Below are 57,671 nucleotides of genomic sequence, written 5' to 3'. Positions count from 1 at the left end.
GTTGGAAGCATCAATTTTAGCAAAACTAGTATCTACTGTGCCTTTAGTGTAAACCTTTTTAGTATCATCAGTACCAACTGTTGCAAGAGCAGGAACTAGAATATCCACAACAGCTTGTTCTGCAACTTTTGTTTTAAGCTCTGTAGCTTTAACGAATGTAGTATCAGCAGCTGTTTTGGTGTAAACTTCATCAGCTGGAGCAGCTTTAATGTATACCTTGTCATTGAATCCTTTTAATTTTATTAGGGCTTTTATAAAACCATCATCGTCTGCTGCATCTTTTATTGTAGTAGTCATACCACCCTCTGTTAATTATAAAAACCACAACTTGCATGAAAATAATATAAATTCCGTAAATACTAGATTTCGCCTAAAATTCCCTTTAGGCTTTTCGCTTCAGAATTCTTCTCTTGTGATCTAAGTCTGTAGCAGACGATGTCATCCTAGTAGCCCCTTTGGTGTCATTACAGTGCGTGACACTGGAATCCATTTTTCCATCATAAGAAACGTTGATTACTTTTATGCTTACAAATTTAACTGGATCCCATTGTCTGAGCACCGGTATGACACCATCATAAGGTGAACCAGTGTTAGCTACTTGAATGACAAGAAGAAGGCAGGTCCCTCCTTGTATATTAGATATAGTTTGAGTTATGATCGTGATAAACGTGATCGCTTGCGCAGTCGAACATTTTCACAAAACCATTCTCTAGATAGAGATTATATTCATGATGTTGATCTAATAACTCAAAGTCATCTTGTGTTTCTAAGCCGAAGTGACTTGAATCTGATAGCAATTCGTAATTTGGATTATCTATTTTACTAATGCTGCTTATTACTTTGCCATTACCATTTGATATAGCCAAACTATAGCTATCACCATCTTTCATTATTTTGATGGATACCTTATCTTCAGGTAACACTATAAGCTTTTTCGTATCACTATCGTGAATTAGAAATTTGCCATCTTTAAAGTAATACTTGTCTTCCGGCAAAGCGCCAACCTTATAATCTGATGTGTGCAGTTTGTTCCAAAAATCCAACACAGATTGCTTATCTGCTCCCTCTGCTCTATTATACAAGGCCTTCACATCATTATAATCTATGATTACATTTGCCTTATGCTTTCCTTCTACATCTCTATCGTAGCTCTTTTCTATTTTCAAGATTGTGTCTTTCAACACTACCTGCTCTTCCTCCTCCACTGAAGATGACCTTTTTGCCCTTGTTGGAATTTGTGGTTGATCAGACTGTATTCCACTATTGTCGTTTGATACAGTTCTCTCTTCAGCAACAACATTAGTAGTACTATAGCTCATGTTAACCTCTGTCTCAGTTTCACTTATTTGCCCTTTTGGACTTTCGGTTTGTTTCTCTTTTGTGAATATTCTCTGATAGTCCGTGTAGCCTCTGTTAGTATCGCCGATATCGCCACTGCCTTTATCGAAAGTTATTTTTTTGCTTCCATTTCCCATATTCTCAATTTCAACTTGAGGAGAAACAGATGCGAGGAAATCGTTATAACTGTAGTTATAATCAGCAGAAAAGAATATTTTTCCTTTGAAGTTATGGAAATTATTAGATAACATTCCGATTTCTTCATCAGTATCACCATCAAATAGTTTTACTTTAGTGAAATATCTTTGATTGTTGATTCTCACTATTTCACCACTTGAGTTTCTTTGTATCTGATAATCATTTGGATCATGTTTAATGGTAAAAAGTTTACCAGCGGCATATTTTTCTAAGTTTATAAGGCCCACATTTATATGTTTATGAGAATAATCTCTCTTTTCATATTCATGTGCAAATACTGGGTCAATATATTTGTATTCGTCTGGTATGCTACTGTATTCTCTTCCTTCAGAATCAGATGGTGCTAATTTATATTGTCCATCTTTTTCCACCAATTTTAGGTGAGTAACATTGCCTGGTAATTGAAACCTTACGTTTTTTCCATGATCATGAATGAACAAGTTACTTTCATTTATAACTTCACCTCTTTCATTTTTTATCTCTTCAGTGATATAGAAGCCCATATTTTTGAATGCATGTAGATTTTCGCCTCCTTGCTTTACAACCGCTTCGTATATATCGTCGTCTGTTCTATCAGTCCCTTTATCATCCAATAATGTTCCTTTTTCTACGATTACGCCGCTTTCTCTTTGCTCATCAGAATATTGAGCATGCTTTGAATCTTGATGATTTAGAATTTTTGTCTCTCTAAGAAGCAGAGAATCTAAATCTTTTTGAATGTGTTCAGTGCTAGGGTGCAACAATTCATTTTCATGTAAATGTGCTTCATCAAAGTATTCATCACGTTCAACTGTTCTGCCATCTATCAGAGAAGCTTTATAATGACTGTTTTCTTTTGTAATTGCCATATAAGCACCTCCATCATATTGAATATTCAAGTTATGCAATATATCCTCAAAAACAAAAGTTTCTTTAGTTTGACCTTCAACTTGCTTAAAAAAGCCCGATTCGCTCGACAACTCTCCAAGCTTTGTATTCCCATCATATATAGATAGTGCACCCATATCTCCGTGACCAAGAGCTTGCATAGAAAAAATCTTGCCTTCTTGTAGATCAATATGATTTGTATCTCTTATCAAGTTTGGATCGATATTGACCAGCTCTCCTAATATTTTTGCCGCCTGAGGATTATTTTCAATCTCATCAACTGTTTTGTTTTTTAGTTGATCAAACTTTAAGAATGCTGGCCTGTATTTTGTATTTTCCTCATTACGTAACTCTTCAAGAGTAATCTCTCTTTTATGATATTTTTGATACATTTCACCACGTTCTTTATTCAAATTATCGAATTTATCTGCCTCACTCTTAATTTTTGTATCATATTTTGATAATATTCTAAAAGCCTGATTTTTATACTCTTGACTGTTTTTATATTCATTACCTTGTTGGTCAGAGTAAGTTAGTTTATCCTGTCCATCAGCAGTTTTTACTACCTTTAGAAAATGATATTCCTTTGATATATCGAGGTTATCATTTGTTGCCCTATTAATAGCACGAGCAACATCATAAAATGCAATATGTTCTACAGGAGAAAAACTTCCAACGTTTTCTCCATCTATTTTTTCTATATTTGCTTTATAATACGATACATCTTTAATTTCTCCACCCAATATTTCTTGACCAGTTGCTATAAAATCTCCTTTTGTAACTTGCAAAGCGTTGAGATGTTTCATTGCAGTTTCTGTATCATTCTCAGCAAGCCAACTTTTGAAGTCAGCATCATGTCCTTTTATGTCTTTCAAGAAACTTTTTGATTCATCTGAGTTACCTTGACGTAAAGCATCTAGGTAGTCTCTTAATAAACTAGGATCTTTTTCCTGTAAGTACATTATCAACGCATGACCAGTTTTATACACTAAACTGTTTTCTTCACCATTGGCTGAGTATTGTAAATTTAAAATTTCACCTAGATCCAAATTTGCGGCTTCAGTTTTATCAATGCTTGACCCTTGAGCATTGAACTTGTGATCTGAATGATGTTCAAAGTAATCTGCAATTCCCTCCATTAATAATGGAGGTAGAGATTTTCCTCCTGTAGCCAAGTAAGTTAAACCATGCGCAAACTCATGCTGAAGGTTATGAACGCGACCTTGCTGATAGACATACATCTCAGCAAAAATATCATCTTCTCCTTTGTAGTAACATTTACCACCTTCATCTCCAAGGTAAGAACCAAAACGTTCGCTTCCACCAAGGTGAGTGTAATCAGTCTTATCATCAAACACATAAATTTTGAACGTTTGTTCTGAGCTACCAGGCTCCAGCTTAAATGCATCTTTAAAATTAGTAGCTGTTTCTCTTATCTCACTTTCAATGTGAGCAACTTTACTTTCTCTTAAATTATGAGAATAAACTTCTACTTTAATATTTAAATCTTTAACTTCTATGATACGCTTATTGTTAAAGTATTCTTCTTTAGTTATATTTGTATTTATTCGTTGATTGATTTTCATAATTCTGACCTATGATTTATTAGCCTTTACAATATCAAGCATAAAGTGACTCATCTAAAAAAAACGTAAATTCTCATATTGATATAATTTATATCTTAATAAAAAAGTATAGATAGTTAACTTAATATGTAACATTTAGAATGTGGCTAAAATTCTATAACTAACCTTAGGTGGCTGCTAACAAGTAACGGAATTATAAACATTAAGAAATTTATCAATTTTAAAAAAGGCAAAAAAACCTATGTAGCGAGTTTTGACCCTATAACAATGTAAATTGGCGTTGTAATAATGTGCTAACGCTTATTTCAAGGGCGATTTGGCTGAATGTAGAAAAAATAAAAAAGACATGCAGCCGCTGTAATTTTCATGTAATTTGCCAATAAATATCTTAGTTTTTTACTGAATTTTTGTTGTTAAAACTGTGCGGATCAAAAAGAAGGATAAATAATCTTACCGGCATCATAAGGAAAGTGGGAAGGTTTGTCAAGGAGTTTCATTCAGCAAGAAGTCTAAAAGCAAATTGACTTCCATTCCACTGAAGCACTATACTGAAGCTACGATGGGTAATTAGCTCAGTTGGTAGAGCACTTGCTTGACGTGCAAGGGGTCGCTGGTTCGAGCCCGGTGTTACCCATGTTTTTTTTTGCTCATAAAAAGATTATATATGATAGTAGTGCACAATGGCAAATACTCAATAGCAGAGTCCAAGCGCTTAATTTATTCCATAATAATAATTGCAATAACAATGCTTATGGAGATAGTAGGTGGAGTAATTTCACACTCGCTTGCTCTGTTATCAGATGCAGGGCATATGCTCACTGATCTTTTTGCATTGATTTTAAGCTGGGTAGCGCACAAATTTTCAGCTAAGAAATCTGATTTACAGAGGTCATATGGGTATCACAGATTGCAGATAATTGCAGCATTTGTTAATGGTTTAACTCTATTTTTTATTGCAGGTTTCATTATAATTGAATCAATAAAGAGATTCATTTATCCGGTCAATGTTGAATGGAAAGTAATGCTAATAATTGCCACACTTGGCCTGATCTCTAACATTATAGTCTTTTTTATGTTACATAGTAAATGTGAAAGTAATATAAACATAAAAAGTGCTGTATTGCATGTTATCGGAGATATTTTAGGTTCTGTAGCTGCTATACTTGCATCCATAATTATCATGTTTACCGGATGGCAAATAGTGGACCCTATTTTGTCAGTATTTGTCAGTGTAATAATCTTAAACAGTGGCTATAAAATTCTCAAGAATTCTTGCCATATACTCCTTGAAGGTACACCTGATAGTGTATCTGCTGAGGAGATAAAAAGTGAGATTGTATCTAAGGTACCTGAAGTGATAGATGTGCATCATATACATGCATGGTCACTATCTGATAATTATTTTATACTTACTATGCATGCCAAGATAAAGCAAAATGGACAACACACTAATATTTTGTATGAGATAAAAAAAATACTATTAAATAGGTTCGAAATTGCGCACTCTACAGTTGAAATTGAATACAATGAGTGCGTAGACAGTAAAATACTTAAGCATTGATATCTATAGGCTATTTGTTATTATTACAATATCATAATGCTATAGAGAGTAGACTATGATAGGTACTTCCCAAATACAATTTCCTGCAAAGGATTCTTCCAAATCAAGGAAATCAAGTTACTTCGCATCTTTTGTTTCTTTAAGCATTTTAGCTAATCCTGCCAATATCCTTTTATTTTGTACCACACTTGTTTTTAGATCTGAAATAAAAACTTTTTACATTTATAAAGACATAAAAGCTGCAAAGCGGGAAAAATAAGTAAAAAGGAATATTGGGAAATATTTTTTGAGAAAAATAAAATTAAGATAGCGTCTTTCCTTTTATTTTCTACTTTTTTAACATATGTAACTTTTACAATTACTTTTCTACTTGTTTCATTATCTGCAACAATACCACTTACAATGGTTTTAATTCTATTACAAAGTGAATTAAGGCCAAAGGATCTTAGTCCATTTACGTTACTCAAAGCTGCTATGCGTTTCTTTTTAGAAGGCGTGAAAGAAAATACTCGCGGTATGATAAATCAGTTTGATGTTACTCATGAGCATTTACTGCCCCATACAATTGATGGATATGCTATTAATAATATTGGTAAGTTAGTACACAAATATGATCCAGTACCAAAAGACGCTGTTAATAATGAGAGATTTAAAGAATTTATTGAATATATAAATCACTTACATACGCTTGATGGCCAACCATTTGGTAATGAGAATAAGGGAAAATTAGTAATGTTTTTGCAAGAGTTTTGCGAACGTGATGAGAAACATGGCTCTGGCTTAACTGGTGGACAAATTCTTCTGTTAGTTCTTAGAGCCTGCAATGATGGAGATGGAGAAGCTGTAAAAAATAAAAAAGAAGCGTTGATTGCAAATTTACTAGATAGCCAAACTTTCTCTAGAAAAGAACTAATTCCTAACACATGTTCTACTGGTATTATCTGCAGAATGTTAAGTGCATTAGAGGGTATTCATTCCGATCCAGAGATTAAGTTTACATCACCTAAATACATGCTCCTTACGGAAGCAAGAAATCAAGCACGTGAGTTTATGTTAGACAGGCTAAAAAATAAGAAAAACAGTAAAGAAATTCTTAGTGCTTGGCATGACACCCAAAATAATTATGAAGATGATAAAAGTCAAAAAGTAGTTGATGATTTTATTGCAGAAGTAAGTATTCCCTTAATGAGAAATTTACTGAGTTCTACTTCTCAATATGGTGAACAACTTGTAGTGGTGTTAATGAGAAATATTAACTCTGTAGAGTTAAATAAGTTAGAGCATTCTAAATTGAATCAATACATAAGTAATAAATTACAAGATCATAATTTAGATAATCAAATTGAAAATATCAAAGAAAAAGTCTTCTTGAAGACTTTAAAGTGTGATTTACTTAAAACAGATTTTTCTCTCCAGGATTCATCTTTGGATGAAGCTAAGAGGATAGCTGATAGGGTAATAGAGGAAGAAATTAAGGAATTTAGGCTAAAAGCTGAGAAGACGGTCAAAGGTCAAGTGCACAGAATATTAGATGTTTTCAGAATGTTACCACTAGAGAAAAGGTGTTATAGGGTATGCACAGAACTGAGTCAAAATAGCAGAGACGATAAAGAAGAAATAAAGAAAATTCTACAAGAAAAGCTAGCAATAACAGAAGCAGTGATGAATGACATGTTAAAAAAAGAAGTTTCACGCAGGCTAGAGATAGAGATTGGAGATATTTATAATAAAAATAAGGGCGATGTAACCACACTTTGTAAACAAATACAAGAAGTGAAGCAAAGATTCATTGAAGATAGATTTTTAATACCTAGAGAATTAGAGAGTATAATAAGAGAAAAAATTATAATCTTAAGTGAAGAAGGTAAAATAATACCATCAGGCACTTTATCTCGATCTCGTATTAAGTGTCAGTGATTTAACATCTCATCGCTTATAAAAACTTATGCTCTCTGCCTTGCAGAAGATTTGCAATATTTTTGTAATGCTTCAAGAAAATTAATATCCCTACAGTGAGTAGTATAGGGAATAACTCCTTTTGAAAAAAGAGAGGTGCTATAACAGCTGCTGCAGTAGCAGCCAAGGAAGCAAGAGAGGAGTACCGAAAGACAAAAAATACTATTATCCATACAAGTACAAATGCTAATGCTATAGAAATGTTAAGTGCTATCAAAGCTCCCAAAGTTGTTGCAACCCCTTTTCCTCCATTGAAACTTAGCCAAATAGGAAACATATGCCCTAGAACTGCTAAAATTGCAGATAAATATATATAAAAATCGTTATTATCACAAAATTGTTGTGCCGTATAAACTGCAACAAATCCTTTTAAAGAGTCTAAAAACAATGCGAGGACAGCAAGTCTCTTATTCCCTGTTCTTGCAACATTTGTAGCACCAATATTTCCTGAACCTACTTCTCTTAAATTTATACCATTTATTTTTGCAATAATTAAGGTAAACGTTATTGAACCTAGTATGTAGGATAATATAAGTACTATATACTTCTCCATTATTCTAGCATCCTCTCTCTTGTCATCCCAGTGCGTGACACTGGGATCCAGCGAACTTTATTCACAAACGAATCTAGTAGATAAATATAAAATTTTACATTAAAATATAACACTAGGGTGGAACTATATGCAAAATAGTTCCCATCGTCACGCACTGGGATAACAAAAGGGAATTTTGCTATGAAAAGAAAGTGACACTGGAATAACATCTGTTGTTGTGCCTTCATATGCCAGAACTTAACTAATTTTATTATTCCTTAGCCTTTTTAGATAACATTGGACTTCATTGTTAATCTGATTGCTAAATAGTATAAGTGTTGTCATATTGATGAGTGCTAAACAAGAGAATAAAGCCCCACCAATATTAGCAATAGCAATTATATCTTTAGACAAACCTGACAAAAATGCTACTACCACCACCGCTATACGATACATCACTACACTTTTTATACCAAACAAATACAGCCATCCCATTTCACAACAATATACAAATGAAATTACTGAGGAAAACGCAAACAAAGGCGAAGCGATGGTTAAAAGTATAGGAAACCAAGAAGAAACCGTTTCAAATGCTTTTTGGGTGATCAATATTCCCTCGCCAATGCTGGTCTGATATGCACCTGTTATTACTATTGTTATTCCTGTCAAACAACAAATTAACATTGTATCAAAGCATGGTTCTATCATCGCAACCAGCCCAGCTCTAACTGGCTCCTCATCTTTAGCTACCGCGTGAGTGATTGCAGCAGAACCAACACCCGCTTCACTGGCAAAAATTGCTCTTTGAATTCCAGCAACAAATGCTCCTACCACTCCTCCACCAACAGCATTGAAGTCTATCATACTTGAAAACAACATTTTTAATGTATTGCTAAAATTGTGAATATTGAATGCAATAATCGTGAAACAACTCAAAATATATATGAATGACATAATAGGCACCAGCGCAGAAGAAACTCTAGCTATTCTCTCGATTCCACCGATAATCACTAGAGCAAGTAATGCAGAAATTATGGAAGAGAGAAACCAAGGATGACCATCTATCCAATTTGAATAGCCAGACAATATTGAAACCATTTGGTTAGTCTGAAATGCCACACTTCCACCAAGACCTGATAATACAAAAAACACTGCATATATTGCAGCTAGGACAATACCAAGTTTCTTAAATCCAAATTCCTCTAGTCCATTTCTTATATATTGAAAGGGACCACTAAATAACTGCTCCTGGCTCTCTGTTCTGTGTCTGAATGCTAAAGTTACTTCAGCAAACTTTGCAGACATACCAAAAAAACCTGTAATCATCATCCAAGGTACCGCTCCTGGACCTCCCACTGAAATTGCGATTGCAACACCAGCAACAGTTCCAAGACCTACTGTACTTGACAGCGCGGTTACAAATGCCTGAAAATGCGTAATGTGACCATCATGATGATCTGTGTCATATTTTCCACATAAAATAGCGAACGCGTGCTTAAACATTCTTATGTTGAGAAATCTAAAACGTAGTGTTAGAAATATATAACCAAAGGCCAATAAAAGAATTATAAATGGTACGTGAAAGATCTTGAAAAACAACACTTCATTCATGAAGTTGCTTACTCCATTTAATGCAGTGTCATAACTTTTATGAAAAACTGAAGTAGCGTATACATCATTAAATGGTAGACAAAATAACACTATATAAATCATTCTATAAATCATGTTTAATACCTTTTGTAATAAGAATCTATTGTATGTAAGATCTCCTTTCTCAGTAGGTATATCGCAACAGCATTTGGAATCATAAGGCACATAAACAGGCTATCACCTAAATAAGATATATATTCTATATTTTTTGATATACAGCTGATATACACTGAACCCACTATAAAAAACTGAAACAATATCAGTACTTTTTTGTTACCAAACAAGTACACTAGGGTAACTTGACAGTAGTAATAGTAAGCTATTATTGTGGAAAATGCAAAGGAAAACATTATCAGCGGAAGAGCTAGCTTGCTAAATAAAGGTAAGGCTGTTGAAAATGCTGAGCTAACTAACGTAATATCACCTACGGTATTAGTGATATGCATATCGGTAATAATTATCACAATACCAGTCAAAAATGAGACTAATATTGTGTCTACAAATGGTGCAAGCATTGCAACACTTCCAACTTTAACTGGGTCTTTCTCTTTTACAATCGAATGTGCTATAGCTGCTGTTCCAGTACCTGCTTCATTAGCAAACACTGACCTTCTTACCCCTGCTATTAATCCACTCAATACTCCACCTTCTATAGCTGATTTGTTAAAGATATCTTGAAATATTATAGATAGAGCATTCAGTAGATTATTTCCGTTTATACAGATTAAATATATACACATGCCTATATATAACATTATCATGATCGGCCCTAAACCTGTTGCAACTAAAGCAATTCGCTTTATTCCTCCCAGTGTTACAATTAATACAAATAGCGAGATAATAACAGATGTGTTGTATTCAAATAAGTTACTTGACAACGCTGTAATTTGATTTGCCTGAAATGGTATGCCGCCTAGAATCATTGCAACAAGCAGCATAACTGCGTAGATAAATGCAAGGAATTTGCCAGTCTTCATAAATCCAATCTTTGCAAGTCCATGTTCCATATAATAAAAAGCCCCACCAGTTGTGTTTTCAGAGCGATGAGTAAATGCAAGCACTACTTCAGCAAATTTTATTGACATGCCAAGTACCCCGGTAATTATCATCCAAAAAACTGCACTTGGCCCCCCTATTACAATTGCTATTGCAACTCCTGATATTGTTCCAAGACCAACTGTTCCTGAAATTACCGTTGCAAATGCCTGAATGTGGGTGATTATGCCGTTATTATTATGGTTCTCTAGATTAAACAGTGTTTGTATCCCATATTTGAACAACCTAAAGTTAATGAATTTGAATCGAATCGTACAAAAAACCCCAGTTGCAATTACCCAAATAATTATAAATGGTATGTTGAATATCCTTGTATATAAAAAAGAGTTTAATAGATCAGTTACTTTTATAATCATACTGCTCACTATTTTTATATAGTTGGCTAGTTTTATATGCGTAATGTATATAAAGTCCGGTACTTATTGGAATAGTCAAGATATAAACTGCACCTAAAATTGGTAATGTTATCCAGGGCTTACTTATAAAAAATATGATCAATATTCCAAAAAATGACACAAATATATAGGATAAACTTTTAGGGACATAAATGTATTTTGCAGAGAAAGTTGGAATATGACTTATCGAAAAAAATGATATGGTCAAAAAGTAACAAGCTGTATTCTTTACGTTAAAAAATTGTTCTATAAGAAGTAGATATTCACTTTCATGAGATTGAAAGGTAATAATTATTGGTAACAGAGCGAGTAAAGCACATACAGGAGCTGGAACACCAGAAAAGAAAATTTTTTTCCAGTATAATTGCTCTGAGTGTAGCGAAACATTGAATCTTGCAAGTCTTATTGATATGCAGATTACATATATCATTACTAAGATCCATCCTACAACTTTAATTTCATTTAACTTCCAAAAATATAAAAGAAAAGCAGGTGCTGAACCAAAATTTAGAAAATCTGCAAAAGAATCGAGTTGTGCTCCAAAATCGCTAGTTGATTTTAAAATTCTGGCTATCCTTCCGTCCATTCCATCTATTATTGCTGCAATGATAATAAAAACTGCTGAAAGTTCCCACTGTTCATTAAATGTGAATTTAAGTGAAGTAAGGCCAGCACACAAACCTAATAAAGTTATAAAATTTGGGAACAACTTGGTAATAGGTAAAAATTTACTGTTACTTTCATCATTATTCATATGACATCAAAAGTAAGCTTTTCTTGTTTATTAAAATCTGCTATAACCGTTTCACCGCCAATAACGGTTTGCCCTTCTGAAACTCTTACTTCTATACCAATGGGAATATAAATATTTACTCTGCTACCAAATCTTATAATTCCAAATCTTTCACCTGCTTTTACACTTTGAGATGTCCTCAAATTACAAACAATACGGCGTGCAATAAATCCAGCTATTTGCTCTACAATGATTTCTTTTCCCTTCTCATGTTCAATTGCGATAACCTGCTTTTCATTCTCATTACTAGACCTATTGCTTATTGCGGAAACAAACTTGCCTTTTTTATAACTCATTTCCTTTATTGTACCAGATATTGGTATACGATTCACATGAACATTCAAAACACTTAGAAATATGCTGACGAGTGTAAACCTCTTCTCTTCTTCATTTTCTGCCGACAAAGGGTAACTAACTTCTTCAATCTTTGAAATCACACCATCAGCGGGGCTTAATATAAAATCCTTATTGCTTGGTACAGCTCTCGCTGGATCACGAAAAAAATAGGTACATAACAACGTTGGAAATAAGCAAGCAATTCCAGCTCCCCAAGATATAGAGTATGCTATACATGTTACGATAAAGGAAACAACTATAAATAAATAACCTTCTCTGTTTATGTTAGGTAAACCAAAGCACATAATTTATTCTCGATAGTTCATTATTAATAATCTATCATTTATAATTTCTCATGAAAAGCTTTTTTTTTAACTTCTTCACTTTTGGAATGCTTATATAAGCATTGATGGATATTAAATCTTTAATAAAAATTAAAGATTTTTAGCTGTTGTTAATATTATTTTAATAAAAAATTAACAATTATTCTTAATAATATATGAATTATTATGTTCGTAATTTCGTATGACCGGGGAAATAGAAAAAGATGAATCTCCTTCCTTATGCTCTGCAATTCGGATGGGTGATATTGAAGCTACAGAGCTGATAAAGTTTGGTGAAATGTCAATGATAATTATGAACGTAATCGTACACCACTACATATTGCTATCGGGTATAAGCAGTTTGAAATAGCGAAATTTCTGATAAATAACGGAGCAAATGTTAACGCAAAAACTGGAATCGTGGCAAAGTTGACTTAACATCAATGCACCTTGCAATTTTTGCAAACACGCCATAGTTTATAGAATTGCTAGCTAGCAATGGTACGTCAATTGATAAAAGAGAAAGCACTGAAGGACATACACCTTTTCACCTTGCTACTTTATATGGAAATAAAAATGCAATACAAGCTTTAGTTGACAAGGGATAGAATTATTGAAGATATTGATGATAGTGGGCGTACAGCTTTATTTTAGCTATTAGGCAATGCACTGAAGTAAATGCTGATAGCAGAGTAGAAGTTATCGAGTATTTGATAAATAAACTCAAAGCAGACGTAACGAAAAAAGATAATAATAACAACACAATACTTTTTCCTACTGCTAATAATTTTCCTGGAAAAGTAGTGGAACTCATCATTAAACAATATATAGAAAGCTTTGGTAGAGATCGGTTGAAGAATTTTATCAACCACAAAAATAAAGATGAAATGGATGCCTTGGATGTTGCACTCAATAGTGGAAATGAAAAGGCCATCGAAGTGCTTAGCTCATATGGAGCAGATATCGAGAATAAAGTAACTCCTAATATTACTGTGGAAAAACCAAATAGCACCTTAGATGGAGCGGAAAGTATAGAAGTGGTATCCCCAATCAAAAAAAATAAAAGTATCTCTAAGTTCCTTGACTTTATTTAAATTCTTTCTATAACATCATACATCAATATCACAATAAGGTGCGTTTATGTTTGCAGGTCAAAATAATAATCAAGAGCTGAATAATGGAAGAGTAATGGCTTCAGTGGAAAGAATAATAAATGTTTACAACAACACTGGTAAGATTAAAAATATTATTAATATAGCTTTATTAGTAAGTATGATACCTTCATGTATTCTTCTTTCATTGCCCTTTTCCTTGTTACCATTATTAAGTCATTTGTTCGGACCAAGGGGAAATGAAAAACAATTACCAGCGTGGAAAAGAAATATTATTGGAATAATATTAAGCATTTTTTTCGTTGTACCCGTTATTTGTTCCTTTTTGCTTGGGGTACTGCCTGCAGTGTGCTTATGGTTGCTAAACAGATCACTCTTTGATGCAATATGCCAGCTTGGATATTTAATACAACAAGCTCCAGAGGAAGAAAGGCCTGTTTTACTTCAAGGTTTAATGGAATATCGTTTTGTGGCACAGACTACTCATGACCCAAGTGCAGTTGCTAGTATAAACTTGAGTGTTGATAGACTCATAGAAAAGTATAAAGCGAATTTAAGCAAAGGTGAATTCTATGTACATCTAAATAGAGGCAACACAACCGACGTTGAAGAGTACATCAAACAGTCAAATGAATTTACAGAAGGAGATAAATCTCATGCACTGGAATGCTTAAGATTTATCAATAGAACAGGAGATAACTTTAAAGACAATCATAGTAAGTTAACACTAAAGCAAGCAGCTATTTTATGTTGGAAAGCCTGCAATGATAGAAATACAGTAGCAGAGAATCAAAGAACTCCTTTGAATAATGAATACATAAAAAACAGAAAAGATATGTTTTTAAAAGGTCTTGTAGACGCTGCAACAACTTATGGTGAGAAAGGTCAAAGTTGTGCAGGTGGAACATACAATAAACTATTTGAGTCTTTATCTGGTTTACATCCATTAGTGGTTATTACTCTCGATGCAGAAGAGTCTAGAACAATGATAAAACAAACGATCATACAAGAATTCCCTAAAATTGCCAGAGCGAATCTCACCAATTTCCCTGGAGAAGAACAAGAAAGGATCATTAGCGAGTTATCAGAGTTGTCATCTAAAACAGTAAGGTATATTATGACTACGAGTTCAGTTCTTGAGAAACGTTGTCAAGAGTTCAGCAGCAGATTGAACAATAATAAAAAGAATGAAATATTAGAAGAGTGTATGAGTAACTTATCCTTTGTTAATTTAGAAAGTCCAATTGAAATAAAGAAGGAAAATTGTGTTTGATTGTAGTCATTTATCTTGAAATATGAGGCAGAGTTTTGTATGATTACTTGAATTTCAGTTTATGTATTGAAATGACATGTAAAACCACTTCGTGTAGGTGATATGTTATATTTTATCTATATGTCAAGGATCCTTCTCTCAACTTAAAGATAATGTAGTATTAATTAATATTTATAGATAAAGCAATTCCATGGAAAGTAACTACAATGCTGACGCAATAAAAATCCTAAGAGGTCTTGATGCTGTGAGAAAGCGTCCTGGTATGTATATTGGTGACACTGATGATGGATCAGGCTTGCACCATATGGTGTATGAGGTTATTGACAATGCGATAGATGAGTCTTTGGCTGGGTATTGTAGTAAGATTGAAGTTAGCATAAATGAAGATGGTTCGGTTTCTGTAACCGATAACGGTCGTGGCATTCCAACAGACATTCACCCAGAGGAAGGGATATCAGCAGCAGAAGTGATAATGACCCAATTACATGCAGGAGGTAAATTTGACAGCAATACCTATAAGGTTTCTGGAGGATTACATGGTGTCGGAGTTTCAGTTGTTAATGCTTTATCTAGTTGGCTCGAATTAACCATATGGCGCAGTAAAAAAGAACATTTTGTGCGCTTTGAAGATGGTGAGTCTGTTGAATCTTTAAAGATAATTAATGAAAACACAAATAAAAGAGGAACTAGAGTAACGTTTATGCCATCAACGGGGACTTTTAGTAGTATTGATTTTAGTTACTCCACTCTTGAGAGTCGCATCAGAGAATTGGCATTTTTAAACTCAAATATTGAGATCATTTTGTGTGATCTCCGTAATAAACCACATGTAAAGTCTCATTTTAACAATAGTAAAGAGTCTGAGGATAATTTTGGTACAGCTAATTTTGTACGGTACTTAGATAAGAATAAGACACATGTTACTAAAATTGCAAGCATTAGAGATAATGTAAAAGATCTAGGTACCAGTGTAGAAATATCAATGGAGTGGAATGATTCCTACTATGAGAATATGCTATGCTTCACAAATAATATAAGACAACGGGATGGTGGTACGCATTTGGCGGGGTTTAGATCTGCACTGACCAGATGTATCAATAATTATGCAAACAATGAAGGTTTTTTGAAGAAGGCAAAAGTGAATTTGACTGGAGAAGATGTTAGAGAAGGCTTAACTTGTGTTTTATCTCTCAAGATGCCTGATCCTAAATTTTCTTCACAGACAAAAGATAAATTGGTCAGTTCTGAAGCGCGGGCAGTTGTAGAGAGCGTAGTTTTTGACAAATTGAGTACAATACTTGAAACTGACCCCAAGTTAGCAGCAAGTATAGTAGAAAGAGCGATTAGGTCAGCAAAAGGAAGAGAAGCCGCAAGAAAAGCACGAGAGTTAGTTAAAAATAAAAACAATATTAATATTGCAACTCTACCTGGAAAGCTTGCTGATTGTCAGGAAAAAGTTCCTGAGTTATCGGAATTGTTTATAGTAGAGGGTAATTCCGCAGGTGGTACTGCAAAGCAGGGGCGTAATCGTAAAACACAGGCGGTACTTGCTTTAAGAGGGAAAATTCTAAACGTAGAACGTGCAGGGCTGGATCGTATTTTTTCATCTGCAGAAATTGGCTCTCTGATCACGGCAATTGGGGCTGGGATAGGGAGTGAGCACTTCGATATTGAAAAAACTAGGTATCATAAAATTATCATTATGACAGACGCAGATGTTGATGGCTCGCATATAAGAACTTTGATTCTAACTTTCTTTTTTAGACATATGCGTGAAGTAATTGAAAAAGGATATTTATACATAGCGCAGCCACCTCTCTATAAAGTTACAAAAAATGCTAAAGATACTTATATCAAAGATGATGAAACTTTTGAAGATTATATAGTAAATTCAGCGATTAAAAGATTAACATTAAATGGTGTAGGCAAAGATTTGCGTTTCGTTTTGAATAAGTGTCTCAGTATTTCAAACATTAGCAAAATTTATGATAGGGAAATACCAAAAGATCTCTTAGAATCATTGCTAATTTTAAGCAAAAAGAATGCTCTATTCTCTGCTGATGAGATATTAAAATATTTAAAATTGATGTATAGTGAATATACTTGGGAAGTAGAAGTGAAAGATGAGGAAATTCACATTGCTAAATTGTTTCAAGGGTTAGCAGACAAATATGTATTCTCGCTTAGTATGCTTGAAAGCAAAGAAATACGGAATATATTGAGTTCTCTTGAGAACATAATTGACTTATTTAATGGTGATTCATTTTTACAGTTGCAAGAAACTGAAATAAAAATAAAGTCTCCAAGTGCACTCGCAAGAATAGTGATGGATTATGGTAAAAAAGGTTTAACTCTGCAGAGATTTAAAGGCCTTGGTGAAATGAATGCTGATCAGCTTTGGGAAACTACACTCAATCCAGAAACTAGAACTCTGTTAAAAGTTGAAATAAAAGATTGTGAGGAAGCAGATAGCATATTCTCGGTGCTAATGGGTGATATAGTTGAACCACGTCGTGACTTTATAAATAACAATGCACTTAACGTGCATGATATTGATATTTGATTTTAGAAATTTAGATATGAAGGCCCTTAGGGCTTGTGATTCCAGCATTGTGTGCCGATATAACATTTAAAACGTACTACTAATCGGTCTATTTCATAAATATGAATTGATCTTGATTGTGTTCCTATTTTCGATCATAAATATATAGATTTCTGCCCTACTGTTGTTATAATTAATACCTCGCTAAAATTGAATATTAATGAATGAATTGAGAAGGCTCACTATTACAGAGATGCATGATGGACTAAGGCGGGGGGATTTTTCTGCTATTGAGCTTGTGGAGACGCATGTTAATGCGGTCGAAAATGAGCAACTGAATGCATTTGTAACAAAAACCCCAGAAATCGCGATAAAAGCTGCTAAAATAGCAGGTGAATACTTTTTAAAACAAAAAGATAATATTTCATCACTTATGGGCATACCAGTTGGTATTAAAGATTTATTCTGTACACAAGGAATAAAAACAACAGCATGCTCAAAAATGCTGGAAAATTTCATCCCGACTTATGAATCTACGGTATCTAATGCGCTTTTAAAAAGTGGAGCAGCCATGCTTGGTAAACTTAACATGGATGAATTTGCTATGGGCTCTGCGAACACAAATAGCTATTTTGGTCCTGTTAAAAATGTATGGATTAGAAAAAGTGACGGAGAAAAAGTTGTTCCTGGTGGATCATCTGGTGGATCTGCAGCATCAGTTGCTGGGTTTTTATGCGCTGGAGCATTAGGAAGCGATACTGGTGGGTCTGTACGTCAACCAGCAGCTTATTGCGGAGTAGTGGGAATAAAGCCAACTTATGGAAGGTGTTCGCGTTTTGGTATGATTGCATTTGCGAGCTCTCTTGATCAAGCAGGAGTAATTACCCGTTCCGTTGCTGATTCAGCGTTAATGCTGGAAACAATTTGTGGCTATGATGAAAAAGATTCAACATCGAGCGAAAGACCAGTGCCTAAATTCTCTAATCTTATAAATGGTGATATCAAGGGTAAGCGCATTGGTATACCAAAAGAATATAGAATGGATGGAATTTCAGAAGAAATCGTTCATCATTGGGAAAAAGTTTCTTTCAATTTAAAAGAAAATGGTGCTGAAGTTGTTGACATTACTCTACCTCATACTAAATATGCAATACCGGTTTACTATCTAATTTGTTCTGCTGAAACTTCATCCAACCTTGCTCGCTATGATGGTGTACGTTACGGATTCAGGGTTGATGCTGATACCCTTGAAGAAATGTATTCGCTAACAAGAGCAGAAGGTTTTGGTAAAGAAGTGAAAAGGAGAATTTTAATTGGTGCTTATACACTTTCTTCAGGTCATTACAATGAGTATTATGAAAAAGCACAGTGCATTAGGGCATTAATTAGAAATGATTTTATAAAAGCGTTTGAAAAAATAGATTACATACTTGTGCCATCTGCTCCAACAGAAGCTTTTGGCTTAAATGAAAAGCCAGACCCGCTAATTATGTGCATCAATGATGTGTTTACCGTGCCGGCAAGCTTGGCAGGTTTACCTGCTATTTCTGTCCCTGTTGGGCTCTCAAATGAAGGCTTACCACTTGCTTTGCAAGTAATTGGAAATTATTACGATGAGGCTGGAATACTAAATATGGCAAGTGTGATAGAGCAAAATTGTGGTAGAATAGTTAATTCCCTTACGTAATATGTTTTCTTATAGTAACTATAGTGTTATGATTATTTTGGCATAGGAAACAAGAGCTTGATTTTTATAGCTAAATAACAGACCATCAAAGGCGCACATAAATATCTACAATGAAAGAAAAAACTTTCACAATCATTGATGGTTATGGTTTTCTTTTCAGGGCTTACTATGTCTTACATCATTTAACTACCACAGCTGGTATTCCAGTAGGTGCTGTGTACGGTTTTCTTAATATGGTTCTGAAGTATATTTCCCATTCGGACTACTTAACTATAGCACTTGATTCTGGCAAAAAAAATTTCAGGCACAGTTTATATTCTGAGTACAAAGCAAACAGAGTAATACCTCCTGAGGATCTAATTCCACAATTTACAATACTGAGAGAAGCGGTAGAAGCTTTTAACTTTAGCTATGAAGAGATTGAAGGCTATGAAGCAGATGACATAATTGCAACACTAGCTGCAAAATATGCCAACCACGAAGACTTTAAAGTAGTAGTAGTCTCATCAGATAAAGACTTATTTCAACTTTTGAATTACAACATTCTAATATTTGATCCTATCAAAAATATATACGTAGATGAAAAACAAGTGATAGAAAAATTTGGTGTAAATTCAAATAAGCTTCTTGATTTATTTTCTCTAACTGGAGATGCATCTGATAACATTCCAGGTGTTCCAGGAATAGGGCCAAAGACTGCAGCTAAATTACTAGATGAATTTGATTCATTGGATAACACTATAGAAAACATCAATAACATTGAGCAAACAAGAGTTCGTAATATTCTTACTGAGCATAAGGAAAAAGCACTAATTTCAAGAGAACTTTTGTCACTATGCAAAAAAGTAGATCTTCAACATGATATTGTAAAATATGAAGTCCATCCTCCAAATATGGAAAAATTGTTATCCTTTTTGAAGAAATATGAATTTAATTCATTGATAGGAAAAGTAGAAAAGCTCTTTTCTTATAGTGGATCTAACACAAAAGAGAAAACAGAATATAGTAGTGAAGAATTAGAAAAATTTTTGGAGCATTGCAGATATGAAGGTAAAATTGCAATTCATTGCCACTTTGAAAACAATAGATTGAACAAAATTTCCTTGTCTTATAGTGAGGATAATATTTTCTACATAGATCAAAGCTGCCTACAAGATGCACTTACTATAATAAATTCAACTTTATTTTCAAATGGGGTGCTTAAAATAGTACATGATATTAGAAAGATCAGAGAAATATTTCCTACAATAGAGAGAGTGCTAGACTCAATTGATGACCTGATGATCATGTCATACAGCCTTGACACAGGTAAGCATGATCATAGCATTCCAAACATAATTGCACACAATTTAAGTAAAAATGTAGAAACTTTCTCGGCAAAAATTTTAATAGCGATCCATGAGAAACTGACACAAAGATTATTTCAGGAAAAACTTTTTACGATTTACGAACGCTTTGATAGACCTCTCATGAAAGTAATATTTGATATGGAGCAAAATGGAATACTGCTAAATATTGAAAAACTACAGGAATTGTCTGATAAGTTTGAGAAGCTAATTGCTGTACTTGAAAACGATATACATAATTTAGCAGGAGAAAAATTCAACATTGCATCGCCAAAACAATTAAGTGATGTTTTGTTTAATAAAATGGAGCTAAGAAAAAAGAAAAAGTCAAAATCTGGGTCTTATAGCACAAACTCTGAAGTTCTAGAGGCTCTTGAAGAGGAGGGTACAGAAATCGCAGGTAAAATTTTAAGTTGGCGACATTTAAGTAAATTAAAGGGTACCTATACTGACGCGTTAATAAAACAGGTTGATCCTCTTGATGGTAGGATACATACAAGCTTTTCAATTACTGTGACTGCAACTGGAAGGCTTAGCTCTAGCAATCCTAATTTACAAAATATTCCTATCAGAAGCGAAGAAGGTAGTCTTATCAGGCAAGCGTTTATTGTGCCAAAAGGGTGCAAGATAATTTCTGCCGACTATTCGCAAATAGAATTAAGACTTCTGGCACATGTGGCAGATGTTGCGGCATTTAAAGAAGCTTTTGCAAATAGGGAAGATATTCATGATATTACCGCAAGACAAGTTTTTGGAGTGCAAGAAATAGATGAGCAATTAAGACGCAAAGCAAAAACCATTAATTTTGGTATTATATATGGCATTAGTCCATTTGGCCTTGCAAAGCGACTTGGCATTACCTTTCAAGAGGCTGCTGAATACATTAATTACTATTTTTCTTGTTACCCAGAAATAAAGGTCTATATGGAAAAAGTAGTATCTATCGCGAGAAATCATGGTTATATAGAGACTTTGTTTGGTAGAAGATGTTTTGTAAGAGACATAAATAATAAAATTCCTTATCTAAGACAATTTGCAGAAAGGGCAGCAATCAATGCACCGCTGCAAGGAACCGCCGCTGATATAATAAGACGTGCAATGATTCAGCTTTTTGATCAATTGAAAATAGGTAAAATAATCCTCCAAGTCCACGATGAGCTACTAGTTGAAGTAGAGGACGACAAGGTACAAGAAACAGCAAAACTTATGAAAGATATAATGGAAAATGCGATAGAAATCTCTATACCACTTGAAGTAGAAATAAAAATTAGCGACAACTGGGGCTTTTCTTAATTATACCGTAGATCCTAAGAACCTGTCTTGAAAGTACTTAAGTGGTTAAGCATATATTAAATACTTCTTGAAGTAAGGAGAGTACACTCAGACGTCAAGCAAACAACATTTACCTAAAATCTGTGACATTAGCAGCTTTCTTGGCAATCATATCCCGTTTTCAGTAAACAGTGATTTTTCTATATATTACTGATCTAGAAAATTTTTTATTTTAATTATTGTTAAACAATAGGCGCATATTGGTTTTTAGCTAAAGTAAAGGTCAAATATCTCGAATTCTGGACATAAAATCCCCCTGTGTAAAAAAAAGATTAGAAAAAAAAGTGCAGCGCACATACAACAGAGATTAGGCATATTTATGTGCACTAAAGAAGATACGCTACGCTTTTTGATTAAAGTTTGGCTGAAAAGTCTGCAGATAAAGATAGATTTTGAGCTCTTAAAATATATCTAACCGTAGTTATAATCAGATTTAAAATATATGGAAGCAATTTTTACATTCCCTTATCACTTATATCATTTGTTACTCTTCTATTTTTTGCTTTATTCTTTTCTTTTTCCCTTTCAAGATAGGTTCTAAGAAATTTGAACTAATGTGAAAATATGCTATAATCAGAACATAGGTTAGTACAAGTAGGTCATTATGGAGGTTCCAAAAGCAAAAAATAATCCTTTAGAGTCATCTACTCGGGTGACCGAGCAAAATGAGATACTCTTCAAGAAGGAACATAAGGAAATTTACGATTACTTTGCAAAAGTATTAGAAGTTAAAGCTAAATTAAAGAAGGACAAAGGCATAACTGATGATTTTATATCAGTTTATAAGGACATACTACTTAATAATGTCAATCCAAAAGATATAGAATTACTCGGTGAGGAGAATTTTTGTCAGTTTTTACTTTCTGTATTTAAAGAAGTTAGAGAGAAAAAATTAGCGAACAAAGAGAATGTCAAGAATGTTGAAATAAAGAAATTAGTAGCTGATTGTGTAGCTGATATACGCGATATAGAAGCTAAGGATTCACTAATAAAACTTGTTGGGTTCCCATTGGGAATAAGAATAGAACCGAAAAATATTTTGGGCTCCTTTATGGATGGAGTGAAAGAAAAAATACCATTTTTAGGTGGAGATAAAAAAGAAGAGGATGAACCACTACTTAATGACCAAGAGATGGTAACAAAGTGCTTACGTAAGGTTTTTCTGCCTATTATTTTTTCTATTGCTTCAATATTAATTTTTGGTACTACTACACCTGCGATAGTTGCTGCTGTTATTGGTACAATATTTGCTGTAAAGGGAGGAGTTGAGGTTCTTTTTTCAAATAACAAAAAAGGTACTTTATATGATCCTAGTTCACAAGATAAAGATGATACAGAAAAGAGAGCAAAATTGAATAAAAAAATTGACAAGGGTATTGATGATATTTTAAAAACCCCAATTGAAAGCTCTCTTGAAACAATTGCTGACGGGAGTAAAAAACAACCTACTACGGAACAAGCTCCTCAGGTAGGAAATAAAGGGGGTGAGCAGCTTACTATGCTTAATGGAAAAATTACTATAGATCAGCCAGCCAAAAGCACAGAAAGTACAGCGGTCAAGTAAGACCTATTTTCCAAAGGTAAATTGTGTAATAGGTCTTTTATTGTTTTATAACACATACAACGGGAGTATGATCAGATGGGTTTTCTAGTTTACGCAACCTATCATCTATGTAACATATTTCCAATTTGTCTGCAGCTTGTGGCGATAATAGCATATAATCTATTCGCATTCCTTGATTGTTTCTGAGTGAACTGCCTTGATAATTCCACCAAGTGAATTGTTGCAAATTTGGGTGAGATATTCTAAACGCGTCTTTAAACCGAAGATTCAAGATTGTTCTTAACTTCTCACGCTCTTTTATATGAAAGCATACTTGGCCATTTAATAAATTTGAATCAAAAACATCAACTTCATCCAGTGCAACATTATAATCGCCAGCTATGATGGTTAACTCTTCATTCTTCAACAAAGTGCCCATCCTTTCATATAGGTTATCAAAAAACTTGAGTTTATACTCAAACGTATGAGAGTCTGGGCTTTGACCGTTTGGAACGTATACACTTCCTACCCTTACCTTATTATTGCTGTGTTTTATCACACACTCTATATAACGAGCTTCTTGATGACTTTCCACAATATCAATTTTAAATTTCTCCAGTATTGGATATTTAGATAAAACACAAACGCCATTTCTTGCAACCTGTCCATAGATAGCATATTCATATTCTAATTTTTCTATTTCTGCATAAGGAAATTGCTCTTCCGTACATTTTATCTCTTGCAGCAAAACTATATCTATCTGACTATCAACTATAAAACTACAAAGTTGGTTAATTCTTTTACGTATGGAGTTTACATTCCAAGTTGCAATCTTTAGCATCAATAATCCTTATTAATTATATCAATTAAACTCTCACCTGTAGGCAACCTCGATGTTATAACTTTTTTCCACTTGATTAACTTTAAACTATCAGCAATGTTTTTACTCATGGTATATGCAACTGTATTATTCATCAAAGGAGATAGCCCGCTTTTTAGAACTAATGAACAAAACACCCTTGCAGTTTGTGAGGAAAAAAAAGCAACGCTATCGATTTTAGCGTCCAATAGTAAATTTTTACACCTATTAGTTAGACTCCTTTTAGTAATTGTTTTATAGAGTACAACTTCTCTTACGTTAAAACCTTCTTCAGATAATCTCTTTTTTAGGTCACATGATACTTCTTGTCCTCTTATATATAAGAACTTTATTGCATTTGAATAATGAGATTTTATGAATGATATCAGACCATCAACGTTGCTGTCTGCTGAGATTATATCGTAAAATCCCAAAATTTTTGCAGCCTGCATGGTTGAATTACCAACCGTAATAATTGGAAAGCCATCTTCTTTGCATATTTGACTGAAAGCCTTTACACTGTTTTTACTTGTAGATATCACAACGTCAAATTCATACGTAGATATATCGGGATTTAAGTACTTTATTGTGAATACTGGTTCTATAAAAACTTTGTATCCATATTTTTTTAGCGTGCTTCTTGTGCTCAACGAATCTAATAAAGGCCTTGTCAATAAAATAGACTTCATTCTGGTTTATTTCACTAGCAGTAAAATAATATCCGTTATACACAAATTATTGAATAAAAACTTTTATTTTTTAAGTTTCTTGCGTAACCTATGAAAAAGGCAAGAGAAACTCAATAGTTGGCCTAGTAATGAAAAATTGATCATAAATAAGCTAATGCTTTTGACCAAATGAAAAAAAAAGATGTTACTCAGTGAGTAACATCTTTTTTAAGAAGATAGATAGTTTTATTTGCTCTCTATATCTTCATTTTTGGAGCTCGATACTCTACATCAACTTCATCGGTTACTATTGAAGAAGGTCCCACCAATCTTTCCAAAGAATCTGTCTTTCTTAAGTCAGCTTGGACTTTTAACTTGCCATTTTTCCCAGTAAATATAACATGTTGCGGAGAAGAACTTGGTGAATTGAACCCACTATCAGGATCACGATGGTAACTGTCAAAGCTAGAAGTTTTAGCAGTACTGTTAGTGCTTAAAGAACCCATTGAATTGCCTCTTGACAGTTCCAGCGTATCAACATAAGAACGGCTCTTTCCTATCTCCAAAGAACCCATTGAATTGCTTCTTGATAGTTCCAGCGTATCAGCAGAAAAACTGCTCTTTCCTATATCAGGATCACGATGGTAAATGTCAGAGCTAGAAGTTGTAGCAGTACCGTAAGTGCCTAAAGAATCCATTGAATTGCTTCTTGACAGTTTCAGCGGATCAACAGAAAAACGGCTCTTTTCTATCTCCACAGATTGTATCTGATCCGACTCAGAATCTAGATATCTTACATAAGCATCTTCCTCTGGCTTTTTGCCACCTTTTAGTGATGATAACAACTTGCTCCAAACTGAAGTAGGTGCTTTTACTTCCTTATGCTCATTAGGATTTAATAATTCTGCTTTGCTGCTAATAGTACTTATATAACTCATTGAACTACTATCTGATAAGCTATTTTCCAGTGAATTCATAGGACTTGCTTTATGCCTTTTTGCTGACTTATTAAGTCTTTCTAAAGTATTAAAACGAGTATGCTCTTCCTTGCATTCTTTAACAACTTTCTTAATCTCATCATGATGTTCAAAGAAAATACTGTCTCTAAAGTATTTATCTTTATCTGATAATCTTTTTGTAACTAAGTTACGCAAACCATCTGCGTCCAAGTTATCAATAAATTTTTTCTGCTCTATCCATTTATCCACTAGCTGGTCTGGCAAATGATCTCTCTGATCAAGATATGTTTCTTTTTTTCCTCCTATTTTTTCTGATATTCCAGAAAGTATGCTCTCTATTAACGTGGAACTATTTTTTCCATCAGTACAAATTGCTCTAAGATCTTCTTTCACTTCTTGAATTCTCTTCTTTTGTGGTGAATCAGGAATAAGCTCATTATCTATTTTATCTGAATAATTCTCATTACCAGCTGCACGATATAATCTATTCGCTGTTGCAGTGAGCGCATTACTTGTCTTTTCCTTTGTTTTTTCACTTACAAAACCAGCACCTCTCTTCAGTGAATCTGCTGAATGCTCGTAACCACCCTTAATTTTTCTGCCAATATGCTTCGCTCCTTCAACTGTTTTTTCTGCTGAATATTTGAGCCCTTTATATCCAGATTGAACTGCTTTTACAGCAACTTTCACAGCGTAAAATAGAGTAAGACCAACTATAGCACTTGGTATAGCAAGTGTTGCACCAGCTGCCAAAAGTGGTAGCATTGCTGCAAATAATCCACTTGCTGCACCTACTACAAGGACCTGATCTCTTTGCTTCATTTTGGAGAATTCTTTATCTCCTTTTAACAAGTCAGTAATTCTTTCCTTTAGTTTTTTAGAATCATGAACAATATCTTCACTTAATGAATCTTGCATCATTGTACTAACACTCAAATTGTCTTGTTGAGCTTCAACAGGACGTGAGTTAGATCTTATTTCACTAGGTGACATTTTTAACCTCACTATTAATTAAACATACTAATATTCTATATACTTGATTCTTAAGTTAGGGTTAATTCACCTAACAATGTCCACTTGCTTTCAAATGATTTTGCTTGATGTGTGTTTTTGAAAGTACAGAAAATTAGTGATTGTTGCAATATAATATCTCATTTGGATTAGCTATAGTTGAAGAAAAAACTCCTAATCCTAAAGGGGTGGATTTTTCCGTAGCCTTAGTAGGAACTGTGTTTGGATCTGATATCTATATTGACCTTAGTTGGCTATAATGGAGTTTTCTGCTCTTCTGGTTTATCATTAGGAGTTGGAAAAGGCCAATCCATAATGGTTTTTGGTCTGTTTATTTGATCTTCCTCTTCTTTTGCCTCTTTTTGACCTGTTAAAGATGATTCATTAACATCTTTTTATTTTTAGCTTGTGTACCTTGTTCTTGTGTTTTAGGAACTGTAGTTTCGTGATCACTTGCCTCGATTCCTCTACTTTCATTATTCAACTTAAGTTTGAGTTGAAGTAGCTACTTTCGTAGTTACTTCACTCATCTCATCCGCAAGTGATTTTTCCAGATTTAAGTTGTCTAATTTTCCTCTCTAAGTCTTCGTTTTTTTCTCTGTAATGCATTGAATTCTTGAGATAATTGTTTCATCTTTTTAGCCAATGTATTGTTTTCATTTCTTGCTTCCGTCAATTCTTCTGCCAACTGCTTTTCATTATTATCTTTTGAACCTTCTACCAATATTTCCGTTATATCATTTCTCAGCTTTGTGTTTTCTTCTCTCAACTTACTTGGTTCACTCTCATTTTGATCCAATTTTTTCTGTAGTTCCTCATTTATTCTATTTGTTGACTGAATCTCACTTTCTTTATCTTTCAATTGATTGGTTAAATCTATTATTTCAACATTTTTATTTTTTTTGACTTTATTCTAGTACGGTTACTTTTGGTTGTAATTGCTTTATGTCTTGATCCTTTTTAGCTAACTCTTTTTCCTTTCTTTTCAATTCATCTTTAAGTCTTGTGACTTCTTTTCCCAAATCTTGCTTTTCCTCGGTTAATTTATTTTGTTCCTCATCACCTTCTTCTGTTATCCTTTTATTATGTTTTTTTAACTTTGCGTTTTGCTCCTTGAAATATGTGTTTTCTTCCTCTAATTCCCTTATTCTATCCTGTAACTCATTTCCTTCTTGTTTGTTCTCTTCTTCATCAAACGTATTACTCTCAAATATTTCATCTTCACCATTGAATTCACTACTAATAGACAAAGAACTTCTGCGTGAACCAGGAGAGTGATATCCACTGCTACTCGATGTAGCTAACTTTGGTGAATCTTTTGTAAATATTTCCTCTACCAGCGTTTGCTGCTCGTTCACACTTTTGACCATGTCAGTGAAAGTTTGATATAGAGTTTTGCCATTGATAAAAACTTCTTTATTCTGCTCAACTAATTTTAATCCTTCTTCTGAACTCGTTATTCCTCCAAATTTTGGTTCACCAATCACTCTTTTTATGCCCTTAGAATTTACTTCTACAGTCATGCTACAATCTACACTATTGCCTTTAGAATCCTTAGTCTACCAGTTAATGGTCATTTCACATGAAGCTTGAACCAGTAAGATCATAGTGCCTTTCGCTGCCTTTTTTGCTTGCAGTTATTTGACTATCTTTCCCTAAAGATAGGTTATAAACCTTACCTTCGTCGCTGGCTCTTAAAGGTGTGCTAATCTCTATTGGTTTTTCTTTATTTTTAAACCTGATTTTAAAGTCATTATCTTTATCTTTTATTGCATATACTAAGAAAATTTCACCTGGTAGAGATTATGCAAATTTTTTATGTGTTTCATTTATTAATTGCTCAAACTTGTGAAACTCCTCTTTCCACTTTGAAGTTACCTGTTCTTTGATGTTCTCATCTTTCTGCAAAGTACCAACAAAGTACCAGATTAAATTTTCTTCTTCTAGTTTTCTGATAAAATCCTGAAAATTTTTGCAAGATTTAATGAAACCTAAAATATCATTTTTCTTTTGCTCATCTACGTCTAAACCTTGATTTTCAGCTATAAATAAGTTTTCTTTTAGCATGATTTCTATTTTTAGAGAACTATATTATAGTATTAGCATTTTTTCTTAAAAATCAACTAATCTTATAGTTAAACAAACTTGAGTATTTGACGGGAATGTTATATATTAACCACTTCAAGAAGTGCAGTATGGACAATACTATTATAAGAAAATACGATATTAGAGGTGTGGTAGGCAAAGACCTGCAAATCAGTGATGGGTATGAAATAGGTAGAAAATTTGGTCAAACTGCAGCTAACGTTTGTGTAGGCTATGACAGCAGGATAGATTCACCAAGTATAGAAAAAGAATTAATCAGAGGCTTGATTTTATCCGGTGCAAATGTTATACGACTTGGACTCTGTTCTTCACCTATGCTCTACGCTGCAACAATGAATGCAGATCTTGGGATTATGATCACTGCTTCTCATAATCCAAGAGAATATAACGGCTTTAAATTTTTCAGTAGTAAAAAAGTTTACTCAGATCAAGAAATGAAGGAAATTATAGGCAGTACAATTAAAAACAGCGCGAAAATTGGAAGCGTAATTAACACGAATATATATAGTGAGTACGTTAACATATTAAAAAATGCGCTCAAGAATAACGCTACACAAAAACTAAAAATAGCTTGGGATTTCGGCAATAGTCCAACAATTGTAAGGTATATTGAAAAGATTTTACCAGATCATATACACATCGTAACCAATAGCTTTATAGATGGAACGTTTCCACTGCATGACCCAGATCCCATAGAAGAGAAAAATCTTGCTCAGTTAATAGATATTATCAAGAAAGATAAATGTGATCTTGGTATTGCACTTGATGGTGATGGTGATAGGGTACGCTTGATTGATAATAAAGGTAATGTTGTTTCCAATGATCACTTGTTTATGATTTTTTCACGTGAAGTATTGGCGGAATACCCAAAAAGCAAGGTTGTTGCCAACGTAAAAATGAGTATGAAAGTGCATGATTTCGTTAGCAAATTAGGAGGGCAAATAATTACCTGTGCCACTGGACACTCATTAGTTAAGAAAAAGATGGTAGAAGAAGGGGCGAAATTTGCTGGTGAACTGAGTGGACATTTTTTCTTTTCTGAGCTGGGTTTCGATGATGGACTATATTCTGCTGTTAAAGTCATTAACATTTTACTTAAGAAAAAGCAAAGCCTGTCTGAGATGATTGAAGATTTGCCAAAGTTATATATCACTCATGAAGTGAAAATTGTAGTGAAGGATGAGAAAAAATTTCAAATACTTGAGTCAGTAAAGGAGGCACTAAAGCAGAAAAGTATTGTATTTTCAGAGCTTGATGGTATTAAGGTAACCGATAATAAAGGTTGGTGGCTTCTTAGAGTATCAAATACGCAAAACTGTATTACAGCAAGATGTGAAGGAAATACCTTAGAAAATTTTGAACTCACTAAAAAAGTTTTGTTCAATTACATTGATGCACTAAAGTTATACATTTAAATTTTTTTTTGATGATTTACTTATTCGTCAATGCTTGCAGTTTTGTTTGATTAGCAATAGGAATTGGTAAACTATGGCGCACTGCTGTGGATAACAGCTGTCTAAGCTAATTTAGCTATAGAAAATGAACACTCACTTTTCTTTATTGTTTTGAGATTTTTCTTGATCAACCATTTCCTCACCGATCTCTTTTATTTTTAGTATCAATGACTCTGGCACATACATGTTAATTACTTCTTCTGTTGTCACAAATAAAGCCTGATAAGAGTGTGAACTTATTATCCAATTGGGCAATATGTCTTCTGCTTCTACTTTATACTCTCCCTCTTGTTTACCGTATACTGTGTGGCAATATAAGTGCACAGCAAAAAATAGTACATAAGAAAGCAATATTCCTCTAAGTGTTCCGACAAACATTCCAGTAACTCTATCCACTAATCCCAACCTTATAGGTGATAATATGTACATTAGCCAGTTATTCATTATCATGAATGTAAGATTAAGTATGATAAATACAGAGATTGCAGAAAGTATGTTTTGTGTAGCTTTAGAGTTAAAATACTTACTATAATTTATAATAAAAAAATCATAGTAACTAGCTGTCAAAAAGACTGATAAGAGCAAGAACATTAATGCACATAGCTCTTTTATAAAACCTCTAGTTATCGATATTATTACACACAAGACAATAATAAAGATAATTAGGCTATCGAAAAACATATTTTGTATCTATATAATTTTCAAGATATAATAGTTGTAGATAACAAAGTTGTAAAATTAATTGTGTTGATACTTTATCAGCTGGTCTAAGTACCGAGCAATCATATCAACTTCCAAATTTAGGTAATTACCTTTTTTGTTATATTGAAAAGTTGTATTTTTCCATGTGTAGGGAATAATGTTCACAGTCAATTCTTGGTTGATAACTAAATTGACCGTAAGGGAAACCCCATCTAGCGTTACAGAACCTTTTTTTGCAATAAATTTAATTAATTCTTGTGGGCATGATAGTCTGATTTCATGAGATTCTAAATTTTGATTGATTGTTAAGATTTCTGTTGTGTCATCCACATGACCCTGAACCAAGTGGCCGTCAATTCTGTCACTCATTTTCATTGCTTGTTCTAGGTTTATTTTTTTCCCTATTTTCCACGTATTTAAGTTAGAAACCTTCATGGTTTCTTGAGATACTTGAACTGTGAATACATTGCTCATTATGTTGACAATAGTTAAACACACTCCGGAGCAGGATATTGAATCTCCTTTGTTTATAGAGGATAAACTTTGTGTCTCAATATGGAAGATTTGATCAGAGTTAGGGTGGATAGTGATATCAGTTATAGTGCCAATATCTTTGATAATTCCTTTAAACATTCAATAAAATAAATGATTATATCACAAAATATCTTATTTGTTAGGTGCGAAAAGGAAGATCTTTTTTACTTATCTGCTCAATAGATTCTACATAATATTCAGAATATAGAAAGTAAGCCAGGTTCAAAACGCACAGTGTAATTAATATTGGTAACCCTATGTTTAATGTTAGACCGATACTCCACTTTTTTCGGTTGGCACCAATTCCTTTAAAATTGACACTTTTCCCAGCGGCAAGTGCCATAGGTAGAGTGCTGATATAGAAGCTGCTATTAAAAATAGACAAAAATAAGTCTCTTTCGAAGAAAATATAGCTTTTAATGGTGATTTGAGCCTACTATTAGTAGGCAATCGAGTTTTAGCTTCATTTGTTTTTGGTAAATGGTCTACAGCTTTGCTTGGTAAAATTTCATGAGAAACATTTTTAGGCTGTGGAGAAGGTTGGCCTGAAATTAATTTAATCAACTGCTCTTTTTTTTCTCTATACTTACTTTCGTAAATATTCTTTACCTAAAAGTGAATTATTAGGAGGTTGTGGCCTTTTGAGTACCTCTAGCACTTCTGATATCTCATCTGGTTCTAATACTTCATGTAGTTGTTTATCTTGGAAATAAATAACATTAAATACTGAGTTGAAAATATTGTAAAATGTATCTGAGTCTTGATTTTTATATTCACTTACTACTTCTACTAATATTTCATCGAGTTTTTTTCCTTGTGCTCAGCTACATTATCTATCATAGCTACTCCAGCATCAATTTGAGCTTATTTTATGATTGATTGTTTTTCTTCTTGCAATAATTCTTTAGCCTGCTTTTTTTTTGACTTCTTTTTCTGTTAGCTTTAAAGTAGTCTGTGTGCGGCTTAGTTTGACCTATATCCCGCTTTGTTTCTTGAGGTACTAGATTTCCTATACTATCCTCTGTTATCAGAGTTTCTGACACTGTTTCTTTTTGCGCTGGAATGACACCAGATGGTATATTGCTATTCTGTATAGAAAATTTGCAGTTGTGGGAAAAAGAATTGTGTTGCATTAAAAAAAATTGAATTGCTGAAAAGAGACCTAAACCAGGAAAAATTTTCATGCATTCCAGCACCAATTAATGGTGCACGTGTAATTTGCTTTCTGTTACTTGCTATATTGTAGCCAAACGAACCTTGTACAATTTGTTTATCTTGCGTGTTCCTTTTTTTTCAACCACATTTTCGTTTTTATTTTTAGTTTCTTCTACTTGTAATGTATCTTGACTTTGCCCATCACTTTTGGCTTTTTCTAAATGTTTTAGCTGCTCATCTAAGAATATCTCGATTTGTTGCAAGCTATCGAGGTTAATGTTTTAAAGTCTGTTCTTAGCGTTATCGTTATGCCGTGCAGGAGGATTTGAATTGGAGCATTACTTATACATTCTTCCAAAGTTTTATTAGCTTTATGGTAGTTATTTTATAGTTCTTCGCTTTCTTTTGCTACTTTTATATTGGCTGTGAAGTTTTTCTCCTGAGAAAGGCAGATTTTAAAAAAGTCAATTAAATGTTTTATTTGAGGTAATATTGTATTAGGGTTTGCCTCTGTCAGCAGCTTGATCTTAAATGAAAACTTTTGCTTATCACTTGTAATATTTTTTGAGCGAATGGTGCTAATCTCCAGTACTTCGTTAGAAAATGCCTTACTTATGTCTTTGGATCTATTCTTAAAAAACCTAGGTAAATCCTTGATTTCGTATTTTTTCTTAGTTTCTATGTTACTACTATGCATGAGTGAATTTTATAATATAATGATAGTGTTTATCCTTGTTTTTAATCTCTGCGGATTTAATAACAAAATTCAGTAAAAAAACTCAGGTATATATTGGCAGATTACATAAAATTATAGCGTCTGCATGTCTTTTTTATTTTTCTACATTCAGCCAAAACGCGCTTTAAATAAGCGTTAGCACATTATTACAATGACGGTTTACCTTATTATAAGGTCAAACCACTACTGGGGGATTCTGTTGCCTTTTTTTTGCCTGGTAAATTCTTTAATATTCTGGATTAGTTAGGAGTACTATAGAGATGTCATTCCAGCACTTCTTGTTACCTCTTATGGATCCCAGTGTCAAGCACTGGGATGACACCTTTTCATCCAAATAGTTTTATTGATGATATTAAAGATTGCACTATAATGAGAGTTTAAGCTAGTGTTTTTAAGGTGAATAAAGAGCTAATAAGTGAAGTACCTTTACTTGAAGATAAGGCTATTTCTGAGATTGAAAATGCTGCTTCTTTGCAGGATTTAGAAAAAGTTAGGTTGTCATACTTGGGGAGAAAGGGTGTAGTAAAAGCTTATTTCGATGACTTAAAGAATATAGATGATGCAGGAGAAAAACGCGACCTAGGTACAGTGATTAATGTTTTACGCAATAAGGTAGAACAGCTTATAAAAATCAAAGAAAATGAACTAAAAGATAAAGAAGTTAAGTTAAAACTGCAAAATGAAGCAGTTGATATCACACTTCCTGTCAGACCAGAAAGAGTTGGCAAGATTCATCCACTGAGCAAAGTGATAAGTGAAGTAAAGCTCATTTTTGCACATACGGGATTCAAAGCAGTTGATGGTCCTGATATTGAAGATGAATTTCACGTGTTTGATGCGCTAAATACCCCAAGTAATCATCCTGCGCGAGAGGAGCAAGATACCTTCTACTTAAAGAATAAAATAAACGATAAAAGAATGGTGCTGCGTACTCATACCTCATCTGTGGAGATCAGAGTTATGGAAAAAGCGAAAACTTTTCCGATTAAAATCGTATCTCCTGGTAGAGTATACAGAAACGACTTTGATGCAACTCACACTCCTATGTTTCATCAGATAGAAGGGCTTTATGTTGATGAAAATGTCAATATGGGCCAATTAAAATTTACTATTCATCGCTTCCTTAGTAAATTTTTCGGAGATAAAGGTCTAAAAATACGCTTTCGTAATAGTTTTTTCCCTTTTACCGAGCCTTCTGCAGAAGTGGACATAAGTTATAAAGGTAGTAAATGGATTGAAGTACTTGGATGTGGTATGGTTCATCCAAATGTCTTTAAAAATGTTGGAATAGACCATACTAAATACAGTGGCTTTGCATTTGGGATTGGTATAGAAAGGCTAGCAATGCTGAAATATCAAATTAGTGATCTAAGGAGCTTTTACGACAATAAAGTTGGTTGGCTAAACCATTATGGTTTTCATTTTTCGTCTTTAAGATAAGTGACAAATATATCTTATATATTTGTTGTACTTGCTGCTGGGCATGGTAAACGAATGAATTCAAGCTTGCCTAAGGTTCTGCACAAAATAGGTAATTTCTCCATGCTTGAGCATGTAATTTACAATGCAAAGCAGCTGAATCCTGAAAAAATAGTTATTGTAGTCGATTTGCCTTTAACTCAAAGGCTGAAATGCTTTGAGGGTATAAAAGTAATTGTACAAGAGTCAAAGCTCGGTACAGGGGATGCAGTCAAAATTGCAATGAGAGACCTGAAAGAACTGTCAGATATAGTTGTTGTGCAGTATGGGGATACTCCACTAATAAAAAGCAGCACAATAACTAAAATGATAAGCTGCTTAGGAGAGAGCAATGCTTTGGTTTGTCTTGGGTTTAAAACTAATAATAAAGGATACGGTAGACTAATTATTGAGAACGGTTCCCCAAGAGAAATCGTAGAAGCACAAAATGGTAGAAATAATGATGAGGAATTTCTTGCTAATGCCGGAATAATGGTTGCGCGTGAAAAGAATCTACGTGAATTGGTGGAGAAAATAGAGTGTAATAACCAAGCTCATGAATATTACTTGACCGATATCGTTGCCATTGCAGTAAAGAGTAATTTAAATGTCGGCTATGTTATTGCTGATGAGGAGGAGGCAACTGGCATAAATAATAGGAATGACCTTGCAACGGCCGAGTTTTACTTTCAAGAAGAAAAAAGAAAGTTTTTTACTAACTCTGGAGTAACGCTTGTTGCTCCAGAAACTGTTTTCTTCTCTCTTGACACGCAAATTGGTATGGATTCGATTGTTTACCCATACGTTTTTTTTGGTACTGGAGTAAAAATAGGATCTGGTGTTAGGGTTGGTCCATTTGCCAAATGTGAAAATACAACAATAGGTGATGGTGCAATCATAGGTAATTTTGTTGAAACAAAAGCAAGTGATATAGGTATAAATACTAAGATAAAGCATTTAAGTTATATAGGAAATACTCAGGTAGGGCAGGAGAGTAATATAGGTGCAGGTACCGTTATTTGTAATTATGATGGGAAAAAGAAACATAAAACAAATATTGGAAGCAATTGTTTTATTGGTGCCAATAGTTCATTAATTGCACCGCTTAATGTGCATTATGACTCTGTCATTGCAGCAGGTAGCGTTATAGTAGAGGATGTGCCAGAGAAAAGTCTTGCAATTGCAAGAGAAAGGCAAATAACTAAGAAAATAAAATAACTCTAATTTTTATTACGCGAACTATGTTATTTTTAATATAAATATTAGTATACATTTATATCAATATACATGTTAAAAATGAAAAAGTTGCTTATTTTGGTGGTCTGTTGTTTCCTGTCAGTACCGTTTTTTGGAGTTGATTGGATTAAGATAGAATCTATACTTCGTCATCATACGGCAATCTTGGTGTTAATTATGATCTTGGCTATCATTATACAGATAGCATAAAAATTTCAGCTGTTCCTGTAGTCAAATCTGTTTTGTTTGGAGGATCTTTGGCAGAGCTAGGATTCATGGCAAAGCTTCGTTATCATTATAAATTTGAAAGTACGGATATTACGCCTTATGTTGCTTTTGGTGTAGGAGGTGGAGCTAAAGTATCTCCATCAGCACAGCAAGATCAACAGCCAGACGTAGAAAAGTTTTTCCTACCAGATAGGTGCTGGTATTAATCTTCTTCTTTCTGAGAGAACGAATGTTTTCGCTGGCTATAAACTTCACAAGTTAAGTAATTTTTCTCATGGGTTTGAACTTGGAATGAGCTTTAATTTATAAGCTCCGATTGAATGTTTTTAGTGAAAGCTTGAGTTTTTATTAACGTCGTAAAGTTTTCATGAGACTAAGAGAATGTAAGAGTAGTCAAGTTTTAAAACTTGACTACTCTCCACGAGGAAAAGCAGATAAAGGTAGAAGTATTTCATGTTTTTATTTATATTGACAGTATATGTAACATCATTTACAATTAGTGTTAATAACAACAGTTGATATTTATCATGTTTGCAGTAATCGAAACTGGTGGGAAGCAGTATTTAGTAGAAAAAGGCAGCGTAATTAAAGTAGAAAGATTACAAGCTGAAGAAAAAGAGGAAGTAGAAATCAATAGAGTGATTTGTGTTTCAAGTAATGGCTTATCTTGTTCATCTAATGCTGTTGTTAAAGCTGAAGTACTGAGGCAGTGTAGAGATAAAAAAATTATAATCTTTAAGAAAAAGAGAAGAAAAAATTACCGTAGGAAAAATGGTCATAGACAGTATATTACTGTTCTTCGTATCAATGAAATTATTCTTAAAAAGTAAGAGGTAAGATATGGCAACTAAAAAATCAGGTGGTAGTTCCTGTAATGGTAGAGATTCGGCAGGGCGTCGCCTCGGGATAAAGAAGAATGGTGAGGTTATTCCAGGTAATATAATTGTACGTCAAAGAGGTACAAAATTTCATCCTGGAAAGAATGTTGGTATGGGTAGAGATCATACGATTTTTGCTAAAACGAAAGGCTGGGTGAGTTTTAGAAAATCAGCAAATAAAAAGACATTTATTGATGTTGTACCTACAGATGATATGCAAGCCTTGGCTTAAATAGATAAGGGTCTGTAGCTCAGGTGGTTAGAGCGCACGCCTGATAAGCGTGAGGTCGGAGGTTCAACTCTTCCCAGACCCACCGTTTAAATTTGCAACAGTTTTGATATCGTGTGACTAAGCGATCGTTTTGCATAAGAATTCAGTAACCAGTGAATCAGTAGCAGAAGGTCATCCAGACAAAGTAGCAGACCCGATTTCAGATGCAATACTTGACGAATGCCTCTTTAATGACTCTTCTTCTCGTACTGCAATAGAGACTTTGGTTACTAAAGATAATGTTATTATAGCTGGGGAAGTATTTGGGCCGAACATTGAAAATAGCAAGATTGAAAGTATTGTACGGAATACAATAAAAGATATTGGTTATGAGCATGATGGTTTCCACTGGGAAACAGTGAAAGTAAATATATTACTACATGAACAATCAAATGACATTGCAATAGGTGTTGATCAAGGTGCTGGGGATCAGGGCATAATGTATGGCTATGCAACAATAGAGACAGAAAGCCTCATACCAGCACCCATTTTTTATGCACACTCGATTCTGAGAAATATTATGAGTATGGTCAAAGAGGTAAAGCTTGGTCCGGATGCAAAATCGCAAATCACTTTGGTGTATTAGAATGACCTTCCAGTACGTGCTGAAAGTATTGTTGTTTCAATACAGCATCTTGAGGATCTTAGTCAATCGAAAGTCAAGGAAATAATTTATCCTTACATAGCTTCATCTTTGCCTGAAGGGTGGATGTGCCCTAAAGAAAATCTCTTAGTCAATCCAGCAGGTAGATTTGTTATTGGTGGACCAGTTGGTGATTGTGGATTAACCGGACGAAAAGTTATGGTTGATACTTATGGAGGCTATATTCCACACGGTGGAGGAGCGTTTTCTGGAAAAGATGCAACAAAAGTTGATAGATCCGCAGCTTATATGGCGAGATACCTTGCTAAAAATATTGTCTTTGCAGGTTTAGCTGAACGTTGTCTTGTGCATCTTTCTTATGCTATTGGTGTCTCAAAACCTACTTCATTTTACATTGATACATTTGGCACGAATACAATAGATGAAGAGAGGATTAAAGGGTTTATTGAACGTAACATAGATTTATCAACTAAAGGCATAATAAGACATTTATCACTTAATCGTCCTATATATAAACGTACAGCCTGCTATGGGCATTTTGGTAAAGAATCAGAAAGTGATGGTGGATTTTCTTGGGAAGGTGTAGACTTATCTACTGATTTTTATAAAGAATTTAATATAGAAGAAGAAAAGAGAGAATTTCTTTAAACTATTAAACTCTTTTGTTTCTAGCTTTATACTGATCAAATAACTTATTGTAAATTGTAAGTAAATTTTTAGTAACTATACTAGTTTTAATACTTATGAGGCTTACAAGATGTCCGACAAACCAAAAGAAGAATTTTATGATATTGCTATAAAAGAATCATCTAATCTTATTGAGGAAATAAAAGAACATCCTTTCAATGTTGACTTGATAAACAATACGCTAGATTATGAAAAGTTCAAAATTTATCTTCAGTAGGATTTTATATTTAGTCGACTATACTCGTGCTTTATTGATTATTGCATCTAAAGTTGATGACATTGAAATAATGAGCAGTTTGGTTAATGTAGCAAGGGGGAACATTTGCGGTTCGAAAGCAGTATACTGAATATTTTGAGACTTGTGATTTGTCCGATAATCATAAAAAATCAGAATCTTATTCTGCTTTCACTGACTTTTTTATGCGTGCTGCATATCATAATTCTGTTGCTGAATCTTTAGCAGATTCTTGTCCTTGTTTTAATATATACCAAATTATTATAAATCCTATGGTAGGAGAGGTTATGCCTAAAAAAAATTGAAGATCACAGATATCAAGGGTGGATTGATATCTATAATAACACAGTAATGAATGCTACGATTAATCAAGTTACTGACGTTGCAAATAATCTATATGCAAAGGCTGGTGATTGTGAGAGGAAAAAGATGAGTGAGTTTTTTAAGAGAGGTCTAGAGCTAGAAATAATGTTTTGGGATGAGATATATTCTCTAGCATAGTCTGTAGTATTAACACTAAATTATATTCTAATTTATGTGATGTTTAGTGGTATAGTTAAGAGTTATTGTGGGTCAAATCTTTTAAAGGATATTGTTGAGCATCCTTTCAATGTTGAGTTAGCAAGTGATACTTTAAACATAGAAAATTTCAAGTTTTATATACAACAAGATGCATTTTTTATAGCTGATTATGTTCGTACTGTTTTAATTATTGCATCAAAAATGGAGAGTTGTAACAACATTGTTCCATTGATTGAGGTGGCTCAAGGAGGAATAGAGATTATAAGAGTGTTATGCGAATACTACTTTGCTGTATAATCCATAAATTGTGGAGAAAAGTCGCTAGAGTGTTTCAATTTTACTAACTTTCTTTTGTCTACTTCGTATAGAGAAATTGATGAAGCTGTAACAGTTATCTACTCTTGCCATTTTATATATAAAGTTGCTATTGGTAATATGAGAAGTAAAATTAAAAAAAATAATAGGTATAAGGATTGGTTTGATTTTTTTTGGCAGTAGCTTGATGGAATCTGGATTTGTTGCTTTGGAAGGTATTGTTGACGAGTATTGTAACAAAGTAAGGGAAAGTGAAAGGACCATAATGCTTGAATTATTTAAAATAACTGCACAATTTGAGTTAGGCTTGTGGAATAGCGCATATAATTTTTCAAAATTTGATCGAGATTTTAAGAAATATTGACAATTTTAAGCTAATTTGTATGCTTGGTACGTATTTTTGAAGATGATATGAAAAGTAAAGAACATGATTTTCATTTAGTAGAATCAAGTCCCTGGCCAATTGCTATATCAGCAGCAATTCTTGTTCTTGCACTTGGATTAGTTGGTACACTCCATAAACAAATTTATGGAATATTTGGTTTAGTTTTGGGAATCTCTGCGGTATCAGGAGTGCTGTTTTATTGGTGGAGAGATGTAATAAGAGAAGCAATTTATGATAAATGCCATACTGCTATTGTGAAGCATGGACTCAAGCTTGCAATGTACTTATTTATCCTCTCGGAAGTTGTGTTTTTTATAGCGTTCTTTTGTTCATTCTTTAAAGCCTGGCTTGATCCGATCTTTTTGTTTGAAGCGTTTTCTCCTACAAAAAAAATTGAATGGCCACCTGAAGGGATTTTACCACCTGATCCATGGTCGTTACCATTCATGAATACACTAATATTATTACTTTCTGGCACAACAATTACCTCAGCACATCGTTTTTTACTTGAAAATGATAAAAAAAGCATGATTAAAATGCTGTCTATAACTATATTGCTTGGGATGTTCTTTATAATAGTGCAAGCAATTGAATATCATGAAGCAGGTTTTTCTTTACGAGAAACAGGAGAAAAACTTATTTATGCATCCAACTTTTACATAATTACTGGTTTTCATTGTGTGCATGTTATAATAGGTATAATATTTTTGTCAGTATGTTTATTTAGAGCTCGAAAAGATCAATTTACGCCTCAAGATCACTTATGCTTTGAGTTTGCTTCTTGGTATTGGCACTTTGTCGATCTAGTCTGGATATTTTTATTTCTTTTTATTTATTGGTTAAGCCTTTATTAAGTGATTAAAATAATAGGTCTAGATCCAGGGATAAGCAAAACCGGTTGGGCCATTATCAGCCTGGAAGAAAAGAATAGTATTGAATTTTTGGGTGGTGGTGCCATATCAACTGATGGTAAATTGGATGTAGGTGAACGTCTACATATAATTTTTGAGGAATTAAAGAAAGTAATTTCTCTATATTCTCCAAATGAAGCTGCTGTAGAGAAAATTTTTGTTAATAAAAACCCAAAATCTTCACTAACTTTAGGATATGCAAGAGCAATTACAATTTTAGTATTACAAATGACGAAGTTGACTATGAATGAATATGATGCAAATTATATAAAAAAGAGCATTACCGGAGACGGTCATGCTGGTAAGGATCAGATTATATTTATGGTGAAGCAAGTAGTTAAAAACTCAAATATAAAATGTCACCATGCTGCTGATGCTCTTGCTACAGCAATTTGTCATGCTTATACGAAAAGTTCTTGTTTGATCAAGTAATTTTATGTGAATTCAGTTTAAAAAACTATTTGATGGTATTTATCTTATCCAATGTTCGTTGCAGAATAATACATGCGGCAATTTTATCATCTATTTTCTTTGATTTTGTGATTGATATTCCGGTAATTTTTAGTGCGTAAGTTGCAAGAGATGTTGATAAACTTTCGTCTTGTAGATATATGTTTATCTTACATTTTTTTATTATTTTATTTGCGAATTGGATTATTGCTTTACACCATTCGGTCTCTTGGTCATCTATTTTGAATGGTAGTCCTATTACCATTGATCCAGCTTCATTTTCTTTGAATATTCTATACAGATAACCTAAATCTTTGCTTATATTTCTTCTGTAGTATATACTATGAGCTGTAGCTATAAGCTGTGTTTTATCACTAAATGCTACGCCTATTTGTTTTTCTCCCATATCAAGGCAGACTATACGTTTATCTCTTGGAATAGACTTTAGAAATTCATCTGGATTTCTATGTAGCATCTATGAAAACATAACTTTTGTACAATTGTATTTTTGTGACAGTAAGGTATGTACAGTCTACTGGCATGATAGACATTCATCATAATTAATATCTGTTTTTTGTTGCAATATTTCACTTTTTTTGAATATGTCATGTGAGACCTTGTCAGCTCTCTGCATTGATTGTGATCTGCAGTAATATAAGCTCTTTAATCCTTTTTTCCAAGCAAGCATGTGTATTTTATGTAAGTAACGTTTATGCACATTGGCAGGTAAGAACAGATTTACTGATTGAGATTGACAAATATAAGAAGTTCTATCACTTGCATGTTCTATGATCCATTGTTGATCAAGTTCGTATGCTGTTTTAAATGTCAGTTTTTCATGCTTGCTAAGAAAATCTAAATGCTGAACAGAACCCTCATTTGTTGAAATTGAGGACCATGTTTCATCATTGTCTTGATTTTTTTCTGCTAGTAGTTTTTGCAAGAATTTATTTCGTACTACAAATGAACCTGTCAATGTCTTCTGTATAAATACGTTTGCTGCATATGGCTCTATTCCAGGGGAAGTGTTGCCTGCAATAATTGAAATTGAGGCAGTGGGAGCAATAGCGAGCTTATGTGTGAACCTTTCCATTAGATCGATTTCTTTAGCGTCAAGACATGGCCCTTTTTCTTCTGCTAATTTTTTAGAAACTACATCTGCTTGCTCGCGCAAATGCTTAAATATTTTTTTATTCCATTGTTGGGCTGTTACTGATTCAAAAGGAACCATTTTACTTTGTAAAAATGAATGAAAACCCATCACGCCAAGACCGATACTACGCTCTCTTATTGCGGAATATTTTGCTCGCTGTATTTCATTTGGTGCTTGGTTTGTGAAATCCTCTAATACATTATCAAGAAAACGCATTATATCTTCTATGAAAAGCTCATTATCTTTCCATTCTTCGTAGTATTCAAGATTTACGGATGATAAACAACATACAGCAGTGCGCGACTTGTTTAGGTGATCGTAACCTGTAGTTAAAGTTATTTCACTGCATAGATTTGACATTTTGATATCTAAATTGAGCTTTTTGTAAGGTTCTGGTTTATTGTTATTTGTTGCATTAAGAAAGATAATATAAGGTTCTCCAGTTTCAATTCTTGCTGTTAATATTTTAATCCATATATCCCGTGCTTTTACTGTTGAAATAACTTTATTGTTATGAGGGCTTATTAAATCCCATTCTTGATCATCTTCAACAGCTTGCATAAACTTATCTGTTACTATTACAGCATGATGTATATTTAATGCTTTGCGATTTGGGTCACCACCAGTTGGCTTACGTAAATCTAGAAACTCTTCTATTTCTGGATGCCATACAGGAAGATAAACTGCTGAGCTTCCTCTTCTTAAGGATCCCTGGCTAATTGCAAGCGTCAGAGCGTTTTGTACTACGATAAATGGCACAATTCCCGATGTTTTACCGCTACCTTTGACACTTTCACCAATTGAACGTAAATTTCCCCAATAACTACCTATTCCACCACCACGTGCAGCGAGCCAAACATTTTCATTCCATAGATCAACTATTCCCTTCAAGCTATCTTCAGTTTCATTAAGAAAGCAGGAAATAGGCAATCCTCTTTTGGTACCGCCGTTACTAAGTATTGGTGTTGAAGGCATGAACCACAAGTTGCTCATGTAATCATAAAGACGTTGTGCATGTTTTCTATCATCAGAATAGTAATTAGCAATACGTATAAAGAGATCTTGATAACTTTCATTTTCTATTAAATACCTATCCAATAGAACTGCTTTTCCAAAATCGGTTAATTTGCTATCTTTTGCGTAATTAATAGTAATGTAATTCATGAGGCTCCTTTTATGATAATATAGAAATTTGTTTGAGCGATTTCTCGATTAAGTTGTTGAATTTGTTTGTGGATGTTGTAATGCAAATAAGATACCATCAACCTGACCGCCATATATTTTACAGTAACTCATTTGACTTATTTGCATATTTGTTTCTTTTGCAACATGCTGAATATAGTCTTCTGAATGACGAAAATAATCTCCTTTGTTTACAAAGTCAATACCTCTACCTTCCTTTCTTCTTACTAAACATACAATGACCCCTTTTTTGTTTGTCAATCTTTTTGCTAGTTCCAATTCTGCTAGAAAATCATGTAGATAGTGTAGCACTTCAGCAAAGATAATTACATCATACTGCTGGTTCTTCTCTTGTTTAAGAAACTCTTTCATTTCTGTGTGTATTAACTCATTGTAAACAGGTTTACCTTTTATAAGACATCCTCTCGCAATATTGAGCATTCTATTTGAGATGTCAACTCCTGTTATGCTGCTTCTAATATTATTTATTTTTAGGAAGTGACCACATATTCCAGTACCGCAACCAAGGTCAAGTATATTCAGTTCAGAAGTGGAGTTGTGAAAGATTTTTTTGATTATCATATGTACTAGTTCATGTCCTTTGTATTGTTTGGCAATTAACCAATGTTCAACAAAATATTCACCTGTGTAATCAAAATATTGCTTTATGAGATTTTTAGGCAATTCTACGACATCTGATGTGTTTGTTATTTTCTTTACATAGTAAGAAGCTTCTTTGTGACTACTATCTAATTTTAGCGTCTTTGTTAAATAATTATAGGCTTTATTAGTATTGCCTACTGCAAAATGACATCTTCCGATATTATACCAGACTAGAGGTAAATTAGGGTAGAATATGCTAATTAACCAAAATCTTAACTTTGCATCTGATATATTACCTTTATAGAAGTGATATAACCCGATTTCAGTGTTGGTATTTAACAGGTTTTTAGATTTTTCAAGAAACACTACAATTTCTTTATGGAGAGTGCTGTATTTATCCACAATAAGATTTTTTACTTTTTTACTATTTAATAAGCCAGTGAGCTTGGATATACAATTCAAAGCAAAGTTTTTTATAAAAGATAGATTACTTTTCATACATTAGAAATACTCCGAATGTTCATTTTTATTTTTAGGTAACTAATTTTAACACATTTTATCTTACAAAATATCTTTTTCATTAATTTTTCTGTACATATCAATTTTCCGAATATTTCTCAGATTGTACTGTTTAAGGTTGCTGGTATATTGTTGTTGATAATAATAGGTAAATGTTTTGTGTAAAAAGGCGTTGACATCTGATTTATCAGATTGTAAGATATAAAAGATTAGTTTTTAGATGTTTGAAAAGTTTTATGGTAGAGATTGTTTAATCTCAATTCAATTGTAAGTTAATATTTAACTCTGCATATTCTACATATAGTCAGATAAATAAATTATTAAGAGCACTTGATGGATGCCTTGGCGTTAAGAGGCGATGAAGGACGTGGCAGGCTGCGATAAGCTGTGGGAAATTGTCAACAAATTTTGATCCGCAGATTTCCGAATGGGGAAACCCAACTAGCTTAGCTAGTTATTATATACTAAGTATATAAGGCAAACTTGGTGAACTGAAATATCTAAGTAGCCAAAGGAAAAGAAATCAACCGAGATTCTGTTAGTAGTGACGAGCGAAAGCGGAAAAGGCTAGTGATTTAAAAATAAGAATTAGAATACTCTGGAAATGGTAACCATAGAAGGTGATAGTCCTGTACAAGTAGAAAGTTTTTAAATCCTTGAGTAGAGCGGGACACGTGAAATCCTGTTTGAATATGGGGGGACCATCCTCCAAGCCTAAATACTCCTTAACGACCGATAGTGAACAAGTACCGTGAGGGAAAGGTGAAAAGAACCCCGGGAGGGGAGTGAAATAGAATCTGAAATCAAGTGCTTACAAACAGTTGGAGCTCTATATCAATTTATTGATATTTAGAGTGACAGCGTACCTTTTGCATAATGGGTCAGCGAGTTAATCTATGAAGCAAGCTTAAGCCGGTAGGTGTAGGCGTAGCGAAAGCAAGTCTGAATAGGGCATTTAGTTTTATGGATTAGACCCGAAACCAAGTGATCTAGTCATGACCAGATTGAAGGTATGGTAAAACATACTGAAGGATCGAACCAGTTAATGTTGCAACATTATTGGATGAGTTGTGATTAGGGGTGAAAGGCCAATCAAACTTGGAAATAGCTGGTTCTCCGCGAAATCTATTTAGGTAGAGCGTTGTATTTATGTTATTGGGGGTAGAGCACTGGATAGACTAGGGGGATTCGTCATCTTACCAAATCTAACCAAACTCCGAATACCAGTAATTAATTATACAGCAGACACACTATGGGTGCTAAGTCCATGGTGGAAAGGGAAACAGCCCAGATCACTATCTAAGGTCCCAAAATTGCAGCTAAGTGGGAAAGGAAGTAGAAAAACCATTACAGCTAGGAGGTTGGCTTGGAAGCAGCCATCCTTTAAAGAAAGCGTAACAGCTCACTTGTCTAAATAAGTTTTTCTGCGCCGAAAATGTACCGGGGCTAAAGCTGTATACCGAAGATGTGGGTGCCTATTAATTTCGATTAATAGGCGCGGTAGCGGAGCGTTCCGTAAGTCTGTGAAGGTGGTTTGTAAAAACCGCTGGAGATATCGGAAGTGAGAATGCTGACATAAGTAGCGTAAAAGAGTGTGAAAAACACTCTCACCAAAAATCTAAGGTTTCCTACGTTAAGTTAATCTGCGTAGGGTTAGTCGGTTCCTAAGGCGAGTCCGTAAAGGAGTAGTCGATGGCAATTAGGTTAATATTCCTAAACCTCTTAAGTGTGACGGGTTTTGTATTTGTATAGGTCTGATTGGATTGATCTATGCTTAAAAGAAGCTCCAGGAAATAGCACTTATATTTATGAGGCCGTACCGTAAACCGACACTGGTGGATGAGTAGAGTATACTAAGGTGTTGAAAGAATGATGTTGAAGGAACTCGGCAAATTATACCTGTAACTTCGGAAGAAGGGTAACCTACTTTTAGGCAACTATAAGTAGGTGGCACAAAATAGGGAGTAGCGACTGTTTACTAAAAACACAGGACTCTGCAAACACGTAAGTGGAAGTATAGGGTCTGACGCCTGCCCGGTGCTGGAAGGTCAATAGGAGGGGTGTAAGCTCTGAATTGAAGCCCCAGTAAACGGCGGCCGTAACACTGACGGTCCTAAGGTAGCGAAATTCCTTGTCGGGTAAGTTCCGACCCGCACGAATGGCGTAACGATTTCTCCACTGTCTCCAACATCACTTCAGCGAAATTGAATTCCCCGTGCAGATGCGGGGTACCCGCGGTTAGACGAAGAGACCCCGTGCACCTTTACTATAGCTTTACATTGCTATTAGAAGCGTGATGTGCAGGATAGGTGGGAGATTTTGAAGTTATGGCGCTAGCTATAATGGAATCAACCTTGAGATACCACCCTTTATGCTTTTGATATCTAACTATGTTTCATTATCTGGAACTAGGACATTGTATGGTGGGTAGTTTGACTGGGGCGGTCGCCTCCTAAAAAGTAACGGAGGCGTGCGAAGGTAAGCTAGAGCTGGTCGGAAATCAGCTTGATAGTACAATGGCACAAGCTTGCCTGACTGCGAGGCTGACAAGCCAAGCAGAGACGAAAGTCGGTCATAGTGATCCGGTAATTCTGTATGGAAGGGTTATCGCTCAACGGATAAAAGGTACGCCGGGGATAACAGGCTGATGGTGTTCGAGAGTTCATATCGACGACACCGTTTGGCACCTCGATGTCGACTCATCACATCCTGGGGCTGGAGAAGGTCCCAAGGGTTCGGCTGTTCGCCGATTAAAGTGTTACGTGAGTTGGGTTTAGAACGTCGTGAGACAGTTCGGTTTCTATCTGCCGTGGGTGAAGGAAATTTGAGAAGATCTGACTCTAGTACGAGAGGACCGAGATGTATATACCTCTGGTGTACCAGCTGTTATGCCAATAGCATCGCTGGGTAGCTATGTATAGATGGGATAATTGCTGAAAGCATATAAGCAAGAAACCCTCTTCAAAAAAATTTCCCAATTAGGGCCGTGGGAGACTACCACGTTGATAGGCTAGGTGTAGAAGCATGGTAACATGTGAAGCTAACTAGTACTAATAGCCTGATTGATTTATTTGCTTTCTATATGTGTATATGCAGTGTTAAATATTAAATTGAATTTTGCTAGGTTAGAAATTTTTGTTGACTTGGTGGCTATAGCAAAAATGAACCACCCGATCTCATTTCGAACTCGGAAGTGAAACTTTTTAGCGCCGATGATACTTAAAAAGGGAAAGTAGGTCGTTGCCAAGTTTATAAAAATTTCTTTTTATTTGTGTCTTTTTATTAGAGGGCTGAAGCAGGGTAGGCATAGGGTAGCTGTCAGATAATATGAATGATCTTTTAGCACTCTGCCAAAACTTTAAGATGAGAGTATAAAATTTAAGAGTGGAATTTGTCGCCTATTTGCAAATTAGGAGCAGGGGTAGCAACATTTAGCAAATCATCAAACAATTGATCTTCCGAAAGTTAGACTTTATATAATTGAGTACTAATTAAATTAGTGGGGATGAGGAGAAAGAAGAAGTGGAAAACTACCAAGAAGTAGATACATTTGGTCCAAGAGTTAGTTGATAATTGTAGTACTAAGTTGATTTTATAAAAATTCAAAACGTGAGAATTATAAGTGATGTTTTTAATGTAAATTGAAAGCGTATTAAATAGTGAATATAGAGTTACTTCAAAATGCAAAAAGGTGTATGAGAAGATTGAATAAGAAAAATGAGGTTTTGCACGTCAACATGTTATAATAAAGGTAAACTTAGTTAGTGCTGAAGCAATACTGCAAGTTTTAAAGGGAAAGAAGATTTAAAAGGAAGTGTATGTTGCTATCGCAATAGTTGCTGACAGGTACTTTGAAACATAGCTGAACTATTGAAGTTAAAATTCTGGGCTATTGCTTAAAAAATGCATCTACTGAGTTATTTATGCTAAAAAAAGCTTTATTAAAAATGAAACAGAAGTGTAAGAAAGTTGTAAAACATATAAGCTATCACTTGAATCTACCTATCTGAAGCAACTGGAGCTTCTCAAGTTGCGAAAAATACTTTAAAATCTGATACTGTAAAAGCTCATGTTTTACGTAATCAGAGCTAGGAACTTGAAAGGATAATTTTATTAGACTTAACAAGCAAATAAAGAGAACTATACAATCCCCTGCCTGTCGCTTCTTGAACCACTTCTCTGAACGGTTACTTTTATCAAACTATTCTCTTATTGTAATTAGTTGCCTCTATATTAAAATTCAGCAACTTCCCTCTGGGATTATCTTTATTTTGTTCTAAGTATCGGCTTTGTTCAAATGCCATCCCCCATTGTGTACGACAGCTAGAGTTTCTATATTCATAAAAACTCTCCTCAGCATTATTTGTATTGAGCCTTATACCTTGTTTTTTTACACTCGCTACCTCAAGTACCCACATCTGTTAATTTATTTTAAAAACTTCACTTATCTTATCATAAAAAATATAGCTGTAAATACTTTAGTGAAAATTCCTTCTTATTTTATCTTTCTTTAAGCAAATATTGAGGTCTTTTTGTAAATTTTTATAGCCTGCTTGCATAATGTTTTTATGGGTTAGTATTATGTAATAGTATCCCACATTACTTATATTAGAAATGCTAACTTTAGCTAGCATTCGTAATTGCCTTTTTATTTTATTTCTTTTTGCTGCTTTTCCGACTTTTTTACTGATAGCCAGACCTACTCTAATAACATGAATATACTTTTCAGGTTCTCTTTCTTTTATAGCATATAGTGATATATATATCCCTCGATAAAAAAGGCTGTAAGGTGCTAATCTGTTTTTAAAAGCAAGGGAAAACTCTTTTTTTTTATGCTTACTATGCGCATAATTTATTACACCCTAATGAGCGACGCTTATTAAGAATTTTTCTTCCAGCTTTTGTTGACATACGTGAACGAAATCCATGTTTGTGCTTTTTTTTTAAATTTTTTGGTTGAAATGTTCTTTTCATTGTTTTTATATTAATACGACTATTTATTTTAAACTATTTTGCTCTATTGTCAAATAATGGTCAACTTCTATGGCATTCTTGTTGAATAAAATTTGATATATGGAAAAATGAATTTAATTATAGGCGTACCTATTTTACTAATCCTTTTACTTTGTTTGAGTAAGTTTCAAGCAGTAAGTAAAATTAAGTCTTATATATATTTGAGTTGTATGTGGATGCTACCTTGTTTGTTAGCATTCTATGATGGTTATTTTATAACTTCTATTTCTATAGCGTTACTTTTTTTTATGCTGATTTTTATCTTTAAAAGTAAAAGAAGTAAGATGGTAAAATTTTTGTTGTTTGTGGCTTTAGCAATATCACTTTTTATCACTTTATTTATAATGCTATCTATTTTTGTTCAGTCCATTTCTTTTTTTAATAAAGTAGCTATTTCAGAATTCTTATTTTGCTTAAAATGGAAGCATAATGTAGCTATTGTTGGTGAAGGAGAGGTTGGGTGTTTTGGTATAGCGCCACTTTTAGTGGGTACATTACTTATAACTATTGTAGCAATGTTAGTTGCGGTGCCGCTTGGTTTATTTTCTGCAATATATATTAGTGAGTATGCGGGTGAAAAAGTGCGTTATGTTATTAATACAGCCTTACAGATTTTGTCTGCTATTCCTACTGTTGTATATGGATACTTCTCAGTTGTATTTTTGTCTTTTTTTATAAAGCAGGTAGCGAAATTTTTTAATCTAAGTATACACTCAGAAAGTGCTTTGATTGCTGGTTTATCGATTGGAATAATGATTCTTCCTTTTATTATTTCTTTGCTTGAAGATGCTATAAGATCTGTTCCAAAAAGTTTACGTTATGGTTTTATGGCGCTTGGCGCAACACCAGCGGAAACTATATGGAATGTAACAATACCTTATGCAATGCCTACAATTTTAAGTGCAGTTTTATTATCAATTTCAAGGGTGATAGGTGAAACAATGATTGTACTAATGGCTGTGGGAATCAATGCAAATTTGACCTTTAATCCTCTCAATTCAGTTACTACTGTCACTGTACAAATTGCTACATTACTTACCGGAGATCAGGATTTCAATAGTGTGCAAACTCTTGCTGCTTATGCGCTTAGTTTGGTGCTGTTTGTTATTACTTGGCTATTAAATGCATTTGCATTGTTTATAATGAAACGTAACTAGTAAGTGTTTTAATATTGCAAAATTTCTCTTAATAATATAAGATTTATTTTCTTTAGAAGTTCTTTTATAGAATTGTAGTATTTGGTGATGAAAGAGATGAGCACAGGTAAAGTAATTAAAATAACTCAAGCAGTTGTTGATTTAAAATTTGAAGCCGAGTTACCTAAGATATTTAATGCTTTAAAAAGCAAACTAAAATGTAAGGGTAAGGAGCTAGTTTTAGAGGTTTCACAACATATAGGTGACAATATAGTTCGTTGCATTGCTATGGATAGCACAGACGGTATGTCAAGAGGTGATGAATTTGTTGATACAGGTGCACCAATATCAGTTCCGGTTGGACGCTCAACTTTAGGAAGGATTTTTAATGTTGTAGGAGAGCTTATAGATGAGTGTGGTCCCTTAAAAGGAAAGTATAATTTAGAACCTATACATAGATCACCTCCAAGTTTTACCGAGCAGAAGATACAGGAAGAAGTTTTAGTTACAGGAATAAAGGTTATAGATCTTCTTGCTCCTTATCTTAAAGGAGGAAAAATTGGCTTGTTTGGTGGCGCTGGTGTTGGTAAAACAGTTCTGATAATGGAATTGATTAACAATATAGCAAAAGCTCATAAAGGATTTTCTGTGTTTGCTGGAGTAGGAGAGAGAACGCGTGAAGGTAATGATCTTTATAACGAGATGATTACTTCAAATGTTATAGATATAAATGAGCACGAAAAATCTCAAGCCATTTTGGTTTATGGTCAAATGAATGAACCTCCTGGAGCAAGGGCTAGGGTTGCTTTAACAGCACTAACTATGGCGGAGTATTTTCGTGATCATGAAAATCAAGATGTTCTATTTTTTGTAGATAATATCTTCCGTTTTACTCAAGCTGGCTCTGAAATTTCTGCTTTACTTGGAAGAATACCTTCGGCTGTTGGTTATCAGCCAACTCTTGCGACCGATATGGGCTCTATGCAAGAGAGAATAGCCTCAACCACTGCTGGTTCTATTACTTCTGTGCAAGCTATATATGTTCCTGCAGACGATTTGACCGATCCAGCTCCAGCAACGACATTCTCTCATCTTGATGCCACTACAGTGTTGTCAAGGCAGATAGCTGAAATGGGTATATACCCTGCTGTTGATCCACTTGACTCAACTTCTCAGTCTTTGTCTGCTGAAATCATTGGTGAAGAACATTATAATGTGGCTTCTGAGGTGAAACGTATATTGCAAACTTATAAGTCGCTGCAAGATATTATCGCAATACTTGGTATGGATGAACTGTCTGATGAAGATAAAATTATTGTTGGTAGAGCTCGTAAAATTCAGAAATTTCTTTCTCAACCTTTTCATGTTGCGGAGGTATTTACTGGCATGTCTGGCAAATTTGTTTCACTTTATGATACTATTTCTAGTTTTAAAGGAATTATTGAAGGTAAATATGATCATCTGCCAGAAGCTGCTTTTTATATGGTGGGAAGTATAAGTGAAGCAATAGAAAAGGCTGAATCAATAAGAGCTGAGGTTGGAGCCGGACATTAAAGATTATGAACACTTTTAAGGTGCAATTTTTTTCTCCTGATAATCGAATTTTATTCGATGAAGTGGTTTCGCTTTCAGTGAGTGGGCTTGAAGGGAAATTGATGATTTTAGCCTGCCATTCCCCTTATTTAATTTATTTATTGCCTGGTATAATTACTGTTAAAATGAGTAGCCAAACAAAGGAAAGAGTTGTAATTGATAATGGTATATTAGAGGTTACAAATAATAATTGTAGCATTCTAACAAATCAAATTCAGGTTTTTGATCACCTGACTCGTTATGAGGAATCACTAAAAGATAAGAGAATTGGTATATATTTAAGTTATCTTGATGTCAAATCTCTTTAGGGGGCTCTTTCTTTTTATTCAAGAAATAAATCTACTCTTGTCATCTCAATGTTTGTTGTTCAAGTAGCTGACACACAACTGTACGAACATTAGAATGATATCATCCCAGTGCTCAGACACTGAAATCTCGAAATTTTTACAACTAGGATCGTCTGGTCAAGACTACAACTGTGCAAAAGTTGCAGCTTTGAAGGTAAAAGTACAAAAAATAGTGTCATCCCAGTGCGTGACACTGGGATCTATCTTATTTTCATCATGGATATGATTTTAACATACGCTCCTAGAATCTCTTTTCCATTGCATAATTTTCAAAAGACCTAGTTTTTTTTCTGAATCATCAAATGCCTCTGTAAGCTGGTAAAAAATTTTTATTAACAAGTACTTTATCACTTACTATACTTAACACTTCTACTTCGCTACTTAAGTATTGTACTTCATCGTTTAGCCCTTTTCTTTTTCCTGTTATTCTTTCAATTCTCTGAACTTTATCTTCAACTATTTGCATCAATCCCTCAACGTTATCTTCATATTCTTTAAGCTTTAATTTCAGTAATGGATGATATTCATTTGTTGTTTCTTCTTCTATCTCGTGCCGTAACTGCTTTCTTATTCTCTCAATCTGCTGACCTTTAAGCCTCAGATCGTTTTTTAACTCTTCAAACTCCCACGTTAACTGATCTGCCTCTTGTGCATCAAATGCTAAATGTTTGTTATGCTCATTTTCTAAATTTTGTATTTGAGATTTATAACCCTCTATACGCTTGTCCCTTTCACTTATTATGTGTTCTGCTTCCTCTATATCTTCCTCTATTTTTTTAAGCTGGTTGAATTTACCTTGTAGTTTCTCTTGTTCTGCATTAGCAGTTTTTAGCTTTTCCTTCAGTTCTTCTACCTTTTCTTCCAGTTCCTTATTTTTTCCATAAATTTCTTGAATTTTCTGCTCTTGCTCTTTATTGAACTGGATTATTCGCTCATCTTTTTTACTCATTTCTTTCTCAAGTCTTTGTTCATTTTTTTTATACTCAATTTGTAAATTATTGTGCTGTTCCTTCAATTCCTCAATTTTTTGCTTAGCCTTCACGAGTTCTTGTTCTGATTCTACTTGCTTTGCTTTTAACATTTGATTTACTTCTTTCAGTAATAATAACTCTTCTTTCAAATCTGATATTTGTTGTTCACTGCTTTCTTTTGTACTACTGCTATAGCGTTCTGCTTGATTAAGCTTGTTTTCGAAACTATACCTTTCTTCTTTCAGTTGATTTAATTTCCCATGCAATCTTCTTAACTGACTTATCAACTCTTCTTTTCCTGCATTGGCAACTTCCAGCTTTTTCTTCAGGTCTTTCTTTTCTTCATATGCACCTTCAAGTTCTTGCGCTCTTTCTTGCAGCTCTGTTGATATATTTGCTAGTTTTTCATCTTTTTGTCTCATTTTAGTTTGTAATTTTGCATTTTTTTGCTTTTCTTCTCCAAGTTTATCCTGTAAATCGCTATTGTGCTTTTCTAACTCTTCAAGTTCTTGTTCAGCGTTGTCGAACCTATATTGTAAATTGTTCCTCAGTTCATTTAATTCTCTAATTTCTTGTTCAGTTTTTGTAAGGTTTTGATCTAGTTGTTGTAAGTTAACTTCTGTCTGAATTCCAGTTTGTTGAGAGCCAATTTCTGTTTGAGTCTTAACGTGTTGTACAGAGACCTCTGTCTGAGTTTCAGTGTGCTGTGAATTAACTCCTGTTTGAGTTGCAATTGCCTGAGTTGCAATCTGCTGTGGATTAACCTCTGATACATTGTTGCTAGTGAAAGAAAGAATAGGATTGCTTTTAGCATCATTTTCAAGATTTTTCATCTTTTCATCTTTATTGATTACGATATGTTCATTATTTTGCAGATTAATAACAGCTGGAGCATCTTTATTCTTCTCCAATAATGATTTGACAGCGTCATGCAGAGAGAGACCTTGAATATATAATTCTTCATTTTGTCTTATTAATTCCAAAATCTCCTTAGATGAAGATTCAAAATCTTTACCATTAAACTTTAGTACTTCAGTTATACCAGCACTACTTACATTCATAACCATAGTACAGGTAAAAGTTTTCCCATCCTTGTCCTGCACGGGCCAAGTGCTTGTCATTTCATAGTATGCACCCTCTTTAAATTCATAATGCCTTTCCTTATCTTTTCGATAAGCATATATTTTGTGCTTTTTATTGCAATAAATATTCAATGTGCTAATATCCCTTTCTTGCTGTAAGATATCACTGATTCTTATTGGCTCACTTCTATTGTAATTAATAAGATTAATGTTTAACACTTTATCAGAATTGTTAGTTTCTACATAAAAAGCTTGAAGGTCTATATCTTTGTCTCTAAAATACTTAGTTACAGATTTTTTTACCTGATTTGCTGATTCTACAAAGCTTTTTTTAAAGCTCTTGTTGAAAGGTAGATCCATATATGCTTGCCTAAAATTTTCATCATTTATTAAATCCATGAGTAAGTCATAAACCTCCCATTTTTTCTGACAATTTTCTTGTAAAACAGTAATGATATTTTTTCTTTTTATCTCCGCTAATATATTTTTCAATTTTGTTAACATAGTATACCCCCTATTACTATTTTTTTGATAACATCCTTACCCTAGGAGTAATTAAGCTATCAAAACTCCTTTGATATTAACCTTTTTAATTGAATTTAATTGCGAGCGTTAAACTCGACCTTAGTCGTTTTGTTCATTGTTCCTGATCACCCATTTATGTTACTATACTGATAGTAGCACTAAGTTTTAGGATATGCAAGAATTTCTATTGAACGTAAAGCTAGTAAACTTCAGAAATTGGTTATGCTAATTCTGTTAATAAAATGCAACCAATGAAGGAAAGCGCTATACCGTGTCTCAGTGCAATATTTTCTTTCCTAACGGACTAAAAATTGAATTGAGTTAAAAATCCGATTTTATTTAATACTTTTCAAAGATGACAATATTTTGTAAAAATAGTTTTTGAATAGGACGATAATATGGAAATTTTTCTTGATAGTGCTGATTTACATGAAATTAAAGAGCTAAAAGAGTTCATTGATGGTATAACAACTAATCCTTCTTTAATAGCAAAGTCTGGGCATAAAGATAAATACGAAGATTTAGTAAGTGAAATATGCTCTATTATAAAAGGTCCTGTTAGTGTTGAAGTTGTTGCAGATAGCCATGAGGATATGGTTAAGGAAGGCCTAAAGTTAGCGAAAATATCTAGTACTATCGTAGTAAAGTTACCCCTTACACATGAAGGATTAATTTCTTGTAAAAGGTTGTGGACAGAACACGAAATACCTGCTAACATTACACTGTGTTTTTCTCCTGGACAAGCACTGTTTGCCGCTAAGGCCCGTGCTTGCTTTATTTCTCCTTTTGTTGGTCGCCTTGATGATATAAGCTATGATGGCTTATCACTAATAGGAGATATATGCACTATATACTCTAATTATAATTTTAAGACAAAAGTTCTTGTTGCATCAGTAAGAAGTCCGGCACATGTAATAGAAGCTGCACGGCTTGGTGCTCATTCAATTACTGTGCCAGCAAAAATACTTAGACAGTTAATTAATCATCCACTTACTGATCAAGGGCTCGCAATATTTGAAAAAGACTGGGGCGTAAAGTAATACATGATATCGATATAAAATATAATATAAAAAGGACATAGGTGCCACCTGTTCCTTAAAGACATGCGGGTTAATGATATGCATAATTCAGAATTTAAACATAATGGTCCTCCTATTAATAAAAAAGATTCAGAAAAATGTATACAGCTACGACCGAAGTATAGCAAAAATATATTTTAACTGAAGATTACAGACTAATTGAATTAAAAGGTCTGCAGACGAAGATAGATTCTGAGCTCTAGAACACCTTGACTGTGCTTGATAACAAAACTATTAGAGTTTATCAAGTAATTTTTATCGTAATTTTACGAACGTGCCATGCTAGTAATTATATCTAGTTAAATTTGTAAAGTAATACAGTGTTTTCGATAGTTATAAAAAAGCTGGATTTCAGTACTGGAGTAATATTTTGGAAATTGGGATGAAAAGAGGGATGTTGGTTTGAAATTAAGTTTTCTGGATTCCAGTATCAAGTGCTGGAATGATAAGAGAGAAGTTCTAGGTACAGCTGTTAACTATAGAATGGCAGTACTAGAATGATAACAAAGAGGCTAACTGAATGACATACTTAATCTCTATACAGATGTACATCACGCACCGATTTCCATTCAGGGTAATGTCATTGTAGTACTGGAATCTAGTTAGATTTACGAGTATAAAAATAATACAAAGTTTTTGATGATGGAAGCCATTACTAGGATGACAAGAAAGGAAGTG

At 33.9% G+C, this 57,671-nt stretch carries 40 protein-coding genes, 2 tRNA genes, 2 rRNA genes and 6 pseudogenes (1 of these 50 only partly in view); 28 read left to right on the top strand and 22 right to left on the bottom strand.

Features of this window, described 5'->3' with window-relative positions:
• Both wTpre_RS02610 and wTpre_RS02605 read right to left on the bottom strand, forming a co-directional pair.
• Positions 1-297 carry the 5' portion of a hypothetical protein gene (locus tag wTpre_RS02610; protein ID WP_068651759.1) on the bottom strand. The gene continues 324 nt to the left of window position 1, outside the view, so 297 of the gene's 621 nt are visible here — the first part of the coding sequence; it begins with the start codon at positions 295-297; the stop codon falls past the left edge of the window.
• A 338-nt stretch (positions 298-635) separates the two neighbouring features.
• The gene (locus wTpre_RS02605) at positions 636-3,989 is read right to left on the bottom strand and encodes a peptidase M2 (protein ID WP_068651758.1); all 3,354 of its coding nucleotides are present in this window, start codon (positions 3,987-3,989) and stop codon (positions 636-638) included.
• A gap of 561 nt (positions 3,990-4,550) precedes the next feature.
• On the opposite strand from wTpre_RS02605, the gene wTpre_RS02600 reads away from it, so the two are divergent.
• The 3 genes and pseudogenes from wTpre_RS02600 to wTpre_RS02585 all read left to right on the top strand — a co-directional run bounded on the left by wTpre_RS02600 (position 4,551) and on the right by wTpre_RS02585 (position 7,489).
• Positions 4,551-4,623, top strand: a tRNA-Val gene (locus wTpre_RS02600).
• Positions 4,624-4,653: 30 nt separating this feature from the next.
• On the top strand, positions 4,654-5,550 hold the full coding sequence (locus tag wTpre_RS02595; protein WP_068651756.1) for a cation diffusion facilitator family transporter: 897 nt from the start codon (positions 4,654-4,656) through the stop codon (positions 5,548-5,550).
• Between the two features lie 55 nt (positions 5,551-5,605).
• A pseudogene (locus wTpre_RS02585) lies at positions 5,606-7,489 on the top strand (hypothetical protein).
• Here wTpre_RS02585 and plsY read toward each other — a convergent pair.
• From plsY to wTpre_RS02555, 5 genes are all read right to left on the bottom strand, one after another.
• Positions 7,484-8,059: a glycerol-3-phosphate 1-O-acyltransferase PlsY gene (plsY, locus tag wTpre_RS02580; protein WP_068651749.1), complete on the bottom strand. Its 576-nt coding sequence runs from the start codon at positions 8,057-8,059 to the stop codon at positions 7,484-7,486. The pseudogene wTpre_RS02585 and the gene plsY sit on opposite strands and share 6 nt — an antisense overlap.
• Before the next feature lie 237 nt (positions 8,060-8,296).
• The gene (locus tag wTpre_RS02570; RefSeq protein ID WP_068651745.1) at positions 8,297-9,763 is read right to left on the bottom strand and encodes an alanine/glycine:cation symporter family protein; all 1,467 of its coding nucleotides are present in this window, start codon (positions 9,761-9,763) and stop codon (positions 8,297-8,299) included.
• Positions 9,764-9,765: 2 nt separating this feature from the next.
• Complete coding sequence (locus wTpre_RS02565) at positions 9,766-11,100, bottom strand: alanine/glycine:cation symporter family protein (protein ID WP_068651743.1); 1,335 nt, start codon at positions 11,098-11,100, stop codon at positions 9,766-9,768.
• A complete protein-coding gene (locus tag wTpre_RS02560; protein WP_068651741.1) occupies positions 11,081-11,893 on the bottom strand; it encodes a CDP-alcohol phosphatidyltransferase family protein in 813 nt (270 codons plus the stop codon). The genes wTpre_RS02565 and wTpre_RS02560 overlap by 20 nt, the downstream gene beginning before the upstream one ends.
• Positions 11,890-12,573 carry a phosphatidylserine decarboxylase gene (locus wTpre_RS02555; protein ID WP_068651739.1) on the bottom strand — a complete coding sequence of 228 codons (684 nt, stop codon included), beginning with the start codon at positions 12,571-12,573 and terminating at the stop codon, positions 11,890-11,892. The genes wTpre_RS02560 and wTpre_RS02555 overlap by 4 nt, the downstream gene beginning before the upstream one ends.
• Before the next feature lie 220 nt (positions 12,574-12,793).
• Here wTpre_RS02555 and wTpre_RS07290 point away from each other — a divergent pair.
• The 6 genes and pseudogenes from wTpre_RS07290 to wTpre_RS02520 all read left to right on the top strand — a co-directional run bounded on the left by wTpre_RS07290 (position 12,794) and on the right by wTpre_RS02520 (position 23,447).
• Positions 12,794-13,685, top strand: a pseudogene (locus wTpre_RS07290) (ankyrin repeat domain-containing protein).
• Positions 13,686-13,731: 46 nt separating this feature from the next.
• Positions 13,732-14,976 (top strand): hypothetical protein, encoded by a 1,245-nt coding sequence (locus tag wTpre_RS02545; protein WP_068651737.1) that lies wholly within the window; start codon positions 13,732-13,734, stop codon positions 14,974-14,976.
• 190 nt (positions 14,977-15,166) lie between these two features.
• On the top strand, positions 15,167-17,539 hold the full coding sequence (gyrB, locus tag wTpre_RS02540) for a DNA topoisomerase (ATP-hydrolyzing) subunit B (RefSeq protein ID WP_068651735.1): 2,373 nt from the start codon (positions 15,167-15,169) through the stop codon (positions 17,537-17,539).
• A 199-nt stretch (positions 17,540-17,738) separates the two neighbouring features.
• Positions 17,739-19,205: an Asp-tRNA(Asn)/Glu-tRNA(Gln) amidotransferase subunit GatA gene (gene gatA, locus wTpre_RS02535; protein WP_068651733.1), complete on the top strand. Its 1,467-nt coding sequence runs from the start codon at positions 17,739-17,741 to the stop codon at positions 19,203-19,205.
• A gap of 110 nt (positions 19,206-19,315) precedes the next feature.
• Positions 19,316-21,844 (top strand): DNA polymerase I, encoded by a 2,529-nt coding sequence (gene polA / locus wTpre_RS02530; RefSeq protein ID WP_068651731.1) that lies wholly within the window; start codon positions 19,316-19,318, stop codon positions 21,842-21,844.
• Positions 21,845-22,487: 643 nt separating this feature from the next.
• Positions 22,488-23,447, top strand: a complete 960-nt coding sequence (locus tag wTpre_RS02520; protein WP_068651729.1) for a hypothetical protein — start codon at positions 22,488-22,490, stop codon at positions 23,445-23,447.
• A gap of 37 nt (positions 23,448-23,484) precedes the next feature.
• On the opposite strand, the gene wTpre_RS02515 is transcribed toward wTpre_RS02520, so the two are convergent.
• From wTpre_RS02515 to wTpre_RS06510, 6 genes are all read right to left on the bottom strand, one after another.
• Positions 23,485-24,267 carry an exodeoxyribonuclease III gene (locus wTpre_RS02515; RefSeq protein WP_068651727.1) on the bottom strand — a complete coding sequence of 261 codons (783 nt, stop codon included), beginning with the start codon at positions 24,265-24,267 and terminating at the stop codon, positions 23,485-23,487.
• On the bottom strand, positions 24,267-24,974 hold the full coding sequence (locus tag wTpre_RS02510) for a uroporphyrinogen-III synthase (RefSeq protein WP_068651725.1): 708 nt from the start codon (positions 24,972-24,974) through the stop codon (positions 24,267-24,269). Before wTpre_RS02510 ends, wTpre_RS02515 begins: the two co-directional genes overlap by 1 nt.
• Positions 24,975-25,210: 236 nt before the next feature.
• Entirely contained in the window at positions 25,211-26,905 is a 1,695-nt protein-coding gene (locus wTpre_RS02505) for an actin-bundling T4SS effector WalE1 family protein (RefSeq protein ID WP_068651723.1), read from the bottom strand.
• 583 nt (positions 26,906-27,488) lie between these two features.
• The gene (locus tag wTpre_RS06520; RefSeq protein WP_245609545.1) at positions 27,489-27,785 is read right to left on the bottom strand and encodes a hypothetical protein; all 297 of its coding nucleotides are present in this window, start codon (positions 27,783-27,785) and stop codon (positions 27,489-27,491) included.
• A 46-nt stretch (positions 27,786-27,831) separates the two neighbouring features.
• On the bottom strand, positions 27,832-28,446 hold the full coding sequence (locus tag wTpre_RS06515; protein ID WP_245609544.1) for an OmpH family outer membrane protein: 615 nt from the start codon (positions 28,444-28,446) through the stop codon (positions 27,832-27,834).
• Positions 28,447-28,726: 280 nt separating this feature from the next.
• On the bottom strand, positions 28,727-28,990 hold the full coding sequence (locus tag wTpre_RS06510; protein WP_245609543.1) for a hypothetical protein: 264 nt from the start codon (positions 28,988-28,990) through the stop codon (positions 28,727-28,729).
• Between the two features lie 128 nt (positions 28,991-29,118).
• Between wTpre_RS06510 and wTpre_RS02495 the strand changes: the two genes are divergently transcribed.
• Positions 29,119-30,444 (top strand): phosphomannomutase/phosphoglucomutase, encoded by a 1,326-nt coding sequence (locus wTpre_RS02495; protein WP_179945526.1) that lies wholly within the window; start codon positions 29,119-29,121, stop codon positions 30,442-30,444.
• A 132-nt stretch (positions 30,445-30,576) separates the two neighbouring features.
• On the opposite strand, the gene wTpre_RS02490 is transcribed toward wTpre_RS02495, so the two are convergent.
• The 3 genes and pseudogenes from wTpre_RS02490 to wTpre_RS02480 form a co-directional block, all read right to left on the bottom strand.
• Positions 30,577-31,164: a CvpA family protein gene (locus wTpre_RS02490; protein ID WP_068651719.1), complete on the bottom strand. Its 588-nt coding sequence runs from the start codon at positions 31,162-31,164 to the stop codon at positions 30,577-30,579.
• A gap of 57 nt (positions 31,165-31,221) precedes the next feature.
• On the bottom strand, positions 31,222-31,818 hold the full coding sequence (locus wTpre_RS02485; RefSeq protein ID WP_068651717.1) for a riboflavin synthase: 597 nt from the start codon (positions 31,816-31,818) through the stop codon (positions 31,222-31,224).
• A 40-nt stretch (positions 31,819-31,858) separates the two neighbouring features.
• A pseudogene (locus wTpre_RS02480) lies at positions 31,859-33,571 on the bottom strand (hypothetical protein).
• 435 nt (positions 33,572-34,006) lie between these two features.
• On the opposite strand from wTpre_RS02480, the gene pheS reads away from it, so the two are divergent.
• The 12 genes and pseudogenes from pheS to ruvC all read left to right on the top strand — a co-directional run bounded on the left by pheS (position 34,007) and on the right by ruvC (position 41,772).
• Positions 34,007-35,050, top strand: a complete 1,044-nt coding sequence (pheS, locus tag wTpre_RS02475) for a phenylalanine--tRNA ligase subunit alpha (protein ID WP_068651715.1) — start codon at positions 34,007-34,009, stop codon at positions 35,048-35,050.
• Positions 35,051-36,286: an NTP transferase domain-containing protein gene (locus wTpre_RS02470; protein ID WP_068651713.1), complete on the top strand. Its 1,236-nt coding sequence runs from the start codon at positions 35,051-35,053 to the stop codon at positions 36,284-36,286.
• Between the two features lie 78 nt (positions 36,287-36,364).
• Positions 36,365-36,841: pseudogene (locus wTpre_RS02465) on the top strand (acyloxyacyl hydrolase).
• A gap of 218 nt (positions 36,842-37,059) precedes the next feature.
• Entirely contained in the window at positions 37,060-37,362 is a 303-nt protein-coding gene (rplU, locus tag wTpre_RS02460; protein WP_068651711.1) for a 50S ribosomal protein L21, read from the top strand.
• A 10-nt stretch (positions 37,363-37,372) separates the two neighbouring features.
• Positions 37,373-37,642 carry a 50S ribosomal protein L27 gene (gene rpmA / locus wTpre_RS02455; RefSeq protein WP_068651709.1) on the top strand — a complete coding sequence of 90 codons (270 nt, stop codon included), beginning with the start codon at positions 37,373-37,375 and terminating at the stop codon, positions 37,640-37,642.
• Between the two features lie 8 nt (positions 37,643-37,650).
• Positions 37,651-37,724, top strand: a tRNA-Ile gene (locus wTpre_RS02450).
• Between the two features lie 42 nt (positions 37,725-37,766).
• Positions 37,767-38,933 (top strand): annotated as a pseudogene (gene metK, locus wTpre_RS02445) (methionine adenosyltransferase).
• Positions 38,934-39,042: 109 nt separating this feature from the next.
• Positions 39,043-39,708 (top strand): annotated as a pseudogene (locus tag wTpre_RS07285) (TenA family protein).
• Positions 39,709-39,747: 39 nt separating this feature from the next.
• The gene (locus wTpre_RS06490) at positions 39,748-40,026 is read left to right on the top strand and encodes a thiaminase II/PqqC family protein (RefSeq protein WP_245609539.1); all 279 of its coding nucleotides are present in this window, start codon (positions 39,748-39,750) and stop codon (positions 40,024-40,026) included.
• 205 nt (positions 40,027-40,231) lie between these two features.
• Positions 40,232-40,408, top strand: coding sequence for a hypothetical protein (locus wTpre_RS06485; protein WP_245609538.1), 177 nt, complete (start codon positions 40,232-40,234; stop codon positions 40,406-40,408).
• A 47-nt stretch (positions 40,409-40,455) separates the two neighbouring features.
• Positions 40,456-41,283, top strand: coding sequence for a cytochrome c oxidase subunit 3 (locus tag wTpre_RS02430; RefSeq protein WP_068652606.1), 828 nt, complete (start codon positions 40,456-40,458; stop codon positions 41,281-41,283).
• Entirely contained in the window at positions 41,284-41,772 is a 489-nt protein-coding gene (ruvC, locus tag wTpre_RS02425) for a crossover junction endodeoxyribonuclease RuvC (RefSeq protein ID WP_068651707.1), read from the top strand.
• A 25-nt stretch (positions 41,773-41,797) separates the two neighbouring features.
• Here the strand turns inward: ruvC and ruvX are convergent, their stop codons facing one another.
• From ruvX to wTpre_RS02410, 3 genes are read right to left on the bottom strand one after another with little or no spacing between them, the layout of a single operon-like run.
• Complete coding sequence (ruvX, locus tag wTpre_RS02420) at positions 41,798-42,265, bottom strand: Holliday junction resolvase RuvX (RefSeq protein WP_068651705.1); 468 nt, start codon at positions 42,263-42,265, stop codon at positions 41,798-41,800.
• Positions 42,266-42,322: 57 nt separating this feature from the next.
• Complete coding sequence (locus wTpre_RS02415) at positions 42,323-44,107, bottom strand: ribonucleoside-diphosphate reductase subunit alpha (RefSeq protein ID WP_068651703.1); 1,785 nt, start codon at positions 44,105-44,107, stop codon at positions 42,323-42,325.
• A 48-nt stretch (positions 44,108-44,155) separates the two neighbouring features.
• A complete protein-coding gene (locus tag wTpre_RS02410; RefSeq protein WP_068651701.1) occupies positions 44,156-45,226 on the bottom strand; it encodes a methyltransferase domain-containing protein in 1,071 nt (356 codons plus the stop codon).
• A 331-nt stretch (positions 45,227-45,557) separates the two neighbouring features.
• Between wTpre_RS02410 and wTpre_RS02405 the strand changes: the two genes are divergently transcribed.
• Together wTpre_RS02405 and rrf are read left to right on the top strand one after the other, a co-directional pair.
• Positions 45,558-48,322, top strand: a 23S ribosomal RNA gene (locus wTpre_RS02405).
• Positions 48,323-48,389: 67 nt separating this feature from the next.
• Positions 48,390-48,496 (top strand): 5S ribosomal RNA (rrf, locus tag wTpre_RS02400).
• A gap of 1,229 nt (positions 48,497-49,725) precedes the next feature.
• Here rrf and rnpA read toward each other — a convergent pair.
• Positions 49,726-50,013, bottom strand: a complete 288-nt coding sequence (gene rnpA, locus wTpre_RS02390) for a ribonuclease P protein component (protein ID WP_369665136.1) — start codon at positions 50,011-50,013, stop codon at positions 49,726-49,728.
• 73 nt (positions 50,014-50,086) lie between these two features.
• A complete protein-coding gene (rpmH, locus tag wTpre_RS02385; protein ID WP_010404613.1) occupies positions 50,087-50,221 on the bottom strand; it encodes a 50S ribosomal protein L34 in 135 nt (44 codons plus the stop codon).
• Between the two features lie 107 nt (positions 50,222-50,328).
• Between rpmH and pstC the strand changes: the two genes are divergently transcribed.
• The 3 genes from pstC (at position 50,329) to wTpre_RS02370 (ending at position 53,297) form a co-directional block, all read left to right on the top strand.
• A complete protein-coding gene (gene pstC / locus wTpre_RS02380; protein WP_068651696.1) occupies positions 50,329-51,417 on the top strand; it encodes a phosphate ABC transporter permease subunit PstC in 1,089 nt (362 codons plus the stop codon).
• 96 nt (positions 51,418-51,513) lie between these two features.
• Positions 51,514-52,950 (top strand): F0F1 ATP synthase subunit beta, encoded by a 1,437-nt coding sequence (gene atpD / locus wTpre_RS02375; protein WP_179945533.1) that lies wholly within the window; start codon positions 51,514-51,516, stop codon positions 52,948-52,950.
• A 5-nt stretch (positions 52,951-52,955) separates the two neighbouring features.
• On the top strand, positions 52,956-53,297 hold the full coding sequence (locus wTpre_RS02370; protein ID WP_068651692.1) for an ATP synthase subunit epsilon: 342 nt from the start codon (positions 52,956-52,958) through the stop codon (positions 53,295-53,297).
• Positions 53,298-53,634: 337 nt separating this feature from the next.
• Here wTpre_RS02370 and wTpre_RS02365 read toward each other — a convergent pair whose 3' ends face one another.
• Complete coding sequence (locus tag wTpre_RS02365) at positions 53,635-55,893, bottom strand: coiled-coil domain-containing protein (protein ID WP_068651690.1); 2,259 nt, start codon at positions 55,891-55,893, stop codon at positions 53,635-53,637.
• A 419-nt stretch (positions 55,894-56,312) separates the two neighbouring features.
• On the opposite strand from wTpre_RS02365, the gene wTpre_RS02360 reads away from it, so the two are divergent.
• Complete coding sequence (locus wTpre_RS02360; RefSeq protein WP_068651688.1) at positions 56,313-56,954, top strand: transaldolase family protein; 642 nt, start codon at positions 56,313-56,315, stop codon at positions 56,952-56,954.
• Positions 56,955-57,671: the final 717 nt, after the last annotated feature.

Source organism: Wolbachia endosymbiont of Trichogramma pretiosum (genome assembly GCF_001439985.1).
Lineage (GTDB): Bacteria > Pseudomonadota > Alphaproteobacteria > Rickettsiales > Anaplasmataceae > Wolbachia.
This window is presented reverse-complemented; position numbering and strand designations above follow the sequence as displayed.

Excerpts from the sequence above, each read along its gene's own strand:
- wTpre_RS02605 (WP_068651758.1), bottom strand. The coding sequence starts at position 3,989 with ATGAAAATCAATCAACGAATAAATACAAATATAACTAAAGAAGAATAC.
- wTpre_RS02595 (WP_068651756.1), top strand. The coding sequence starts at position 4,654 with ATGATAGTAGTGCACAATGGCAAATACTCAATAGCAGAGTCCAAGCGC.
- plsY (WP_068651749.1), bottom strand. The coding sequence starts at position 8,059 with ATGGAGAAGTATATAGTACTTATATTATCCTACATACTAGGTTCAATA.
- wTpre_RS02570 (WP_068651745.1), bottom strand. The coding sequence starts at position 9,763 with ATGATTTATAGAATGATTTATATAGTGTTATTTTGTCTACCATTTAAT.
- wTpre_RS02565 (WP_068651743.1), bottom strand. The coding sequence starts at position 11,100 with ATGATTATAAAAGTAACTGATCTATTAAACTCTTTTTTATATACAAGG.
- wTpre_RS02560 (WP_068651741.1), bottom strand. The coding sequence starts at position 11,893 with ATGAATAATGATGAAAGTAACAGTAAATTTTTACCTATTACCAAGTTG.
- wTpre_RS02555 (WP_068651739.1), bottom strand. The coding sequence starts at position 12,573 with ATGTGCTTTGGTTTACCTAACATAAACAGAGAAGGTTATTTATTTATA.
- wTpre_RS02545 (WP_068651737.1), top strand. The coding sequence starts at position 13,732 with ATGTTTGCAGGTCAAAATAATAATCAAGAGCTGAATAATGGAAGAGTA.
- gyrB (WP_068651735.1), top strand. The coding sequence starts at position 15,167 with ATGGAAAGTAACTACAATGCTGACGCAATAAAAATCCTAAGAGGTCTT.
- gatA (WP_068651733.1), top strand. The coding sequence starts at position 17,739 with ATGAATGAATTGAGAAGGCTCACTATTACAGAGATGCATGATGGACTA.
- polA (WP_068651731.1), top strand. The coding sequence starts at position 19,316 with ATGAAAGAAAAAACTTTCACAATCATTGATGGTTATGGTTTTCTTTTC.
- wTpre_RS02520 (WP_068651729.1), top strand. The coding sequence starts at position 22,488 with ATGGAGGTTCCAAAAGCAAAAAATAATCCTTTAGAGTCATCTACTCGG.
- wTpre_RS02515 (WP_068651727.1), bottom strand. The coding sequence starts at position 24,267 with ATGCTAAAGATTGCAACTTGGAATGTAAACTCCATACGTAAAAGAATT.
- wTpre_RS02510 (WP_068651725.1), bottom strand. The coding sequence starts at position 24,974 with ATGAAGTCTATTTTATTGACAAGGCCTTTATTAGATTCGTTGAGCACA.
- wTpre_RS02505 (WP_068651723.1), bottom strand. The coding sequence starts at position 26,905 with ATGTCACCTAGTGAAATAAGATCTAACTCACGTCCTGTTGAAGCTCAA.
- wTpre_RS06515 (WP_245609544.1), bottom strand. The coding sequence starts at position 28,446 with ATGACTGTAGAAGTAAATTCTAAGGGCATAAAAAGAGTGATTGGTGAA.
- wTpre_RS06510 (WP_245609543.1), bottom strand. The coding sequence starts at position 28,990 with ATGCTAAAAGAAAACTTATTTATAGCTGAAAATCAAGGTTTAGACGTA.
- wTpre_RS02495 (WP_179945526.1), top strand. The coding sequence starts at position 29,119 with ATGGACAATACTATTATAAGAAAATACGATATTAGAGGTGTGGTAGGC.
- wTpre_RS02490 (WP_068651719.1), bottom strand. The coding sequence starts at position 31,164 with ATGTTTTTCGATAGCCTAATTATCTTTATTATTGTCTTGTGTGTAATA.
- wTpre_RS02485 (WP_068651717.1), bottom strand. The coding sequence starts at position 31,818 with ATGTTTAAAGGAATTATCAAAGATATTGGCACTATAACTGATATCACT.
- rplU (WP_068651711.1), top strand. The coding sequence starts at position 37,060 with ATGTTTGCAGTAATCGAAACTGGTGGGAAGCAGTATTTAGTAGAAAAA.
- rpmA (WP_068651709.1), top strand. The coding sequence starts at position 37,373 with ATGGCAACTAAAAAATCAGGTGGTAGTTCCTGTAATGGTAGAGATTCG.
- wTpre_RS06490 (WP_245609539.1), top strand. The coding sequence starts at position 39,748 with ATGTTTAGTGGTATAGTTAAGAGTTATTGTGGGTCAAATCTTTTAAAG.
- wTpre_RS06485 (WP_245609538.1), top strand. The coding sequence starts at position 40,232 with ATGGAATCTGGATTTGTTGCTTTGGAAGGTATTGTTGACGAGTATTGT.
- wTpre_RS02430 (WP_068652606.1), top strand. The coding sequence starts at position 40,456 with ATGAAAAGTAAAGAACATGATTTTCATTTAGTAGAATCAAGTCCCTGG.
- ruvX (WP_068651705.1), bottom strand. The coding sequence starts at position 42,265 with ATGCTACATAGAAATCCAGATGAATTTCTAAAGTCTATTCCAAGAGAT.
- wTpre_RS02415 (WP_068651703.1), bottom strand. The coding sequence starts at position 44,107 with ATGAATTACATTACTATTAATTACGCAAAAGATAGCAAATTAACCGAT.
- wTpre_RS02410 (WP_068651701.1), bottom strand. The coding sequence starts at position 45,226 with ATGAAAAGTAATCTATCTTTTATAAAAAACTTTGCTTTGAATTGTATA.
- rpmH (WP_010404613.1), bottom strand. The coding sequence starts at position 50,221 with ATGAAAAGAACATTTCAACCAAAAAATTTAAAAAAAAAGCACAAACAT.
- pstC (WP_068651696.1), top strand. The coding sequence starts at position 50,329 with ATGAATTTAATTATAGGCGTACCTATTTTACTAATCCTTTTACTTTGT.
- atpD (WP_179945533.1), top strand. The coding sequence starts at position 51,514 with ATGAGCACAGGTAAAGTAATTAAAATAACTCAAGCAGTTGTTGATTTA.
- wTpre_RS02370 (WP_068651692.1), top strand. The coding sequence starts at position 52,956 with ATGAACACTTTTAAGGTGCAATTTTTTTCTCCTGATAATCGAATTTTA.
- wTpre_RS02365 (WP_068651690.1), bottom strand. The coding sequence starts at position 55,893 with ATGTTAACAAAATTGAAAAATATATTAGCGGAGATAAAAAGAAAAAAT.
- wTpre_RS02360 (WP_068651688.1), top strand. The coding sequence starts at position 56,313 with ATGGAAATTTTTCTTGATAGTGCTGATTTACATGAAATTAAAGAGCTA.